59 protein-coding genes (2 of these 59 only partly in view) are annotated in these 54,292 nt (G+C 71.8%); 28 read left to right on the plus strand and 31 right to left on the minus strand.

Features of this window, described 5'->3' with window-relative positions; genetic code table 11:
- Positions 1-410 carry the start of a histidine kinase gene (locus tag ACGFNU_RS28810; RefSeq protein WP_392598528.1) on the minus strand. Its footprint begins 841 nt before the window's first position, so only the first 410 of its 1,251 coding nucleotides appear in the window; its start codon is at positions 408-410; its stop codon lies off the left edge, out of view.
- A 133-nt stretch (positions 411-543) separates the two neighbouring features.
- Here ACGFNU_RS28810 and ACGFNU_RS28815 point away from each other — a divergent pair, with 133 nt between their 5' ends.
- The 6 genes from ACGFNU_RS28815 to ACGFNU_RS28840 all read left to right on the plus strand — a co-directional run bounded on the left by ACGFNU_RS28815 (position 544) and on the right by ACGFNU_RS28840 (position 4,096).
- Entirely contained in the window at positions 544-1,038 is a 495-nt protein-coding gene (locus ACGFNU_RS28815) for a hypothetical protein (RefSeq protein WP_392598530.1), read from the plus strand.
- A 33-nt stretch (positions 1,039-1,071) separates the two neighbouring features.
- Entirely contained in the window at positions 1,072-1,653 is a 582-nt protein-coding gene (locus tag ACGFNU_RS28820; RefSeq protein WP_392598532.1) for a TetR/AcrR family transcriptional regulator, read from the plus strand.
- A 75-nt stretch (positions 1,654-1,728) separates the two neighbouring features.
- Positions 1,729-2,490, plus strand: a complete 762-nt coding sequence (locus tag ACGFNU_RS28825; RefSeq protein WP_392598533.1) for an SDR family NAD(P)-dependent oxidoreductase — start codon at positions 1,729-1,731, stop codon at positions 2,488-2,490.
- A gap of 128 nt (positions 2,491-2,618) precedes the next feature.
- Positions 2,619-3,185 carry a hypothetical protein gene (locus ACGFNU_RS28830; RefSeq protein WP_392598535.1) on the plus strand — a complete coding sequence of 189 codons (567 nt, stop codon included), beginning with the start codon at positions 2,619-2,621 and terminating at the stop codon, positions 3,183-3,185.
- 210 nt (positions 3,186-3,395) lie between these two features.
- Positions 3,396-3,770 carry a hypothetical protein gene (locus tag ACGFNU_RS28835; RefSeq protein ID WP_392598536.1) on the plus strand — a complete coding sequence of 125 codons (375 nt, stop codon included), beginning with the start codon at positions 3,396-3,398 and terminating at the stop codon, positions 3,768-3,770.
- Positions 3,767-4,096: a hypothetical protein gene (locus tag ACGFNU_RS28840; protein WP_392598537.1), complete on the plus strand. Its 330-nt coding sequence runs from the start codon at positions 3,767-3,769 to the stop codon at positions 4,094-4,096. Before ACGFNU_RS28835 ends, ACGFNU_RS28840 begins: the two co-directional genes overlap by 4 nt.
- Positions 4,097-4,109: 13 nt before the next feature.
- On the opposite strand, the gene ACGFNU_RS28845 is transcribed toward ACGFNU_RS28840, so the two are convergent.
- The 4 genes from ACGFNU_RS28845 to ACGFNU_RS28860 form a co-directional block, all read right to left on the minus strand.
- Entirely contained in the window at positions 4,110-4,715 is a 606-nt protein-coding gene (locus tag ACGFNU_RS28845) for a response regulator (RefSeq protein ID WP_392598538.1), read from the minus strand.
- Complete coding sequence (locus ACGFNU_RS28850; protein ID WP_392598540.1) at positions 4,712-5,851, minus strand: sensor histidine kinase; 1,140 nt, start codon at positions 5,849-5,851, stop codon at positions 4,712-4,714. The genes ACGFNU_RS28845 and ACGFNU_RS28850 overlap by 4 nt, the downstream gene beginning before the upstream one ends.
- Before the next feature lie 64 nt (positions 5,852-5,915).
- Complete coding sequence (locus ACGFNU_RS28855; protein ID WP_392598542.1) at positions 5,916-6,632, minus strand: ATP-binding cassette domain-containing protein; 717 nt, start codon at positions 6,630-6,632, stop codon at positions 5,916-5,918.
- 91 nt (positions 6,633-6,723) lie between these two features.
- The gene (locus tag ACGFNU_RS28860; RefSeq protein ID WP_392598544.1) at positions 6,724-7,893 is read right to left on the minus strand and encodes a lactate 2-monooxygenase; all 1,170 of its coding nucleotides are present in this window, start codon (positions 7,891-7,893) and stop codon (positions 6,724-6,726) included.
- A gap of 71 nt (positions 7,894-7,964) precedes the next feature.
- On the opposite strand from ACGFNU_RS28860, the gene ACGFNU_RS28865 reads away from it, so the two are divergent.
- Positions 7,965-10,466: a DNA topoisomerase (ATP-hydrolyzing) subunit A gene (locus ACGFNU_RS28865; RefSeq protein WP_392598547.1), complete on the plus strand. Its 2,502-nt coding sequence runs from the start codon at positions 7,965-7,967 to the stop codon at positions 10,464-10,466.
- A gap of 52 nt (positions 10,467-10,518) precedes the next feature.
- Here the strand turns inward: ACGFNU_RS28865 and ACGFNU_RS28870 are convergent, their stop codons facing one another.
- Genes ACGFNU_RS28870 through ACGFNU_RS28880 form a run of 3 tightly spaced genes read right to left on the minus strand, consistent with a single transcriptional unit; the run spans position 10,519 to position 12,357 of the window.
- Positions 10,519-11,022: a DinB family protein gene (locus ACGFNU_RS28870; protein WP_392598548.1), complete on the minus strand. Its 504-nt coding sequence runs from the start codon at positions 11,020-11,022 to the stop codon at positions 10,519-10,521.
- Positions 11,023-11,029: 7 nt separating this feature from the next.
- Positions 11,030-11,533: an anthrone oxygenase family protein gene (locus tag ACGFNU_RS28875; protein WP_392598550.1), complete on the minus strand. Its 504-nt coding sequence runs from the start codon at positions 11,531-11,533 to the stop codon at positions 11,030-11,032.
- Positions 11,530-12,357: an NAD(P)H-binding protein gene (locus ACGFNU_RS28880; RefSeq protein WP_392598551.1), complete on the minus strand. Its 828-nt coding sequence runs from the start codon at positions 12,355-12,357 to the stop codon at positions 11,530-11,532. Before ACGFNU_RS28880 ends, ACGFNU_RS28875 begins: the two co-directional genes overlap by 4 nt.
- A gap of 63 nt (positions 12,358-12,420) precedes the next feature.
- On the opposite strand from ACGFNU_RS28880, the gene ACGFNU_RS28885 reads away from it, so the two are divergent.
- Genes ACGFNU_RS28885 through ACGFNU_RS28895 form a run of 3 tightly spaced genes read left to right on the plus strand, consistent with a single transcriptional unit; the run spans position 12,421 to position 14,356 of the window.
- Entirely contained in the window at positions 12,421-12,915 is a 495-nt protein-coding gene (locus ACGFNU_RS28885; protein ID WP_392598553.1) for a MarR family winged helix-turn-helix transcriptional regulator, read from the plus strand.
- 39 nt (positions 12,916-12,954) lie between these two features.
- Positions 12,955-13,548 (plus strand): CGNR zinc finger domain-containing protein, encoded by a 594-nt coding sequence (locus tag ACGFNU_RS28890; protein ID WP_392598555.1) that lies wholly within the window; start codon positions 12,955-12,957, stop codon positions 13,546-13,548.
- Positions 13,549-13,561: 13 nt separating this feature from the next.
- Complete coding sequence (locus ACGFNU_RS28895; RefSeq protein WP_392598556.1) at positions 13,562-14,356, plus strand: NAD-dependent epimerase/dehydratase family protein; 795 nt, start codon at positions 13,562-13,564, stop codon at positions 14,354-14,356.
- A gap of 80 nt (positions 14,357-14,436) precedes the next feature.
- On the opposite strand, the gene ACGFNU_RS28900 is transcribed toward ACGFNU_RS28895, so the two are convergent.
- The gene (locus ACGFNU_RS28900) at positions 14,437-14,805 is read right to left on the minus strand and encodes a nuclear transport factor 2 family protein (protein WP_392598558.1); all 369 of its coding nucleotides are present in this window, start codon (positions 14,803-14,805) and stop codon (positions 14,437-14,439) included.
- A gap of 88 nt (positions 14,806-14,893) precedes the next feature.
- On the opposite strand from ACGFNU_RS28900, the gene ACGFNU_RS28905 reads away from it, so the two are divergent.
- Positions 14,894-15,460, plus strand: a complete 567-nt coding sequence (locus ACGFNU_RS28905; RefSeq protein WP_392598560.1) for a thioredoxin family protein — start codon at positions 14,894-14,896, stop codon at positions 15,458-15,460.
- Positions 15,461-15,538: 78 nt separating this feature from the next.
- Here ACGFNU_RS28905 and ACGFNU_RS28910 read toward each other — a convergent pair whose 3' ends face one another.
- The 15 genes from ACGFNU_RS28910 to ACGFNU_RS28980 all read right to left on the minus strand — a co-directional run bounded on the left by ACGFNU_RS28910 (position 15,539) and on the right by ACGFNU_RS28980 (position 30,744).
- Positions 15,539-15,910, minus strand: a complete 372-nt coding sequence (locus ACGFNU_RS28910; RefSeq protein ID WP_392598562.1) for a hypothetical protein — start codon at positions 15,908-15,910, stop codon at positions 15,539-15,541.
- A gap of 153 nt (positions 15,911-16,063) precedes the next feature.
- Positions 16,064-16,666: a PadR family transcriptional regulator gene (locus tag ACGFNU_RS28915; RefSeq protein ID WP_392598563.1), complete on the minus strand. Its 603-nt coding sequence runs from the start codon at positions 16,664-16,666 to the stop codon at positions 16,064-16,066.
- A 131-nt stretch (positions 16,667-16,797) separates the two neighbouring features.
- Positions 16,798-17,490 (minus strand): response regulator, encoded by a 693-nt coding sequence (locus ACGFNU_RS28920; protein WP_392598564.1) that lies wholly within the window; start codon positions 17,488-17,490, stop codon positions 16,798-16,800.
- Complete coding sequence (locus ACGFNU_RS28925; RefSeq protein ID WP_392598566.1) at positions 17,487-18,701, minus strand: sensor histidine kinase; 1,215 nt, start codon at positions 18,699-18,701, stop codon at positions 17,487-17,489. Before ACGFNU_RS28925 ends, ACGFNU_RS28920 begins: the two co-directional genes overlap by 4 nt.
- The gene (locus tag ACGFNU_RS28930) at positions 18,698-19,180 is read right to left on the minus strand and encodes a hypothetical protein (RefSeq protein ID WP_392598568.1); all 483 of its coding nucleotides are present in this window, start codon (positions 19,178-19,180) and stop codon (positions 18,698-18,700) included. Before ACGFNU_RS28930 ends, ACGFNU_RS28925 begins: the two co-directional genes overlap by 4 nt.
- Before the next feature lie 86 nt (positions 19,181-19,266).
- On the minus strand, positions 19,267-20,811 hold the full coding sequence (locus tag ACGFNU_RS28935) for a N,N-dimethylformamidase beta subunit family domain-containing protein (protein ID WP_392598570.1): 1,545 nt from the start codon (positions 20,809-20,811) through the stop codon (positions 19,267-19,269).
- A 430-nt stretch (positions 20,812-21,241) separates the two neighbouring features.
- Positions 21,242-22,597, minus strand: coding sequence for an APC family permease (locus ACGFNU_RS28940; RefSeq protein ID WP_392598571.1), 1,356 nt, complete (start codon positions 22,595-22,597; stop codon positions 21,242-21,244).
- A gap of 73 nt (positions 22,598-22,670) precedes the next feature.
- A complete protein-coding gene (locus ACGFNU_RS28945; protein WP_392598573.1) occupies positions 22,671-24,023 on the minus strand; it encodes a hypothetical protein in 1,353 nt (450 codons plus the stop codon).
- The gene (locus ACGFNU_RS28950; protein ID WP_392598574.1) at positions 24,020-24,409 is read right to left on the minus strand and encodes a hypothetical protein; all 390 of its coding nucleotides are present in this window, start codon (positions 24,407-24,409) and stop codon (positions 24,020-24,022) included. The genes ACGFNU_RS28945 and ACGFNU_RS28950 overlap by 4 nt, the downstream gene beginning before the upstream one ends.
- Positions 24,410-24,423: 14 nt before the next feature.
- Positions 24,424-25,563, minus strand: coding sequence for a molybdopterin-dependent oxidoreductase (locus ACGFNU_RS28955; RefSeq protein WP_392598576.1), 1,140 nt, complete (start codon positions 25,561-25,563; stop codon positions 24,424-24,426).
- On the minus strand, positions 25,539-26,156 hold the full coding sequence (locus ACGFNU_RS28960; protein WP_392598578.1) for an SAM-dependent methyltransferase: 618 nt from the start codon (positions 26,154-26,156) through the stop codon (positions 25,539-25,541). The genes ACGFNU_RS28955 and ACGFNU_RS28960 overlap by 25 nt, the downstream gene beginning before the upstream one ends.
- Positions 26,153-26,857 carry a TIGR04282 family arsenosugar biosynthesis glycosyltransferase gene (locus tag ACGFNU_RS28965; RefSeq protein ID WP_392598580.1) on the minus strand — a complete coding sequence of 235 codons (705 nt, stop codon included), beginning with the start codon at positions 26,855-26,857 and terminating at the stop codon, positions 26,153-26,155. Before ACGFNU_RS28965 ends, ACGFNU_RS28960 begins: the two co-directional genes overlap by 4 nt.
- Positions 26,854-27,549, minus strand: coding sequence for a glycosyltransferase family 2 protein (locus ACGFNU_RS28970; RefSeq protein ID WP_392598582.1), 696 nt, complete (start codon positions 27,547-27,549; stop codon positions 26,854-26,856). Before ACGFNU_RS28970 ends, ACGFNU_RS28965 begins: the two co-directional genes overlap by 4 nt.
- Positions 27,546-28,553: an NAD-dependent epimerase/dehydratase family protein gene (locus tag ACGFNU_RS28975; RefSeq protein ID WP_392598583.1), complete on the minus strand. Its 1,008-nt coding sequence runs from the start codon at positions 28,551-28,553 to the stop codon at positions 27,546-27,548. The genes ACGFNU_RS28970 and ACGFNU_RS28975 overlap by 4 nt, the downstream gene beginning before the upstream one ends.
- A gap of 103 nt (positions 28,554-28,656) precedes the next feature.
- The gene (locus tag ACGFNU_RS28980; RefSeq protein ID WP_392598585.1) at positions 28,657-30,744 is read right to left on the minus strand and encodes a type IIA DNA topoisomerase subunit B; all 2,088 of its coding nucleotides are present in this window, start codon (positions 30,742-30,744) and stop codon (positions 28,657-28,659) included.
- A 310-nt stretch (positions 30,745-31,054) separates the two neighbouring features.
- On the opposite strand from ACGFNU_RS28980, the gene ACGFNU_RS28985 reads away from it, so the two are divergent.
- The 3 genes from ACGFNU_RS28985 to ACGFNU_RS28995 all read left to right on the plus strand — a co-directional run bounded on the left by ACGFNU_RS28985 (position 31,055) and on the right by ACGFNU_RS28995 (position 33,402).
- Positions 31,055-31,957, plus strand: a complete 903-nt coding sequence (locus ACGFNU_RS28985; protein ID WP_392598586.1) for an ABC transporter ATP-binding protein — start codon at positions 31,055-31,057, stop codon at positions 31,955-31,957.
- Positions 31,954-33,027: an ABC transporter permease gene (locus ACGFNU_RS28990; RefSeq protein WP_392598587.1), complete on the plus strand. Its 1,074-nt coding sequence runs from the start codon at positions 31,954-31,956 to the stop codon at positions 33,025-33,027. Before ACGFNU_RS28985 ends, ACGFNU_RS28990 begins: the two co-directional genes overlap by 4 nt.
- 144 nt (positions 33,028-33,171) lie before the next feature.
- Positions 33,172-33,402: a hypothetical protein gene (locus ACGFNU_RS28995; protein ID WP_392598588.1), complete on the plus strand. Its 231-nt coding sequence runs from the start codon at positions 33,172-33,174 to the stop codon at positions 33,400-33,402.
- A 123-nt stretch (positions 33,403-33,525) separates the two neighbouring features.
- Here the strand turns inward: ACGFNU_RS28995 and ACGFNU_RS29000 are convergent, their stop codons facing one another.
- Positions 33,526-34,239: a GNAT family N-acetyltransferase gene (locus ACGFNU_RS29000; RefSeq protein ID WP_392598590.1), complete on the minus strand. Its 714-nt coding sequence runs from the start codon at positions 34,237-34,239 to the stop codon at positions 33,526-33,528.
- Between the two features lie 47 nt (positions 34,240-34,286).
- Here ACGFNU_RS29000 and ACGFNU_RS29005 point away from each other — a divergent pair, with 47 nt between their 5' ends.
- Positions 34,287-35,030 (plus strand): YaaA family protein, encoded by a 744-nt coding sequence (locus tag ACGFNU_RS29005; protein WP_392598591.1) that lies wholly within the window; start codon positions 34,287-34,289, stop codon positions 35,028-35,030.
- Between the two features lie 230 nt (positions 35,031-35,260).
- Here the strand turns inward: ACGFNU_RS29005 and ACGFNU_RS29010 are convergent, their stop codons facing one another.
- The 3 genes from ACGFNU_RS29010 to ACGFNU_RS29020 form a co-directional block, all read right to left on the minus strand.
- Positions 35,261-36,919 carry an RNA polymerase sigma factor gene (locus ACGFNU_RS29010; protein WP_392598593.1) on the minus strand — a complete coding sequence of 553 codons (1,659 nt, stop codon included), beginning with the start codon at positions 36,917-36,919 and terminating at the stop codon, positions 35,261-35,263.
- Between the two features lie 257 nt (positions 36,920-37,176).
- On the minus strand, positions 37,177-39,528 hold the full coding sequence (locus ACGFNU_RS29015; protein ID WP_392598595.1) for a SpoIIE family protein phosphatase: 2,352 nt from the start codon (positions 39,526-39,528) through the stop codon (positions 37,177-37,179).
- A gap of 379 nt (positions 39,529-39,907) precedes the next feature.
- Positions 39,908-40,489 carry an HhH-GPD-type base excision DNA repair protein gene (locus ACGFNU_RS29020; protein ID WP_392598597.1) on the minus strand — a complete coding sequence of 194 codons (582 nt, stop codon included), beginning with the start codon at positions 40,487-40,489 and terminating at the stop codon, positions 39,908-39,910.
- A 98-nt stretch (positions 40,490-40,587) separates the two neighbouring features.
- Between ACGFNU_RS29020 and ACGFNU_RS29025 the strand changes: the two genes are divergently transcribed.
- From ACGFNU_RS29025 to ACGFNU_RS29075, 11 genes are all read left to right on the plus strand, one after another.
- A complete protein-coding gene (locus tag ACGFNU_RS29025; protein ID WP_392598599.1) occupies positions 40,588-41,292 on the plus strand; it encodes a molybdopterin-dependent oxidoreductase in 705 nt (234 codons plus the stop codon).
- Complete coding sequence (locus ACGFNU_RS29030) at positions 41,279-42,064, plus strand: cytochrome b/b6 domain-containing protein (RefSeq protein ID WP_392598601.1); 786 nt, start codon at positions 41,279-41,281, stop codon at positions 42,062-42,064. Before ACGFNU_RS29025 ends, ACGFNU_RS29030 begins: the two co-directional genes overlap by 14 nt.
- Before the next feature lie 117 nt (positions 42,065-42,181).
- Complete coding sequence (locus ACGFNU_RS29035) at positions 42,182-42,436, plus strand: hypothetical protein (protein WP_392598603.1); 255 nt, start codon at positions 42,182-42,184, stop codon at positions 42,434-42,436.
- 256 nt (positions 42,437-42,692) lie between these two features.
- Positions 42,693-44,198, plus strand: coding sequence for a hypothetical protein (locus ACGFNU_RS29040; protein ID WP_392598818.1), 1,506 nt, complete (start codon positions 42,693-42,695; stop codon positions 44,196-44,198).
- Between the two features lie 121 nt (positions 44,199-44,319).
- Complete coding sequence (locus tag ACGFNU_RS29045) at positions 44,320-45,804, plus strand: SseB family protein (protein WP_392598604.1); 1,485 nt, start codon at positions 44,320-44,322, stop codon at positions 45,802-45,804.
- Between the two features lie 21 nt (positions 45,805-45,825).
- Complete coding sequence (locus tag ACGFNU_RS29050; protein WP_392598606.1) at positions 45,826-47,733, plus strand: SseB family protein; 1,908 nt, start codon at positions 45,826-45,828, stop codon at positions 47,731-47,733.
- Entirely contained in the window at positions 47,730-48,098 is a 369-nt protein-coding gene (locus ACGFNU_RS29055) for a hypothetical protein (RefSeq protein ID WP_392598608.1), read from the plus strand. The genes ACGFNU_RS29050 and ACGFNU_RS29055 overlap by 4 nt, the downstream gene beginning before the upstream one ends.
- Positions 48,099-48,126: 28 nt before the next feature.
- On the plus strand, positions 48,127-48,924 hold the full coding sequence (locus tag ACGFNU_RS29060; protein WP_392598610.1) for a putative hydro-lyase: 798 nt from the start codon (positions 48,127-48,129) through the stop codon (positions 48,922-48,924).
- Between the two features lie 20 nt (positions 48,925-48,944).
- A complete protein-coding gene (locus ACGFNU_RS29065) occupies positions 48,945-49,697 on the plus strand; it encodes a LamB/YcsF family protein (RefSeq protein WP_392598611.1) in 753 nt (250 codons plus the stop codon).
- Positions 49,694-50,344, plus strand: a complete 651-nt coding sequence (gene pxpB, locus ACGFNU_RS29070; protein WP_392598613.1) for a 5-oxoprolinase subunit PxpB — start codon at positions 49,694-49,696, stop codon at positions 50,342-50,344. Before ACGFNU_RS29065 ends, pxpB begins: the two co-directional genes overlap by 4 nt.
- Entirely contained in the window at positions 50,341-51,201 is an 861-nt protein-coding gene (locus ACGFNU_RS29075) for a biotin-dependent carboxyltransferase family protein (RefSeq protein ID WP_392598614.1), read from the plus strand. Before pxpB ends, ACGFNU_RS29075 begins: the two co-directional genes overlap by 4 nt.
- A 16-nt stretch (positions 51,202-51,217) precedes the next feature.
- Here ACGFNU_RS29075 and ACGFNU_RS29080 read toward each other — a convergent pair whose 3' ends face one another.
- Complete coding sequence (locus tag ACGFNU_RS29080) at positions 51,218-51,922, minus strand: histidine phosphatase family protein (RefSeq protein ID WP_392598616.1); 705 nt, start codon at positions 51,920-51,922, stop codon at positions 51,218-51,220.
- 34 nt (positions 51,923-51,956) lie between these two features.
- Positions 51,957-52,703 carry an SDR family NAD(P)-dependent oxidoreductase gene (locus ACGFNU_RS29085; protein ID WP_392598618.1) on the minus strand — a complete coding sequence of 249 codons (747 nt, stop codon included), beginning with the start codon at positions 52,701-52,703 and terminating at the stop codon, positions 51,957-51,959.
- 86 nt (positions 52,704-52,789) lie between these two features.
- Between ACGFNU_RS29085 and ACGFNU_RS29090 the strand changes: the two genes are divergently transcribed.
- Entirely contained in the window at positions 52,790-53,377 is a 588-nt protein-coding gene (locus ACGFNU_RS29090; protein WP_392598619.1) for a TetR/AcrR family transcriptional regulator, read from the plus strand.
- Positions 53,378-53,594: 217 nt separating this feature from the next.
- The gene (locus ACGFNU_RS29095; protein ID WP_392598621.1) at positions 53,595-53,843 is read left to right on the plus strand and encodes a DUF4287 domain-containing protein; all 249 of its coding nucleotides are present in this window, start codon (positions 53,595-53,597) and stop codon (positions 53,841-53,843) included.
- 11 nt (positions 53,844-53,854) lie between these two features.
- Here the strand turns inward: ACGFNU_RS29095 and ACGFNU_RS29100 are convergent, their stop codons facing one another.
- A protein-coding gene (locus ACGFNU_RS29100) for a winged helix DNA-binding domain-containing protein (protein ID WP_392598622.1) crosses the window boundary here: on the minus strand, positions 53,855-54,292 show its 3' end. It continues 660 nt past the right edge of the window; only the last 438 of its 1,098 coding nucleotides appear in the window; its start codon lies beyond the right edge, outside the window; it ends in the stop codon at positions 53,855-53,857.

A 54,292-nucleotide genomic window follows, 5' to 3' on the forward strand; every position in this document is an offset into this window, starting at 1 on the left:
AGCGCGGCCATGGCCGCACCCGCCGCCCATGCCCACAGCGTCGCCAGCCCGCCCGCCGCGATGAGCGGGCCCACGAGCAGGTGGTAGAGGAGCACCCGCCAGGTCGTCCACGAGCGCAACCAGCGCACGGTGCCCCGCCGGCCGGGCCCGTACCGGTCCTTGCGCGGGAGCGACGGGATCTCGACGCCGAGCATGGCCCAGAACCGTTCGCGATGCGCGCGGGTGAGCGGATGCGCCAGGAGCAGCGCCATGATCACCGAGACCCACCAGTAGCGGTACGGGGCCCAGAACGGCAACAAGACCGCGAGCTGCAGCGGCACCCCTGAGACGACGAACGTGGTGTTCCGCCACGCCGCCGCCGACCACGGAGCGTGCGTGCGCGCACGCTCCAACGCAGAGATGGATGCCATGGGGCACCACCGTATTGGCCCTGCTGGGGTGCCGCCATGGAGCGCGGGTGAAGACCGGGGGTGAAGCTAGTGCCACCCCAGGACGGATATCGCCATTACTGAAGGTGACGCCGGTTCCGGCCAGGCTTTGAACATGATCTTCGAACCTGCACGGCGGACGCGCACCGGCGTCCTGGGATGGGCGCTGACCGGCGCCGGAGCGGCGATGGTGCCGTGGATGTACGTGCTCGCCACCCGGCTGCCGTCCACCACGGAGGTCTCCAACTGGTCCACGGCGTGGGTCGGGCTGGACGCGATGCTGGCGGCGGGGCTGGCCGGCACGGGCGTCCTGCTGCGGCGCAAGGACCCCCGGCACAGCCTCACGGCGGCCGCGACCGCCGCGCTGCTGGCCATGGACGCCTGGTTCGACGTCACCACGTCCGCCCCGGGTGCCGAGCGGGCGACGGCGGCCGGTCTCGCGGTCGCCGTGGAGCTGCCGCTGGCCGTGGCGTGCGCCGCGCTGGCCGTCCGGGGCCTGCGCGGCGTGCAGCCGTCCGAGGCCCGGATACCTGCCCGGAGTGAACCGGTGCGGCCGGCCGGACGTCGAGTCCGCCGACCGGTCCCGCCGATGGCCGCCGGTCAAAATTGACCGATCGTTCTTGAAAAAGCTAGGGTCGTATTCATGGCACGGACCAAGGAGTTCGACCCCGACGCGGCACTGCAACGCGCCGTGGAGCTGTTCTGGCAGCGCGGCTACGAGCCGACGTCGATGGCCGATCTCGTGGAGCACCTGGGGATCGCCCGCGCGAGCATCTACGGGACGTTCGGCGGCAAGCACGAGCTCTACCTCAAGGCCCTGGACCGCTACCTGCAGCACAAGGACCCGCAGATCGTGATGGCGCTCTCCCAGCCCGGGCCGGTCCTGCCCGCGGTCCGCACGCTCATCGAGCGGTACGCGGCGGAGTCGGCCCTCGACCCGGACCGCCGTGGCTGCATGGTGGTCAACACCGCGGTCGAGCTCGCCGGCCGCGACGCCGAGGCCGCCCGCGCGGTCGAGGCGAGCTGGACCGTCCTGGAGACCTCGCTGACCTCCGCGTTGACGAGGGCCCAGGCCCAGGGCGAGCTCTCCGCAGACAAGGACCCGCGCGGGATCGCCCGGATGCTGCTGGTGCTCTTCCAGGGCATGCGCGTGATGGGCCGGGCGGCCGCGGACCCCGGACGGCTGCGCGACGCCGCCGCCCAAGCCGCCGCCCTGCTCGGCTGACGCCCTCCCCGCCCGACGCGGGCACCCGTCCCCGCTTATTCAAGATCAATCGTTCTCGAAAGAAGGTACTCCCGAATGGCCACCCGGTTCGATGGCAAGGTCGTCCTCATCACCGGCGGCGCCGGAGCCATCGCCCGCACGACCGCGCTCGCGTTCGCCCGGGAGGGGGCCACCGTCGTCCTCGCCGGGCGCGGCGCCGCCGAGCTCGCGGACGCGGTGAGGGAGATCGACGCGGCGGGCGGCCGGGCGGACTCCGTCGTCGCCGACGTGACCGACTCCGCCGACGCCGCCCGCATGGTCGCGACCGTCGCCGCACGCCACGGCCGGCTCGACGTCGCGTTCAACGCCGCCGGCGTCTTCGGCAAGGGAGCACCGACCGCCGACCTGGACGAGGACGTCTGGAAGGCGGTGCTGGACGTCAACCTGACCGGGGTGTTCCTGTCGATGAAGCACGAGATCGCCCACATGAGGGCCAACGGCGGCGGCGCCATCGTCAACATGGCCTCCAACATCGGCGCGCACGGGCGCCGCCCCGGCCTCGCCGCGTACGCCGCGTCCAAGGCGGGTGTGAGTGTGCTCACCCGGACCGCCGCGCGCGAGTACATCGGCGACGGCGTGCGCATCAACGCCGTCAGTCCCGGCGCGAGCGACACCCCCATGTCCTACCGTCCCGGTGAGACGCGAGAGGACCGCGACGCCCGCGTGCGCGCCGCCGTCCCCGCAGGCCGCGTCAGCGACCCCGGAGAAGTCGCGGACGCGGTGCTGTGGCTGGCCTCCGACCAGGCGAGTTTCGTCGTGGGGCACGATCTCGTCGTGGACGGCGGAGCGACGTCCTGACGTCCACCGAACGGGTGAAATCAGCCGACTGCGACCCTTAGAGTGGAGTTTTGACATCGGGCCCTCTTCCGGCTTCGGAGGGGCCCGTTCCGCTGTCCGGCACGAGCACGATCAAGAGGTTTCCGGAGATGACCGACCACGAGCTGTACGACGAGCTCCTCCGGCTGCTGCGCGACGGGATGCCGGAGCCCGCGCCGGCCGAGTTCGACGACGCGACCGGATTCCTGCCGCTCGGCGTCGACGTGGACGGCGACATCGGCGTCGTCACGTTCCTGAGCCGCGAGCCGCTCGGGCTGTTCATCGAGGGCACCATGTTCCACCGCCGCAACGGCGAGTGGATGGAGCTGGGCGGTGGCGGCGGATCGGCGCCCGACCAGCCGCTCGCGCGCCGCACCGCGTCCGAGCTCGGCGGGCAGCACCTCCGGCGGTACGGCACCGGCAAGACCGTCCGCAACGCCGACCGGCTGCTGCCGTGGGGCGCCAAGTGGGTCAGCCAGGCACGGCTGCAGGTCTCGGCCGAAGTGGCACGGTTGCGCGTCGGCAACCGCTTCATGAGCGTGCCGGCGCACGGCCACGCCGTGGTCGTGTGGGGAGCGCGCCGCGCCCCGGTGGTCGAGGCGCTCGCGGACGACGGCTCGGTGCTCGGCTCGCTCGATCTCGGCCAGCCTCTTGGAGCGCTCCGTTCCACCGCCTAGGAGCGGCACCGGACGGCTCCACCGCCCTGCGGCCGCCGGCCCTCGCTGACTGCGTGTATATCGGTCATTGACTGCGCGTACATCGATTCGATTACAGATGGTTAAATTGGATCACTGTTTGTGTTAATTTCCGGACTACCAGGAGGCTACGGAGACGGGAGACGCACAGTGGGGTGGCGAGGATTGTTGTCCTGGAATCCCTTCGGAACGATGATCGCGGTGGCCGCGATCGTCCTCGGCGGGCTCGGCATGCTCATCGGCGACGGCGTGAGCCAGGGCATGACCAACAGCCTGGCCGGGCACGCCAATGTGATCGCCCACCTGTGGGGGGCGATGTTCGCGGTGGGCGGCCTTCTCAAGCTCTACGGGCTGTACGCGCGGCGGCTGGTGATCGAGCTCCCGGGCCTCTACCTGATCACCGGCGGCTACGCGTTCTACTGCCTCACGGTCATCACCGGCCTGCGCACGCACGGGCTGGCCGCCGGCGTCATCTCGGGCGCGCTCACCATCGGCTGCGTGCTCAAGGCGCACGCCACCATGAACCGAGCTCGTGACGTGGCTCAGGAGGGCGGTGAAACCTCATGAACACCGCCGACGTCATCGTCTCCATCGCCCAGGTCGCCGCGGGCGGCACGATCGTCCAGGCCATGGTCGCGGTGTTCCGGCGGCGCAGCGAGCTCCGCCAGCTCGACCGGCAGAGCGAGTCGGTCGCGGTCGACACCGCCGACCAGGTCGTCACGATGTTGCGCCGGGAGCTGGTCGAGAGCAAGCAGGAGGTCACCGACCTCAAACAGGACCGTGCCGACCTGCAGCGCCAGATCGGCACGCTCAGCGAGCACGTCTCCAAGGTGAGCGCCGACCTGGCCATGGCCCGCGCCGATCTCGACCGCTACCGGAGCACCTCCTCGTGACGACGGCGCCCGGTCAGAGCCAGCCGAGGTCGCGGGCCGCCCGCACCGCGGCATGGCGGTTGTCCACGCCCAGCTTGGTGACCGCCGCGGACAGGTAGTTGCGGACCGTTCCCTCGGAGAGCCCCAGCGAACGCGCGATGCGGGAGACCGGGACCCCGTCGGCGGCGGCGCGGAGGGTGTCCAGCTCGCGGGGCGTGAGGGGGCATTCCTCGGCGGCGAGCGCGTCGGCGGCCAGGTGCGGGTCGATGTAGCGGGCGCCGTCGGAGACCTGCCGGATGACCTCGGCGAGGCGGGCGCCAGGGGCGTCCTTGCCGAGAAAACCGCGCACGCCGGCGCCCATGGCGCGGCGGAGATTGCCGGGACGGCCGTGGGCGGTGACGATGACCAGCTTGCAGGCGGGCAGTTCGGCGGCGAGCCGTTCGGCGGCCGCCAGCCCGTCCAGACCGGGCATGTCGATGTCGAGCACGGCCACGTCGGGGGCCAGCTCGCGGGCCAGCTCGACGGCCTCGTCGCCCCGGCCCACGTCGGCGACGACCTCGATGCCGTCCTCGGTGCCGAGGAGGAGGACGAGGGCCTCGCGGATGAGGGCGTGGTCGTCGGCGAGCAGCACCCGGATCATGACTCTCCCGTGGCCAGGGGCACCGAGGCCCGGACGTGGAACGTGCCGTCGCCGCCCGGCCCGGCCGTGAGCTCGCCGCCGGCCGCGGCGATCCGTTCGGCCAGCCCGTGCAGGCCGGTGCCCGCCGCCCGGCCGGCCGGCGCGGGGTGCGACCGGCGGTCGGCGCCGTCGTTGACGATCTCCAGGCGAACGCGGGTGTCGGCGGCCAGCGTGATCCGGCACCAGGACGCGCCGCTGTGCCGCAGGATGTTGGTGGCGGCCTCCCGGGCGACCCAGCCGAGGGATTCGTGCACGTGGGCGGGGAGGTCGGGGAGCTCCGGGCGGTCGCACCGGATGCCGGCGGCCTGGAGGACGGCGGAGATGCCGTCCAGCTCGGTGCGCAGCGACGCCGTCCGGTGACCGCGGACGATCTCGCGCACGTCCTGGACCGCGGCCCGCGCCATCGTCTGGATCTCGGTGAGCTCCTTGCGCACGCGCGGCGGGTCTCGGTCGACGAACCGTTCGGCGACCTCGGCGCGCAGGGCCACCGCCTGGAGGCTGTGGCCGAGGACGTCGTGCAGGTCGCGGGCGAAGCGCAGCCGTTCCTCTCCCACCGCTGAACGGGCCAGCTCGGCGCGGACCTCCCGCAACTCCTGCACGATGTGGAAGAGCCAGACGGTCACATACCCGGAGAAGGCCGTGATGGGAAAGCCGATCGCCTCGTACAGGACGCTCAGCGCGGGCAGGCCCAGCAGCAGCCCGTACACAGGGGTGAGGACGCTGCCCACGGCGGTGACCGCGACGGCCTGGCGGAGCGGCAGCACGACCGCGATCAGCCCGGCCGGCACCATCAGCAGGTTGCCCCAGCCGGCGGCGCCGCCCAGCGCGGCAGGGAGCACCCAGCAGAGCGCGGTGATCGCGGCCAGGCCGAGCGCGTGGACGGGCGCCGTGCGGCGCATCAGGTTGAGCCAGAGCAGCCGCGCGTAGAGGGTGAGGACCGCAGCGACACCCAGACCGCCGGCCACAATGCGCCCCGGCTCCTGCCGCTCGATCGCCTCATACCAGAGCGCGGGCGCGAGGAGACCCGCCAGCGTCACCAGCGTGAGCGCCACGATGGCCGCGGCGACCACCGTGGGGCGGGGGATCCTGGGCTGCACCTGCGTCTCCGGCCGCTCAGAGCGTGATCGGGGTCAGAGAATGCCCAGGGTATGTGACCCTCGCCTAGGCGGCGGCTTGCACGCGGACCGAGTCCTGGCCGACGGGCAGGCGTCCCTCGCCCATGACGCCGATCCGGTCCGCGCGGCAGGCCTCGTCCACGTCACGCGTCGTCAGCAGCACGGTGACCCCGTTCGCCGCCAGGAAGCGCAGCACCGACCAGATCCAGCGAACGTCGTCCTCGCCGAGCCCCACGGTCGGCTCGTCCAGGAACAACACGTCCGACCGGCCGACCAGGGCGAGCGCCAGGTCGAGCAGCCGCCGCTGCCCGGCGCTCAGCCGCTCGAACGGAACGTCCGCCAGCCCGCCCAGCCCTGTCAGCCGCAAGGCCTCGTCCCGGGTCAGCGGGTCGAGCGTCCAGCGCCGCCAGGTGTCGACGACCTCCGCGACGGTGAGGCCGGGGAAGAGGCCGCCGTCCCGCCACACGGCGCCCGTGCGCAGGACGGCCCGTTCGGCGTAGGGGTCGGCTCCGCGCACGCGCACGGTCCCGGAGACCGGGCGCCGGTCACCGGCGACGGCCTCCAGGAGCGTGGTCTTTCCCGCTCCGTGGCCGCCGAGCAGCGCGTAGATCTCCCCCTGGGCGACGCCGAACGAGACGCCGCGTACGACGTCTGTACCACCCGAGGGGGGACGACCCCCCGCACCCCCCGGCGCGGCTTCGCCGCGAAGGGGGTCGGCCAGGCGGATCCGCAGTTCCCGCACTTCGATCACATTCGCCCGCATGCCACCCATGCTGCCGATCATGAGCCTGAACGTGCAGTCACGCCCGTCAGGAACGCCCCATGACATAAGCGGGGGTCGCCCATGACAAATGTCATGGGGCGGGAACCATGAACTCCGGACCGAGTTCCGCCGGACGGGTCACACCCGCCAGGGTCATGGTCAGCTCCAGCTCCGCCTGGAGGCACCGCAGCACGTGCCGCACCCCCGCCTCGCCGCCGAGTGCCAGGCCGTACGCGTACGGCCGCGCGACGAGCACCGCCTTGGCGCCCAGGGCCAGTGCCTTCGCCACGTCGGAGCCCGTGCGGACGCCGCTGTCGAACAGCACGGCCGCCTGGTCGCCCACGGCCGCCACGACGCCCGGCAGCGCGTCCAGCGACCCGATGGCGCCGTCGACCTGGCGGCCGCCGTGGTTGGAGACGATGATCCCGTCCATCCCCGCGTCCACCGCCCGGCGCCCGTCGTCGGGGTGCTGGATGCCCTTGAGCGCGATCGGGCCGTCCCAGTGCTCCCGCAGGAACGCCAGATCGTCCCAGGTCAGCGACGCGTCCCCGAAGTTGGCGACCCAGTGGAGCAGCGCCGTGTCGCGGTTGGCGTCGGTGACGGGGCCGCCGACCGCCTTCTGGAACACCGGGTCGCTGAAGTAGTTGGCCACCCCGATGCCGCGCAGGAACGGCAGATAAGCCTGGTCGAGGTCGCGCGGCCGCCAGGCCAGGGTGAACGTGTCGAGCGTGACGACGAGGGCCGTGTAACCGGCCGCCTTCGCCCGCTCCAGGAAGCTGGCTGCCAGCTCCCGGTCCTTGGGCCAGTAGAGCTGGTACCAGCGGGAGCCGCTCTCGCCGTTCGCCGCCGCGACGTCCTCCATGGAGTACGAGGCGGCCGTGCTCAGCACCATCGTCAGGCCGGTGGACGCCGCGGCGCGGGCCACCGCGAGCTCCCCGTCCGGGTGGAAGATCGACTGCACGCCGACCGGGGCCAGCAGGACGGGAGCGGGCATCGCCGTCCCGAGCACCTCGACCGACAGGTCCCGCTCGGCGACGTCGCGCAACATCCGGGGAACGATCCGCCATCGTTCGAAGGCCTCCCGATTGGCCCGCGCGGTGGCCTCGCTGCCCGCCGCCCCCGCCACGTACCCGAACGCCGCCGCCGAGAGCCGCCGCTCCGCGAGCGCTTCCAGCCTGGTCAGATCGGTGGGGAAGCCGGGCAGCACCTCGCCCAGCCCCGCCAGGTAGATCTCGTTCTGGAAATCGGCCAAAGAGCTCATCGGAAACCTCCAAGCGGCGCGCCGGACCGGCTGAGTGCAAAACTGTCCCTGGAACCGGCAACAATGTCCACATGGCACGACGCGGATCCCAAGCCCCTCCCCCGCCGCCGGACTTCGAAGAGAACATCGTCGACGTCGATGTCTCCGAGGAGATGCGCGGCAGCTTCCTCGAGTACGCCTACTCGGTCATCTACCAGCGGGCGCTGCCGGACGCGCGCGACGGGCTCAAGCCCGTGCAGCGGCGCATCCTCTACTCGATGAACGACATGGGCCTGCGCCCCGACCGGGGGCACGTCAAGTGCGCCCGCGTCGTCGGCGAGGTCATGGGCAAGCTGCACCCGCACGGCGACAGCGCGATCTACGACGCGATGGTGCGGATGGCCCAGCCGTGGGCGATGCGGATGCCGCTCGTCGACGGGCACGGCAACTTCGGCTCGCTCGGCGGCGACGACATGCCGGCCGCCATGCGGTACACCGAGGCCAGGCTGTCGCGCGCGGCCATGCAGATGGTCACCTCGATCGACGAGGACACCGTCGACTTCCGGCCCAACTACGACGGCCAGGAGACCGAGCCGGAGGTCCTGCCCGCCGCGTTCCCCAACCTGCTGGTCAACGGCGCGGCCGGCATCGCGGTCGGCATGGCGACCAACATGGCGCCGCACAACCTCGGCGAGGTCATCGCGGCCGCCCGCCATCTGATCGACAACCCCGAGGCGTCGCTGGACGACCTCATGCGCTTCGTGCCCGGCCCCGACCTGCCCACCGGCGGCAAGATCGTCGGCCTGGAGGGCATCCGCGACGCCTACGAGCGCGGGCGCGGCACGTTCCGGACGCGGGCCACCGCCCACATCGAGAGCGTCACGCCCCGCCGCAAGGGCATCGTGGTCAGCGAGCTGCCCTACGCGGTCGGCCCGGAACGGGTCAAGGCCAAGATCAAGGAGCTCGTCAACGCCAAGAAGATCAACGGCATCGCCGACCTCAAGGACCTGACCGACCGCAACGTCGGGCTCCGCCTGGTCATCGAGATCAAGAACGGCTTCCACCCCGAGGCCGTGCTGGAGGAGCTCTACCGGCTCACGCCGATGGAGGAGACCTTCGGCATCAACAACGTGGCGCTGGTCGACGGCCAGCCCCGCACGCTGGGGCTGCGCGAGCTGCTCCAGGTCTACGTCGACCACCGCATCGACGTGGTGCGCCGCCGGTCGATGTTCCGGCGCACCAAGCGCGAGGACCGCCTCCATCTGGTCGACGGCCTGCTGATCGCCCTCCTCAACATCGACGAGGTCATCCAGGTCATCCGGCAGAGCGACGACTCCGCGCAGGCCAAGCAGCGCCTGATGCAGATCTTCGAGCTCTCCGAGATCCAGGCGCAGTACATCCTCGACACCCCGCTGCGCCGCCTCACCCGCTTCGACCGGCTGGAGCTGGAGAAGGAGAAGGAGCAGCTCACCCGCGAGATCGCCAAGCTGACCGCGATCCTGGAGTCGGAGAAGAAGCTGCGCGCCCTGGTGTCGAAGGAGCTGGCCGACGTGGCCGCCGAGTTCGCGACGCCGCGCCGCACCGTGCTGCTGGAGTCGTCCGGCCAGACCCGGTCCGCCGCCGTGCCGCTGGAGGTCGCCGACGACCCGTGCCTGGTGCTGCTCTCCTCGACCGGCCTGCTGGCCCGCACCAACTCGGCCGACGCGCTGCCGGTCGAGGGCCCGCGGTCGCCGCACGACGTGCTGGTGTCGGTGGTGCCCGCGACGGCCCGCGGCCAGATCGGCGCGGTGACCTCGGCGGGCCGCATGATCCGGGTGGACGTGCTCGACCTGCCCACGCTGCCGCCGACCTCCAGCCCGCCGTCGCTGGCGGGTGGCGCGCCGCTCAGCGAGTTCGTGGTGCTGGAGTCCGGTGAGACCGTGGTCGGCCTCGGCAGCCTCGACGACGTGGGCGCCGGGCTGGCACTGGGCACTGAGCAGGGCGTGGTCAAACGGGTGGTGCCCGACTATCCCGCCAACCGGGACGAGTTCGAGGTGATCGGCCTCAAGGACGGCGACAAGGTCGTCGGCGCGGTCCATCTCGACTCCGAGGAGACCGATCTCGTCTTCATCGCCACCGATGCGCAGCTCCTGCACTTCCAGGCCTCCCTCGTCCGGCCGCAGGGCCGGGCCGCGGGCGGCATGGCGGGCATCAAGCTGTCGGCCGGCGCCCGCGTGGTCTGGTTCGGCGCCGTCGATCCCGGCTGGGACGCCCGGGTCGTGACGATCTCCGGGTCGTCCTCGGCCCTGCCCGGCACGCAGACGGGCGCGATCAAGGTCGCCGACTTCGCCGAGTACCCGGCCAAGGGCCGGGCCACCGGGGGCGTGCGCTCGCACCGCTTCCTGAAGGGCGAAGACACCCTGCTGCTGGCCTGGGCCGGCGTGACCCCGGTCCGTGCCGCCTCGTCCACCGGCAAGCCCATGGAGGTGCCGGAAGAGCTGGGCCGCCGCGACGGTTCCGGCGAGAAGCTGACGAAGGCGATCGCCGCGATCGGCGGCCCGCTGGGCCCGCTCGTCGAAGCCGAGCCGGTCGAGGTCGAGCCCGCCGAAGAATAACCCCGGCCGACATGGCGAGAGGCCCGTCCCACCGAGTGGGACGGGCCTCTCGCTATTCGCCGGTGGCGCCGTCGAGGCGTTCCCGGATGAGGTCGGCGTGGCCGTTGTGGCGCGCGTACTCCTCGATCATGTGGGTGAGGATCCAGCGCAGCGAGTAGACCTCGCCGCGGAACGTCGTGGTCGTGTCGAGCGACCCGGTGGTGTCCACGATCTCGCGGGCGATCTTGCATTCCTCGTTCCAGGCCGCGAACGCCTCGCCGGGGTCGGCGTCGTCGGCTTCGAAGGGCGAGAGGTCCTCGCGGCTCCGCTTCCAGCGGAACGGGATGTCCTCGCCGCGCATCGCCATCCGGAACCAGCCCCGTTCGACCTCGGCCAGATGCCTGACCAGCCCGAGCAGCGAGAGCGTCGACGGCGGAATGTTCCGTTCACGCAACTGCTCGGTGGTCAGGCCCGCGCACTTCCAGGCGAAGGTGTCCCGCTGGAACTCCAGGAACCCGGTCAGCGTCGCCCGCTCGTCACCGGCCTGCGGCGGTTCGGTCCTCTTGTCCTCGTCCATCCGATCATCATGGCAAGGTGCGGGCCGAACGCCCGGACGCGGGTGCGGCCTGCGATCGCCTGCCGAGGATCAGGAAGCCGAACGCCGCCACCGCCGCGACGGTACGGACGGCGTGCGCGATCTGCCAGCGGTCCCGGTCATCCACCCAGCCGGGCGGCGGGGCCTGCACGTTCCAGCCGGCCTGGTCGCTGTTGATCGGGAGGTTGACCACCATCGTGAGCACGAAGACCAGCGCCAGCAGGGCGAGTGCCGACACCACCGGCCACCGGCCGCCTTCCCGGGCCCGGAACGCGGCGACGGCCAGCAACGCCGTCGCGATCAGCGCGGGGATGAGGGTGGCCCCGGCGAGCTTGTCGAGCGAGTCGAGCTCGACCTGCCTGACCTGCGCGTACACCTGCCCGTCATAGCCGCGCAGCGACAGCTCCAGGACGAGGACCGCGACCAGGAACCCGGCGAAGACGCCGCCGAAGAGCACGCTGACGTACCGCGCGCCGCGGATCAAGGCGCTCATGACAGGCCACCGCCGAAGTCGGCCGCGTGGTCGGCGGCCCAATCGGCGTAGGAGAGCGCCGGGCGGCCCAGCACCCGCGCCACCGTGTCGGTGGACGGCCCCGGCTGCTCACTGCACGTGGCCAGGTATCCGAGCATGCGGTCGGGCACGTCCTCGGGCATGCCCTGAGCGAGCATGGCCGCGCGGACCTGTTCGGGAGGCACCTCGGTGAACGTCAGGCCGGTGCCGATGGCCTCGCCGATGAGACGCACCTTGTCGTGCTGGCTGAGAGACTCCGGGCCGGTCAGGGCGTAGGCACGACCGGCGTGCGAGGGGTCCAGCAAGGCACGGACGGCCACTTCGGCGATGTCGCGTTCGTGGATGGACGAGGTCGCCGCGTCGCCGTACGCGCCGCGAACGGCTCCGGTGGCGCGGATCTGGGGCGCCCAAGCCAGGTTGTTGGCCGCGAAGTCGGCACAGCGCAGGAAGGTCCATTCCAGCCCGGAGGCCTCGACGGCCTTCTCCGCGGCCTTGAACGCGGCGGCGAAGCGTTCGTACCCGCCGCCGTACTCCACGGTGACCGCGGACAGCAGGACCACCCGCTTCACCCCCTGTGCGGCCGCCGCAGTGAGCAGTTCCCCGGTGGTCTCGCCAACGGCCCGAGGTGCGATGAGCATCGCGTCCACACCGGCCAGTTCAGTCGTTTGCGAGACCACCGTCGCACCCTCGGGCAAGCCGGCGGTCTCCGGCGAACGGGACACCGCCGTCACGCCCTCACCCGCCTCCAGCAGCAGCTTCACCACGCCGCGCCCGACGATCCCCGTCGCTCCGGTCACCAGAATCATGGGATTACCTCCGTTGCCGTAAGATATGGAAACCATAACATATTGATTTGAGAGGCATACAATATGACTTCCGTAACACCTGGCGGCGACCGGCGCGCGATCGTGTCCATCCGGGAGACGCTGCGCGAGCTGAGCCTGCAGCTCTCGCTCCTCAACCGGCAGGTCGGCGCCCATCTCGAACTCAAGGACGTCGACCTGGACTGCCTGGATCTCGTGAACGCCCACGGACCTTTGACCCCGAGCGCGCTGGCCCGCCGCGCCGGGCTGCACCCCGCCACGCTGACGGGCGTCCTGGACCGGCTCGAACGGGGCGGCTGGGTGGTGCGCGAGCGTGACCCCGAGGACCGCCGCGCCGTCCAGGTCCGGGCCGTGCGCGAGCGCAACGCCGAGCTGCTCGGGCTGTTCGCGGGCATGAACGCGTCGCTCGACCAGATCTGCGGCGGCTACGAGCAGGCCGAGCTGGAACTGATCGCCGGCTTCCTCCGCCGCACCGCCGACGCCGGCGTGGAGGCCGTCCGGGAACTGGCCGGCGAGGAGACCCCCCGCCGGCGCCGGTGACCCTTCAGCCGGGCTTCGAACACCGGATAAAGTGGTTACATGACGGCGACGACACGGCTGCTGACGGGCCGCGACGGGCAGAGCTTCACCTTCGATCCGGGCGCCTTCTGCCTCGAACTCCTGCTGACCGGCGGCCCCGGCGGCTACGCGTACTGGGAGATCCTGCACACGCCGGACGACCTGGGCCGCTGGCTCACCGAGTCCCGCCTCGCCGCCATCGCCCCGCTCGGCGAGCCGCGCGTCAGCCCCGCCGAGCTGCGTGCGGTCAAGGCGTTCCGCGACACGATGCTGACCGTCGCGCTGGCCCTCGCCCACGGCGAGGAGCCCGCCCCGGAGGCCCTCGAGACCATCAACGACGCCGCCGGGCCGGCCCCCCGCCCGCGCATCGACCCCGCCACCGGCCGCCGCGCCTGGGCGGGCCCGGTGACCGGCACCCAGATCCTCGGGGCGGCCGCCAACGAGGCGGTCGACCTGCTCACCGGCCCCCACCGCGACCGCGTCCGGGAGTGCGCGGCGTCCAACTGCCTCCTGCTGTTCGTGGACACCTCACGTCCCGGCAGGCGCCGCTGGTGCTCCATGGAACGCTGCGGCAACCGCAACAAGGTCAACGCCTACCGGACCCGCCAGACCTGACACACTGCCGTTCATGTCTCTGGGAACGATCGTGATGACGGGCGCGGCGGGCCAGGTGGGAACGTCCCTGCGGGAGTCGCTCTACGAGGACGCCGGCCGGCTGGTGCTGATCGACCGCGCGCCGATGCCGGCCGGCCGCCCGGGCGAGGAGCTGCGGCAGCTCGAGGTGACCGGGCCCGAGGACCTCATCCCGGTCGTCGAGGGCGCCGACGCGATCGTCCATCTGGCCGGGGTGCCCGACGAGGCGCCGCTCGCCGACCTGCTGACGGGCAATGTCCTCGGCACACAGCACGTCCTGGAGGCCGCACGCCGGACCGGGGTGCGGCGCGTCGTGCTGGCGAGCAGCAACCGGCTGACCGGGTGCTACCCCACCGCCGAGACGGTCTCGCCCGAGATGCCGCCTCGCCCGGACGGGTTGTACGGGGTGACCAAGGTGGCCGTCGAGGCGCTCGGCCGGTTGTACGTCGACAAGTTCGGCCTTGAGGTCGTCTGCCTGCGGATCGGCAGCTTCGAAGCGGAGCCCACCGAGGCCCGGCACCTCGCGACCTGGCTCAGCCCGCGTGACTGCGCGGGGTTCGTGCGTGCGGCGCTGACCGTCGAGACGGACTTCCTGGTGGCGTACGCCGTTTCCGCCAATACGCAACGGTTCTGGGAGCTGAGCGACGAGCTCGGCTACGTGCCCCAGGACGACGCGGAGACGCGGGCGGCGGAGATCACCGGCACGTTCGCCATCGGGCAGCGGCCCCAGGGCGGTGAGTTCGCCGCCCCGGGATACACGCTGGAGCACGGCCGCCTGCCCGCCGTCTGACGCAGGGCCCGCCGTCTGACGCAGGGCCCGCCGTCTGACGCAGGGCCCGCCGTCTGACGGCAGGGCCCGCCGCGCCGGGCTCACTGCTCGATGTCGTCGGGCCCCCAGAAGGCCTCCATGCTGGTCACCTTGCCGTCGTCGCCGAACGTCATGACGTCGATGGCGCGGATGCGGATGCCCATGGCGGGGACCTCCACGGTGAAGGCCATCGCGGCGCGGGCGCCGTGCGAGCCGCGGATCGGGGCGTCGAGGGAGAGCTTGGTGCCCACCCCGATCGCGTTGACGTAGAACTCGTCGATCGCCGCGCGCCCCTGGATCCGCGGGTGTCCCACCGGATCCTCGATCACCGCGTCGTCGGCGAACAAGCCCGAGACCGCGGCCGGGTCACCGGCGTTGAAGCCGTCGACGTACGCCTGCAAGACGGCCTTCATGTGCTCCTGAGTCGGCATGCCCTCGCCCTTCGTCGTCGCCGGGACGAGATTACCAAGCGAACGCTTGGTTACCACGCGGCGGGTCCGCCCGGGAGAGAATGGGCCCATGGCGATCTCCTCGTTCATGGTCCCGCTCGGGACGCCCGCGCCCCCGTTCGTCCTGCCGTCCGTCGACGGCGGCGACGTCTCGCCGGAGGACTTCGACGGCTCACCGGCGCTGCTGGTGGTGTTCCTGTCGAACCACTGCCCGTACGTACGCCGCATCGAGCAGGCCATCGGCACGGTGACGGCCGAGTACGCCGCGCGCGGCCTCGCCACCGTGGCGATCTGCAGCAACGACGTGGTCAACTACCCCGACGACGACGCCGGGCACCTGCGGGAGCAGGCCAAGCGGGCGGGGTTCGGCTTCCCGTATCTCGTCGACGAGTCACAGGAGGTCGCGCGCGCCTACCGGGCCGCGTGCACACCGGACTTCTTCCTGTACGACGCGGGACGGCGGCTGGCCTACCGCGGCGAATTCGACGGTGCCCGGCCGCGCAACGACGTGCCCGCCGACGGCTCCACGCTCCGGGCGGCCCTCGACCGTGTGCTGGCGGGCGAACCCGTACCCGAACCGCACACGCCCAGCCTCGGCTGCGGCATCAAGTGGAAGCCCGGCAACGAGCCGGCCTAGCCCGGGCCGCCCGGCGACAGCCGTCCGGCCACGGGCCGTCCGGGCACGGGGCGTCCAGCGACGGGCCGGCGGGGCCGGTCATCCGGCCCCGACCCTGGGGCGCGGCAGTTCCGACTGCCGCGCCGCCCCGGACTGGAGGCCCCGTTCGGCCGCGGCGGCCAGCGCGTCCAGGAGTTCGGCGGGCCCGCCCTCGGGGTCGTGGTAGTGCCAGTAGCGGATGATGCGCTCGCCCTCCGCGCCGGGGTTGAACCGGCCGAGGGCGAAGCAGCCCGCGACGGCCATGCGGACGATGACCCGCTCGCTGTCGTCCTTCTGCATGCAGTAGGCGGCGGCGTCGATCAGGCCGATCGCGGCCCGGGCGTTGCACCCGTCGTCCCGTGCCTCGGCGCGGTTGATGCGCCATTGCGCATACGGCCGCAGGTAATCCGCGATCATCCAGGTCTTGGGCACGCCAACGTCCTCTCGGGCTCTTCAGACGGGGGAGTCACTACCCATGGTGAGCATCCGCGCCCGCGCGAGCGGCCGATTTGACTCAGCCCTTGCCGACTGCCACCGCCACGTTGACCCGGCGCCGATCCGGCTCGGCGAAGGCGGCGGAAACAATCAACACAGCTCGTCCAGATCTGTGAGCATCTGCTCGGCGAGGTCGCGCTCCGCGGCGTAATAGCGGGCCGCCCAGCGCGCGACGAGTTCCGGATAGACCCAGCCGGGCAGGTCGGCGGCGCTCTGGCGCGAACATTCGGCCTCGTCGTGCAGGCGCTGGGCATTGTCGCGGTGCTGCGACACGATCTCGCGCAGGCGCTGGGGTGTCGCCAGGTGGCCGAGCCAGACGCGCAGCGCCGCGCCGTGCTTGAGGACGGGCGGTTCGACGGGCGCGTCCTCGACCCAGCGGGAGAGCGCGGCGCGGCCCGCGCCGGTGATGGTGTAGACGCGCTTGGTGCGGGTGTCGTCGCCGGTCACCGTGCGCGAGGTGGCGTACCCGACCTGTTCGAGCCGCTTGAGCTCGGAGTAGATCTGGCTCATCGCCGGGCTCCAGTAGAAGAACCGGAGGCTGTGGTCGGCCCACTGCCGGACCTCGTAGCCGGTGAGCTCCTCGCCGAAGGACAGGATCCCCAGCACCGCCCAGGCCGTGGCAGGGAGCCGCGCGATCATGTCGTCGTCGCCGTCGGTCGGGTCTGCGGGGGGCCGATCTGCGGTTGGCGGCATGCCCGCAAGCGTAGTCACCGATCATGCCCGATGACGCAACAGGGCCTGACAAGATCTTGACAAATATGCCTAACAGGCAAGGGCGAGATTTCCTGCGAGCTGTATTCCAGAGTGGAATAGGGAGCGCGCTCTCAACCGCGCTCTCCACCGGCCAATCCGTGGCGGAAGGCGTAGGTGACGGCCTGAGCGCGATCCCGCAGACCCGCCTTGGCGAAGAGGTTGTTGATGTGCGTCTTGACGGTGGCCTCGGTGATGAAGAGGTCGCCGGCGATCTCGGCGTTGGACCTGCCCTGCGCGATCAGTGCGAGAACCTCGCCCTCACGGCGGGTGAGGCCGTCGGGCAGGTCGCCGTGCCGGCGCTGCTTCTCGCCGGCCCGCTCGCCCGCCGGCTCGCCCGACGCGACGGCCTCGACCAGCCGGCGCTGGACGGCGGGATCGAGCAGGGACGAGCCGTTGCGCACGGTCTCGACGGCGGCGGCGATCTGCTCGCCCCCCGCGTCCTTGGTCAGGTAGCCGCGGGCCCCGGCGCGCAGCGCGGCGAAGATGGACTCGTCGTCGGCGTAGGTGGTGAGCACGACGATCTCCACCTCGGGATGCGCGGCCTTGATCCGCCGGGTCGCCTCAACGCCGTCCACCCGGGGCATCCGCAGATCCATGAGCACGACCTCGGGCGCCAGCTCGGCCACCCTGGCCACCGCCTGCTCGCCGTCGGCCGCGGAGCCGACCACCTCGATCTCCGGCAGCAGGTCCAGCAGCAGGAGCAGCCCCTCACGGACCACCGTCTGGTCGTCGACGACCAGCACGCGGGTCTTGGCGGCGCTCATACGGGCACTCTCAGCGACACTCGGAATCCCTCCCCATCCGGACCGGTGTCCAGGGTCCCACCGATCAGCTCGGCTCGCTCACGCATCCCCACCAGGCCGTAGCCGCCGCCCAGATCGGCGGCGAGGGCCGGCTCGGTGCCGCCCGTGTCGACGACCTCCAACTCCACCTGCCCGTCGAGATAGGCGAGGCGCACCCGGACGCGGGCACCCGGCGCGTGCTTGCGGACGTTCGTCAGCGCCTCCTGCGCCGTGCGGATCACGGCCAGCCCCGCCTGCGGCGACAGTTCGTGCGGCGTCCCCGCCACCTCGGTCTCGCAGGGACGGCCCGTACTGGCCCGGAACTCCTCGGCCAGCTCCGCCAGCGCCTCCTCGGGCTGCGGCGCGTCCCCGCGCAAAGTGGCCAGCGCGCGCCGGGTCTCCTCCAGCCCAGAGCGGGCCAGCCCCTGCGCGCGTTCGACCCGGTCCAGCGCCTGGACGCGGTCGCCGTCGCGCGCCAGCAGCAGCCGCGCCCCCTCCAGGTGGACGATCTGCGCGGACAGCGAGTGCGCCAGGATGTCGTGGATCTCGCGGGCGATGTGCGACCGCTCGGCCAGGAGCAGCGTGTCGGCCTCCGCCCGCTTGGTCGCCTCCTGCGCGAGCACGCGCTGGCGGGTGGCCAGCGCTCCCAGCGCCACTCCGGCGAACGCCGCCATGAGCCCGAAGTCCGACCCGGCGGTGAAGACGTCCCACCCGATCAGGCCCACCGCCGCCACGGTGACCACCGTCAGCGCGGCCCCCCAGCCGATCGGCAGGAGGTTGAGCAGCACCCAGAGGGCGACCAGAGCGAAGACGAAGCCTCCGTTCTCGCGGGAGGACAGCCCGTACAACCACAGCGAGGCGCCTATCGAGACCAGCAGCAGGACGCCCCCCGTCCGCCGCCGGTGCGACCACCGTGCCCACGGCTCCCGCACCGCGCTGGGCTCACGCGGCTCCCACAGCGCCCGCGACTCGCGGCGCTCCCGGTGCGAGCGGGTGAGCCAGATGCCCGCGCTCAGGCAGACCAGGGCGACGACGTTCAGCACGACCAGCAGCAGGCCCTCGCCCGCCAGCGCGGGCTTGGGCTTCGACTGGAGCAGGTCGCGGACGTACGCCACGAGCCCCCAGCTCAGCGCCGCGGCGATGACCAGCCAGCGGAACCAGCCGGGGTGGGGGCGGAACCTGTCGGACCTCACGCGACGACGCTAACCGATGGGGTACCGGTGATCTCGCGGGCTCGCCAGCCGACGACCACGTTCTGGACGAGGAGGGTCAGGCCGAGGAAGAGCAGCAGGCCGCCGGCCTCGCCGTGCACGCCGAGCGCGTATCCGGTGGCGATGAGCCCTGCCCGCACGGCGATCGACGCGAGCCAGATGACCACCGTCCACGCGGTGCCCCGCCGCCACAGCACACCGTGTTCGTCGCGCCAGACGCGCACCGTCGTCGCCCGCACGGCGCCCAGCCCCAGGGCCGAGACCAGCCCGGCGGCCAGCAGCAGCGCGCTCACCAGCGGATGCGCCGTGTCGAGAAGGCCGCCCTGGAGCAGCCCGGCGCCGACGAGGACCGCCGGGAGCAGGTAGGCCTTCTCCGAGCACATCGGACGGGTCCTGAGCTGACGGTAAAGGACGTAGGCGACGAGCACGGCGACCAGGAGGCCGGTCTGAATCTGATCCATGCCCAGAACGGTAGGGAGAACGACCCCTCCGGAGGATCGGCGCGGGGCTGGACTTGGCCTCCTCCACCCGGGGGTGGAGGGCCTCGTCAGCCGGTGAACTCGCGCAGGTTGTCCTTGACGGGATAGGTGGCGCCGAGGGGCCCGGCGGCCATGGCCAGCAGCAGGTTCTCGGTCGCCTTCGTCACGAAGCGCCGGCCCGCCTCGGTGACGCCGTGCCCGCACTTGGGCCCGCGCATCGCGCAGACCCAGCGCATGGTGCCGGTCGCGACGACGCCGGAGCCGCTCTTGGTGGTGTAGTACGTGGCGTCCGCGGTCTTGGGGACGCCCCCGCAGTCGATCGGCGAATGGGCCAGCACCTCGATGGGACGCGGCGTCGGGCCGGCCGGGTTGATCGCGTCGGTCTCCGGGCCGATCAGCCCGGGGAAGGCCGTGCCCTCGCGCACGCCGGTGCCGCGGAAGAGCCAGCCGCCGGGGCGGTGGACGGTGAACGACCCGGCCGCCGGGAAGCAGTTGTACATGATCCCGATGAGGTCGCTCTCGGGCCGCGGCGCGGGCGGCAGCCGCCAGTCCTGCGTCGACTCCTTCGGGTCGGTCTTGGCGACGGGGTCCTCGGAGGAGTCCTTGTAGCAGGTCACCAGGCGGTCCGGGCCGAGCTTGGTCGGGCTGAAACGGATGTGCCGGTTGACCGCGTTGGCGCCGAGGAACGCGATGTTGACCCCGCTGTCGCGGGCCTTGGTGACGTTCGTGCGCATGTTGGTCGACCAGTACTCGTCGTGCCCGAGCGTGACCAGCCCCCGCGCTCCCTTGAGCAGGTCCGGATTCGCGTGCAGATCGTTGTCCGTCGCGTACGCCAGCTGCTTGCCGGTCTTCTCCGCGAGGACGATCGCCGGGTGCTCGTAGCCCATGAACTTGCCGGTGCCGTCCTTGTCGTAGGGCCGGTCGAAGCTGACCGCGCGTGCCCGGTCGCCGTATCCGCTGGGCCCGTTGTAGAGGTTGTGGCCGCCCCACAGGTTGTACGCCTGCCAGGTGGTGGTGGCGTTGAGGATGACGAGCCGTCCGGCGGTCTGCGCGGAACGCAGTGTCATCGGCACGAACCGCTGGGCGCCCGAGTCGGCGCTGAGCCGCAGCAGGTAGACGCCCTCTGGCCAGTCCTTGGTGGTGACCGTGAGGGACGGCTTCCACGGCGCGGTCACCGTGTAGTTCTCGTTGTTCACCTTCGGGTAGGCCTGGCGGACGCCGGGCTGGCGGGGCGACTCCCAGAGCTTGCGCGCCTGGGCCCCGCCGTACCAGCCGACCCGGAACGCCTCGACCTTGAAGCCCCTGGTCGTCGTCGAGACGAACAGCTGGAAGCTCTCACCGGGCAGCACGCTCACCCGATCCGCGTAGCCCTCGATCTCGTCCGCCTGGCCGCGCTTGCGCAGCTTCCAGTCCGGTGTGCCCGGCAGCGCGTTCTCCGCCACGGTGTCGGCGGCCTTGGGCGAGGCCGCGATGGCCGGCCGGCCCGTACCGCCGCCGCCCGCTCCCCCGCCGCCGGGCTGGACGCCGTCGTTCTCGAACGAGCATCCGGCGAGCAGGAGGACGGGCAGCACCGCGAGCAGCATCCAGTTGGTGATCCCCCGAAGTACGCGCACGAGCCAGCATTCTGCCGAATACGAGGGGCCGGTGCGTCGCGGGAGACAGAAGTGAACGGCGCCACCGGGTCATCCTGCCCGGCCGCTCCCGGCGCCGCGACGATCAAGCCGGTGGCCAGCAGCACCCGTTCGCTCGCGGGCCAGACCGCCAGGCACCCCAGCGCCGCCTCTCGCACCACCCGGTCCCACGGGACGAACCACAGCAACGCCACCAGAACAGCCCAGGCATCGTGCCGCTGCACCCCGCCGAGCCCCTCCTCGACCGTCGTCACGTACCCGCACAGCCGCCATCCGGTGAGCGCGACCGCGATGGGCGGCAGCGACAGCCACTCCTGGACCGCCGCCCCCGCGTCCTGCAGATCCATCGCCACCCCTCCCGGAAACCGTGATCACTACGGTCCCGTGAGGGCGGGGGTCGGGTCGGTAACCCCTATGACCGACTTGGGGTGGTACTAGGTTCACCCTTGCGGGTGACGCCAAGGTTGACGAACCACAGCAGCACGCCGATCCCGATCAGGATCGCGGCCCGCAGGTAGACCTCGCCGTCCCGCCCGGTGACGGGCAGCGTGAGGATCAGGCAGCTCACCGCGCCCACCGCGGGCATCCAGGTCGGCGCGCGGAAATGGTCGTGCTCGACGGTGTCCTTGCGCAGCACCAGCACGCACACGTTCACCAGTGCGAAGACGAACAACAGCAACAGCACCGTCGTGTCGGCGAGCCCGCCGATGTCACCGGTGCTCACCAGGATCACCGCCAGCGCCATGGTGAACACGATGGCCGCCCACGGCGTCGCCCGCGTCGGGTGCGTCACCGCGAACACCGGCGGCACGATCCGTTCCCGCGCCATCCCGTACACCAGCCGCGACGCCATGATCATGTTGATCAGCGCGGTGTTCCCGACCGCCAGCAGCGCGATCAGGGCGAACAACTTCGGCGGGAAGCTCAGCCCGGCGACCTTCACGACCTCCAGCAGCGGGCCCGTCGAGGTCTGCAACGTCTTGGTGTCGACCAGCATCGTCGCCGTGAACGCGACCGCGATGTAGATCACCACGGTGATGGCCAGCCCGCCGAACAGCGCCCGGGGGAAGTCCTTCGCCGGCTCCTTGGCCTCCTCGGCCAGGTTGACCGAGTCCTCGAAGCCCAGCAGCGCGTAGAACGCCAGCGCCGTGCCGCCGAGCACGCCCAGGAACGCCCCGTTCGCCGGATGGAAGTCCAGTGCCCGGCTCGGCTCGCCGTCCCCGCTGATCAGCGCGAACACCCCGATCACCATGATCACCAGCAGCCCGGAGACCTCGATCAGCGTCAGCACCACATTGACCTTGATCGACTCGGAGATCCCGGCGAAGTTGACGATCGCCACCAGCCCGAGGAAGAACAGCGCCCCCACCAGCGTCGGCAGCGAGACGAACTCCGCCAGATACTTCCCGCCGAACGCCCGTGCCGCCGCGCTCGCCGAGGTGATCCCGCTCATCATCACCGCGAACGCCACGATGAACGTCACGAACGGGATGCCGAACGCCTTGTTGGTGTAGAGGGCGGCCCCGGCGGCCTGGGGGTACTTGCCGACCAGTTCCGCGTACGCGGTCGCGGTCAGCGCCGCGAGCACGAAGGCCGCCAGGAACGGCAGCCAGACGGCCCCGCCGACCTTGCCCGCGACCTGCCCGACCAGCGCGTAGATGCCCGCGCCGAGGATGTCCCCGACCACGAACAACATGAGCACCCTGCGCCCGATCACGCGCTTGAGCCCGCCCTCGGTCTCCCGCGGATCGATCGCCGTCTCGGTCATGCACGCCTCCTCGTCCCAGGCCCTGGACCACCACCTACCCAGCTATCGATCACTTATCGGCGAAGGAGGGCCGTCACCACTCGGAGAGGACCAGCGACTGCACCAGCAGGGCGGTGACCGCCTGAGCGGCCAGCCAGCCTCGCGACGGAGGGGTGTGACGGGCGGCGGCGACCATGATCCAGGCGGCGTACGGCACCCAGATGCGTTCGACCTCGCCCCTGGTCACCCCCGCGACGGCCAGGGCCACGGTCCCCAGCAGCGCCGCACCCACCAGCAAGGACGGGGCAGGCGGGAGCGCACGGTCGCGTGCGGCGCGGCCGATCGGCGCCAGCGCGGCGGGAAGCGCGTGCGCGACGGCCGGGCCGACGAGCAGCCCTAGGACAGCGAAGTCGGCGACCAGGAAGTACCAGTAGGAGCGCATCGCCGAACCCCGGCTGATCCGGTAGGTCTCGAACGTCGCCGCCACCCCGTCCGGCCACCAGAACCCGCCCAGCGTGAACGCCACCGGCACGATGGCGCAGCCGCACAGCAGCGCCACGACGACGCGCGCGTTCGGGCGGGCGGCGATCAGCGCGGCCGCCGGGATCGCGAACAGCGGGAGGAGCCCATAGCTCAGATACGGCAGCGAGCCGAGCAGCAGTCCCCCGCCGAGCGCGGCCAGGGCACGGTTCCGTCTGGCGGCGAGCGCGACGAGGACGGTCCCCCATGCTCCGACCCCGAGGAAGAACGCGTCCATGGCGGTCGCGATCCAGAGCACCAGCGGGGCCAGGACGAGGAACGGCAGCGCACGCCGGGCGAGTTCCTCTCCGGCGAGCAGGCGCACGGTCAGCGCTATGGCGACGATCGCGGACGTGCCGACCAGGATGATCACGACGGCGGCCCAGGTCGTGCCGCGCAGCCCGGCGGCGTCGAGCGCCCAGAAGACCAGCGTCGGGAGGGGCGGATGGCCGCGGACGTGGGTCGGATAGCCGCCCAGCCGGTCGGTGAACGTGCGAAGCCAGCCGAGCGGGTCGGCCCGTACGGCGTCCAGCCCGGCGGGGTACTCGGTCGGGGCGTCGAGCGGCTTGGCGAGGTGGTCGAGGCCGTCGCTCAGCGCGAGCACGACCGTCCACACCAGGGTCGCCGCCCAGGCCGCCAGGAGCAGCGGCCGCCAGCTCAGGCGCCGGACGAGCACGGGCAGCACCGCCACGTACAGCGCGGCGGTGGCGATCGCCGGGACGAGCTGCCAGGTGTGCGGTTCGCCCCGGGCCTCCGCGTGCAACGGCGGAAGCTCGTCCTCGGTGGCCAGACCGGCACGCCGCAGGAGATGCCCGACAAGGAAGGCCGCCGCGATGAGGAGCACCCAGAGCGCCACGGCCACGCGGCCACCCCGGCCCGTTCGCCGTATGGGCCGGGCCTGGAGGGACGGCGCGGTACGAGTGATCATTTCTGTGTCCGTTTCCGGAGCAGCCAGCCGACCGTGAGGGCCGCGGCGAGGGCCAGCAGGACGGCCAGGGAGCGCCCGTACGAAAGCGGCAGGATCGACGGATTGTCCGGACGACGGCCGGTGCTGAGCATCATCGGCAGTGCCACCAAGGTGAGCGCCCCGGCGACCATGAGTCCCGCCCGCACCGGACGGCGGCAGGCGACGGGCAACCACGCGGTGAGCGCGCCGGCCAGGAGAACGGCGGGCACGAGGACGAAGTCGTGAACCAGCACCGGACCCGCGAACCACACCATCCATTCGCGTGGCTTCGACTCGGTCAGGATCCCGCGCAGACCGAGCAGGATCAGCGCCCCGCCCACGGCGTACAGGGTGATCCGGCCTTTCACGTGACCACCGCCCTTCACGTGACCACCACCGTGTGGAGCCACTTGGTCTGGAGCACGCCGGGCCGGTTGGGCGCGATCAGCCTGCACGGATGGCCGTGGTCCAGGTCGAGCGGCGCGCCGTTCAGATCCAGGGCGAGCAGGGTCAGCGGGTCCCGGCAGTGCGGTGGGTCGAGCCACGAGGTGCGGTACGGGCCGCCGCGTTCCAGGGATTCGACCCGTACCCGCGCGTCGGCGGCGGCGCCCGCCATCCGCAGGAGCTCCCGCAGCCGCACGCCGCTCCAGTCGCCCGACGCGCTCCAGCCTTCGACGCACGCGATCGGCAGGCGTTCGGTGTGCTGCGGCAGGGCGCGCAGCTCCGCCAACGAGAAGGTGAGCTCGCGCTCGACGCGCCCGGTGACGGTCAGCGTCCAGTCCGGCTTGCGGGCCGTCGTGGTGACGCCCGCGGCCAGCGCCGACTTGTTGACCGGCAGCCCCGCGGGCCCGATGCCCGGACGGCGCGGGGCGAGCACCGCGAGCCGGGCCAGCGGCGAGAACGTCTCCCCGACCGTGGTGAGCACCACCGCGCCCGACGCGGCGGCCACCGTGAACAGGAAGGCACGCCGGTCCACCCCGTCCTCGGGCCGCTTCATCACCGTGCGCCGCACCTTGGCCCACTCGTTCACCCCGTGGATGATCAGGGCGCCGATCAGGATGTAGGCCGTCCAGTAGTGGGCGACGGTGAAGAAGAAAGGGAACGCGTACCAGTAGGCGATGTTGAGCACGCCGGTGACCAGCTGGAAGAGGGCGGCGGCGACGAGCAGGAAGACGAGCCCCCGCTCCACCGCGTGCCCGGCCGACCTGAGCGGCGGCCACTGGAGCAGCTCGGGGTAGACGGTCCACAACTTGGCCAGCAGCAACGGGATCGTGGCGAGGCCGCCGATGACGTGGAGGCCCTGCGTCACCCGGTAGAGGTTCACCGGACGGGACGGCCAGCGCAGCCAGTCGGGCGGCTGCTGCATGAAATGGCTGATCAGGCCCGTCACGAAGGCGACGCCGAAGCTCACCCCGAGCCAGATGCCCAGCCACGACGCCGTGCGCTCATCGTGCAGGCGGCTGCTGAAGCCGTTACCCAAGCGGCCGCCGAGCCGGTCTAGAACCGCAGGCTGACGAACCATCGGCCGGCCTCCTCCCACCGCTCGGCCACCGCGGCCCCACAGGTCGCCGCGAACACGCCGACGTCATCGGCCGACACCCGGGCCCAGGCGAACCACTCCCCGACCCTGTGGGCCGCACGGAGCCGGACCTGTTCGGTGTGCGAACGGGTACCGGGGGCGGTCACCTCGGCGAGGATCCGTCCGTCCGGGCCGAGCAGTTCGCCCGCCCGGCGCAGCAGCGCGACCGGGTCGCCGCCGATGCCGATGTTGCCGTCGGCCAGCAGGATCGTCTGCCACAGACCGGCTCCCGGCACCTGGTCGAACACGTTACGGCGGAGTGCGGGCCCGCCCGACGCCACGGTCAGCGCGACCGCGTGCGGCGCGATGTCGATGCCGAGCGCGAGAAGGCCGCGTTCGGTCAGCGCCACGGTCAGCCGCCCGGGGCCGGAGCCGACGTCCAGCGTCGGCCCGGCGCACCGGTCGAGCAGCCCGGCGTCCCCGGACCGCAGCGCCAGCCAGTCGCCGACCGGCAGCGGGCGCCGCCCGCCCGCGGCGTCCTCGATCTCGACCCGGTGCGCGCCCACCAGGGCCCGTTCGTACAGTTCACCGATCATGTCCGGACGACCAGCCCTTCCCGCGCCCACTCGTCCGGCTCCTGCCGCGACGGCTCTTGCCGCGCCCGCCCTGGCCGCATCCGCCGGACGGCGGCCGCGAACCGGCCGTTCGGGGCGGCGGCCGCCACCGCGCCGGCGTCCGTCGCGGTGTCGACGTCGGTCAGCCGTGGCAGGAACGCCACCCGGAGGTGCATCACCCGCAACCGGTGCAGCTGGACCTGCCCGGTGTAGGGCCGTGACATCGGCACGCCGGCGAGCAGCGCGGGATCGGGCCGGGCCAGGCCGAGCAGCCAGAAGCCGCCGTCCTCGGCCGGGCCGAAGACCGCGTCGTGCGTGCCGAGCGCGGCCGCGGCCCGTTCGAGCACGGCCGGGGTGACCTGCGGGGTGTCCATGCCGATCAGGACGAGCGGGCGCCCGGTCCAGGCGTCGTCGAAGGCGGCAGCGAGCCGTTCGTCCAGCCCGTCGCCACGCTGCGGGAGCACGCGGAAGCCAGGCGGCAGCCACGGCCCGGGGTTTCCGTCCAGGGCGAGCACCCGGTCGGCGGCGGGCACCGAGACGACGGTGGTGAGGGTGTCGGTGAGGGAGGCCTCGGCCAGCTCGGCCGCCTGTTCGGGCGTGTACGCGGGTGTGAGGCGCGTCTTCACCCGGCCGGGGACGGGTTCCTTGGCGATCACGACGAAGGTGACATCCGCGACGTTCATGAGGCGACCTCGACGAGCACGCGGCGCATGTCGCGGACGGCCCGGACCGTGCCGCCGACCGTTCCGGTGACCTTCGACCTGCCACGGCGCGGCAGGTAGGGAACGTCCAGCTCGACGACCCGCCAGCCCTCCTCGGCGGCCCGCAGCACCATCTCCAGCGGGTAGCCGAATCGCCGGTCACGAAGATCCAGGGCCAGCAGGTCGGCGCGGCGGGCGGCCCGCATCGGCCCCAGGTCGCGCAGCCGGGTGCCCGCGCGCCGGTTGAGCGAGCGGGCCAGCACGGCGTTGCCGAGTCGCGCGTGCGGCGGCCAGGCCCCGCGCCCGGCGGGGCACCGCCGCCCCAGGACGAGCTTCGGCCCGACGCCCGCGTCCGAACGGGCGCCTGCCTCCGAACGGGAGCCCGCCTCCAGTTCGGTGACGAGCCTCGGAAGCTCACCCGGATCGAGCGAGGCGTCGGCGTCCATGACGCACACCACCTCGGCCGTCGCGGCGAGCAGCCCGGCATGGCACGCCGCGCCGAAGCCGCGCTGCGGGGCGGCCACGACCTCGGCGCCGTGGTCGCGTGCGACCTGCGCGGAGCCGTCGGTGGAGGCGTTGTCGACCACGATCGGCCGGAACCCCGCCGGCATCCGGGACAGCACCCACGGCAGCGCCTCGGCCTCGTTGAGGCAGGGCAGCACCACGTCGATCATGCCGCCGCCCCGCACGCGGCGAACTCCGCCATCCCGTCGTCGAACGACACCTCCGGCGCGAAGCCGAGCTCGCGCCGGGCGCGTTCGGACGAGGCCACGATGTGCCGCACGTCCCCGATCCGGTATCCCCCGGTCACCCGCGGCGCCGGGCCGCCGTAGGCCGCGGCCAGCGCCTCGGCCATGCCGGTGATCGTGCGCGGTTCGCCGCTGGCGATGTTGTACGCGCGGAACTCCCCCGTGGCTCCCGCGACCACCTGTTCGAGGGCCAGCACGTTGGCGCGGGCGACATCGCGCACGTGGACGAAGTCGCGCCGCTGCCCGCCGTCCTCGAAGACCAGCGGCGGCTCGCCGCGCTCCAGCCGGGACCGGAAGAGCGCGGCGACCCCCGCGTACGGGGTGTCGAGCGGCATCCGCGGCCCGTAGACGTTGTGGTAGCGCAGCGCCGCCACCGAGCCTCCGGTCATCCGGGCCCAGGACGTGGCCAGATGTTCCTGCGCGACCTTGGTGTCGGCGTAGACGTTCCGCGGGTCGAGCACCGTGTCCTCGCCGACGGTTCCGGGCGCCAGCGGATCGCCGCAGCGGGGGCAGCCAGGCTCGAACCTGCCCGCGCGAAGGGCCTCTTCGCCGCGCGGTCCGGGACGTACCGCCCCGTGCCGTGCGCAGGAGTAGGCACCCTCGCCGTACACCACCATCGAGGAGGCGACCACGAGCGCGCCCACTCCCGCCCGTGCCATCTCGGCCAGGAGGACGGCGGTGCCGTGCGCGTTGACGGAGACGTAGGCGGGCAGGTCGAAGACATCGACGCCGAGGCCGACCATCGCCGCCTGGTGGCAGACCGCGTCGACGCCCTGGAGCGCGCGGGCCACCGCCGGGGCGTCGCGCACGTCGGCGGGCTCGCCGTCCGTCCGCGGATCAAGGCCGCGGACGGTGTGCCCGGCGGCGGTCAGCGCGTCGGCGATGTGGGAGCCGATGAACCCGGCGGAGCCGGTGAGCAGGACGTTCATGCCCCGACGTTAAGTCGCCGGAGGCGTCCCGAACCGGAAAGGCGGCCTGCCGTACGAACCTCGTAAGATTTGCCGGCAGGCCGGGACGATCAAGCCGAGACGATCAGGTGTCGATGCGTTCGATGTCGAGCTCGGCGGCGCCGGCGGTGATGAACTCGCGGCGCGGGGCCACCTCGCTGCCCATCAGCAGCTCGAAGATCTTTCCGGCCTCTTCGGCGTCCTCGATGCGGATACGGCGCAGGATGCGGTGCTGCGGGTCCATGGTGGTCTCGGCCAGCTGGTCGGCGTCCATCTCACCGAGGCCCTTGTAGCGCTGGACCGGCTCCTTCCACCGCTGGCCCTTGCGCTCGAACTCCACCAGCTTCTTGCGCAGCTCGCCGTCGCTGTAGCAGTAGACGTACTTGTCCTGGCCCTTCTTGGGCTTGAGCAGCTCGATGCGGTGCAGCGGCGGCACGGCGGCGAAGACCCGGCCGGCCTCCAGCATCGGCCGCATGTAGCGGTGGAGCAGCGTCAGCAGCAGGGTCCGGATGTGGCTGCCGTCGACGTCGGCGTCGGCCATGAGGATGATGCGGCCGTAACGCGCGGCGTCGATGTCGAAGGTGCGGCCGGAGCCCGCGCCGATGACCTGGATGATGGCCGCGCACTCGGCGTTCTTGAGCATGTCGGCGACGGACGCCTTCTGCACGTTCAGGATCTTGCCGCGGATGGGCAGCAGGGCCTGGAACTCGGAGTTGCGGGCCAGCTTGGCGGTGCCCAGGGCCGAGTCGCCCTCGACGATGAACAGCTCGCTGCGGTCGTCGGCGGTGCGGCAGTCGACCAGCTTGGCCGGGAGCGCGGAGTTCTCCAGCGCGTTCTTGCGGCGCTGGTTGTCGCGCTGGGTGCGGGCCGCGATGCGGGTCTTGGCGGCGCCGACGACCTTCTCGAGGACGGCGCGGAGCGGCTGCTTGCGGCCGCGCGCCGGGTTGTCGAAGATCGCCTTGAGCTCGCGGGCGACCACCTGCTGCACGATGCGGGTGGCGGCGGAGGTGCCGAGGATCTCCTTGGTCTGACCCTCGAACTGCGGCTCGGGCAGGCGGACGGTGACGACGGCGGTGAGGCCCTCGAGGATGTCCTCCTTGATGACGTTCTCGTCGCCGTTCTTGAGCAGCTTGGTGGCGCGCAGCTGCTCGTTGAGCACCCTGACCAGCGCCCGGTCGAAGCCCTGCACGTGGGTGCCGCCCTTGGGCGTGGCGATCACGTTGACGAACGACTTGGTGACGGTGTCGTAGCCGGTGCCCCAGCGGAGCGCGACGTCGACCTCGAGGTCGCGCTCGACGTCGGTGGGCGTGAGGTGGCCCTGGTCGTCGAGGACGGGCACGGTCTCGGTGAAGTGGCCGCGGCCCTGCAGCCGCAGCACGTCGATGATCTCGGCGTCCTTGGCCAGGTAGGAGCAGAACTCGCCGATGCCGCCGTCGAAGCGGAACGTCTCCTCGACGACCTCCTCGCCGCGCTCGTCGCGGACGTCGATGGTCAGGCCGGGGATGAGGAACGCGGTCTGCCGCATCCGGTCGAGGACGAGGGACTGCTCGACCGTGGCGTCCTTGAGGAAGATCTGCAGGTCGGGCCAGAAGCGCACGCGGGTGCCGGTGGTCTTCTTGGCGACCTTGCGGATCGTGCGCATGCCGGACTTCTTCTTGAACCGGCCCTCGGGTCCGGGCGTGGCGAACTCGCCGGGCAGGCCGCGCTTGAAGCTGATCGCGTGGGTGGCACCGGCACGGTCCACCTCGACGTCGACGCGGGCGGACAGGGCGTTGACGACGGACGCGCCGACGCCGTGCAGGCCGCCGGACGCGGTGTAGGACACGCCGCCGAACTTGCCGCCCGCGTGCAGCCGGGTCATGACGACCTCGACGCCCGCCAGGCCGGTCTTGGGCTCGATGTCGACCGGGATGCCACGGCCGTTGTCGACGACCTCGAACGAGCCGTCGGCGTGCATCGTCACGCCGATATGGGTGCAGAAACCGGCGAGCGCCTCGTCGACGCAGTTGTCGACGATCTCCCAGAGACAGTGCGCGAGTCCCCGGCTGTCGGTCGACCCGATGTACATGCCGGGTCGCTTGCGTACGGCCTCGAGCCCCTCCAGCACCGAGAGGTGCCGGGCGGAGTAGCCGTGCGGATCGTCAGTGGCCTTTTCGGCGGTCGCGGCGGTCAACTGCGTGTGCTCCTAGAGACGGAAGCGAAGCTTGTCCGTGCAAAGGGTGGGCGGATGGGGGTTGCGGACGGCCAGGCGGGGCTTGCCCTTCGAAACGGTCGTCGGGTGGGGGCTGCGGGATGGTGGACGTCGGCAGCAGAGTACCCCCGGGAGCCGGCGCCCTTCCGACAGGCTCGCCGCCCGGCGGGACGGCGAGCAGATGTTCGAACATACCATCGAACACCTCCGGGGGGACGTGGATCGGGTGGAGAAGACGAACTCCACCCGTGGACGGGTGTCCCCTGACCTCGCCCTCCGTAACGTCCTGATCATGACACACACCATCAGCGTTGACTCTCTTCGCAAACGGTACGGGGACGTGCAGGCCGTCGACGGCGTGTCGTTCGATGTGGAGCAGGGCGAGTTCTTCGGGATCCTCGGCCCCAACGGCGCCGGCAAGACGACCACCCTGGAGATCATCGAGGGCCTCCGGGAGGCGGACGAGGGCACGGTGACGGTCCTGGGGCTGCCGCCGTGGCCGCGCAACTCCAAGCTACTGCCCCGCATCGGTGTCCAGCTCCAGGCCTCGTCGTTCTTCGAACGCCTGACGGCCCGCGAGCAGTTGCAGACGTTCGGCTCGCTCTACGGCGTTTCCGCCAAGACGGCCGACGCGATGCTGGAGACGGTCGGGCTGGCCGAGAAGGCCGACGTCCAGGTCGAGAAGCTCTCGGGCGGGCAGGCCCAGCGCCTGTCCATCGCCTGCGCCCTCGTGCACGACCCGGAGCTGGTGTTCCTGGACGAGCCGACCGCCGCCCTCGATCCCCAGGCGCGCCGCAACCTGTGGGACCTGCTCCGGGAGATCAACACCGGCGGCCGCACGATCGTGCTCACCACGCACTACATGGACGAGGCGGAGGTGCTCTGCGACCGCGTCGCGATCATGGACCGGGGGCGGATCCTCCAGCTCGGCCCGCCCGCCACCCTGGTCCGCGGGCTGGACGCGCCGGCCCGGGTCAGCGTCGCCAGCGGGGTCCTGTCCACGGCCGACGCCGGCGCGCTGCCGGGCGCCGACACGGTCAGCGACGACGGCGTCTCGCTGACGATCTCGACCCGCGACCCGTCGGCGGTCGTGGCCGCCATGGCCGCCAAGGACGCCCTGGCCGGCGTGCAGATCCACGGCGGCACCCTCGAAGACGTCTTCCTGGAACTCACCGGCAGGGAGTACCGCGCATGAGCACCTTCGCGAGCTTCAAGAGCCTGGCCCGCGCGATGTTCCTCGGTTTCCGGCGGGACAAGGGCGCGCTGTTCTTCACGATCGTGTTCCCGCTGATGTTCCTGGTGATCTTCGGCGGGGTGTTCGGCAACCAGACCACGTCCAAGGCCAAGGTGATCGAGGTCGGCCCGGTGGCCGTGCTCGACCAGGCGAAGGCGCGCGACGGCGGCGAGCTCGGCAAGATCATGTCGATCAAGACGACCACCGACCGGGCGGACGCGCTGAAGAAGGTCAAGGAGGGCGACGCCGACGCGGCCGTCGAGCAGCGGGGCGACAGCGTCGTCGTGCACTACTCGGCCGCCGACCAGGTCAAGTCCGGCACGGTCCGCGGCTACATGGACTCGATCGTGCAGACGGCCAACATCGCCGTCACGGGCAGGCCGCCGACGTACCGGCTCGTGCCGGAGCAGGTCGAGGACGACTCCACGAAGGCGATCCAGTTCTTCACCCCGAGCCTGCTGGGCTGGGCGCTGGCCTCGGCGGGCGTGTTCGGCGCGTCCCAGACGCTGGTGACCTGGCGCACCAAGGGCATTCTGCGGCGGCTCCGGCTGTCGCCGGCCCCGATCTCGGCCGTCTTCGGCGCCCGGGTGGTCGTCAGCATCGGCATCGCGCTGGCCCAGATGGCGCTGTTCCTGACGATCGCCCAGCTGCCGGTCTTCGGCCTCAAGCTGGAGGACTCGTGGTGGATGTCGATCCCGCTGGTGATCTCGGGGGTGCTGGCCTTCCTGTCGCTCGGCATGGTGATCGGCGCCTGGGCCAAGACCCAGGAGGCGGCGCAGGCCGTCACCCAGCTGATCGTCCTGCCGATGGCGTTCCTCGGCGGCTCGTTCTTCCCGCTGGACGCCGCGCCCGGCTGGATGAAGGTCCTGTCGTACGTCTTCCCCCTGCGCTATCTGAACGAGGGGATGCTGAACGTCATGATGCGGGGGCTCGGACCCGCATCGGCCCTGCCGCAGATCGGAATCCTTCTGGGTGTCGCAGTCGTGGGCGCTCTGGTCGCTACCAGACTGTTCCGCTGGGATGCCGCATGACGTTCATAAAACCCTTGCCAGAACGTGTGACGTCGGTCACTTATTGGCCCATTCTGCTCTCGGCGTACTTGAGACCAGGTTGGGAACGCCAGCGTCGGGTTAGATGTTCTCCTAAGTACCGACCCCGAGCATGAGGAAGGTGCCGTGACTGGAGCCCTTGCCCCGACCAAGCCGCTGTCCGTCGCAGACCGTTGCGACCGCTGTGGCGCCCAGGCCTACGTCCGTGCTGTCCTTGTAGGCGGCGGCGACCTTCTGTTCTGCGCCCACCACGGGCGTAGGTACGCAGAGGCTCTCCGTGCGAACGGGGCCGACATTCAGGACGAGAGCGACAGGCTGAACGAAACCCCGGCTTCTGCCCCTGCGGATGAGCGGTAGGCCCCTACATAAAAGAATCCCGCGACGGCGGTCACCGGTATCGGTGGCCGCCGTTCGCATTCTCTGGCGAGCGCGGGTCCAGTTTCACATAGTTATGATCCGAATACTCTCCGTATTGATAAATCACTTCCGGCGAACGCGATAGTGATAGGCCCCGGCCGTCTCGAAGCCTTCCGACCCGTAGAGCGCCCGGGCAGCCGCGTTCTCCTCGACGACCAGCAAATAGGCGCGCTCGCAGCCCTGCTCGCGACCCCAGTCCAGCAAGGCGCGGAGCACGCGCCTGGCGAGACCGCGCCGCCGCGCCGCGGGCGCCACGGCCATGGAGTAGATGCCGAGCCACTCCCCCTGCGGCACCCCGCGCCCCACCGCCACGCCGTCGAGCATCGCGTACCCGGCCGGAACACCCGTGAGGATCTTCTCGGCCATCGCAAGCCCCTCGGGATACCGGCCGTCCACCGACCACCACAGATCAAGCCACTCTCGTGACGGCGTGTCATCGATCACAACCCCGCCGTCTCCGCCGCCCTCGGTGATCTCCCTGGTCAGCGCGAGGGTGGGATCGACCCGGGCATAGCCGCGCCCGGCGAGCGTCCCATCGAGCCCCGCCGGACGGGCCTTGCCGGTCACCGAGAACACCGTGGGAAGGCCGAGCCCGGCGTAGAAACGCTCGGCCCGTTCGATCGCCGCGTCCACCGGGCCCGGATCGCCGGCCGGGAGCACGGAGTTGGCGCGCTTGGTCACACCCTCGGCGTGTCGCAGCCGCCAGCCCCCCATATCCTGGGAGAACGGGGCGGGCCAAGCCGCGGCCACCAGGCCGTCGATGTCCAGGTCGTCCATCGCAGAACCCTACGGGGTCACCAGATCGTCATGTTTTCGGGGGGATCGTGCTCATCCTGTTGCCGCCATCGGAACGGAAGGCGACCGACGGGGACGGTCCGCCGCTCGATCTGGCCCGGCTCAGCTTCCCCGAGCTCAACCCCACCCGCGAGCGGGTGCTCGGTGCGCTGGTCGAGGTGTGCGTCCGCGCGGACGCGCCTGAGGTCCTGGGCCTGCCCGCCGGGCAGGTCGTCGAGGCCCTCGGCCGCAACCGGGGCCTGTACGAGGCGGCGACGCTGCCCGTCTCAGAGCTCTACACCGGCGTGCTGTACGACAACCTGGCCCTGCCCCGCCTCGACCCGGACCGGGCCGCCGAGCAGATCATCGTCTTCTCGGGGCTGTGGGGCGCGCTGAGGCTCACCGACCGCATCCCGCCGTACCGGCTGGCCATGGGCGTGACGCTGCCGGAGGAGGGGCGCCTCGCGGGCGTCTGGCGCCCCGTTCTCAACGAGGCCCTGCGCCCGGACGGCCGGCTGGTCGTCGACATGCGCTCGGGCCCGTACATGGCGGCCTGGAAGGCCCCGCAGCCCGCGGTGGCCGTCCGCGTGTTCCGCGAGCACCTGCTCGGCGGCGTGCCGAAGCGCACCGTGGTCAGCCACATGGCCAAGGCCACCCGCGGCAAGGTGGCCCACGACCTGATCAAGGCGGGCGCCGCCCCGCGCACGGCCGACGAGCTCCTCAAGGCCGTCGCCGACCTCGGCCACACCGTCGAGCTCAACGGCACCAACCTCGACATCATCCTCCCCGCCTAGGGCCCCGCCCACTCGGAGGTGGAGAAGGCCAGGCCGCATTCGGCGCTTTACCGTGGCTAAGGGATGGCCTGGGCACCGCGTCCGCGGCGCGCGACCTGCTGCCCCCGCGGCGACATTCCTCCCGCCCCGCACGTCAAGAAACCCCGCAAGGGAGTCTCGGTAGCGCACATACGGCTGTGGGGCCGAGCCGTCAGGCTCGGCCCCACAGCCGTATGGATGAACAGCGCCGGCTAGTCGAGGTAGTCGCGCAGGACCTGGCTGCGGCTGGGGTGGCGCAGCTTGGACATGGTCTTGGACTCGATCTGGCGGATGCGCTCGCGGGTCACCCCGTAGACCTTGCCGATCTCGTCCAGCGTCTTGGGCTGGCCGTCGGTGAGGCCGAACCGCATCGACACCACGCCCGCCTCGCGCTCGCTCAGCGTGTCGAGCACCGAGTGGAGCTGCTCCTGCAGCAGGGTGAAGCTGACCGCGTCGGCCGGGACGATCGCCTCGGAGTCTTCGATCAGGTCACCGAACTCGCTGTCGCCGTCCTCGCCCAGCGGGGTGTGCAGGGAGATCGGCTCGCGGCCGTACTTCTGGACCTCGACGACCTTCTCCGGGGTCATGTCGAGTTCCTTGGCCAGCTCCTCCGGGGTGGGCTCGCGGCCCAGGTCCTGGAGCATCTGGCGCTGGACGCGGGCCAGCTTGTTGATGACCTCGACCATGTGCACCGGGATGCGGATGGTGCGGGCCTGGTCGGCCATCGCGCGGGTGATCGCCTGCCGGATCCACCAGGTGGCGTACGTGGAGAACTTGTAGCCCTTGGTGTAGTCGAACTTCTCGACCGCGCGGATCAGGCCGAGGTTGCCCTCCTGGATCAGGTCCAGGAAGAGCATGCCGCGGCCGGTGTAGCGCTTGGCCAGCGAGACCACCAGGCGGAGGTTGGCCTCCAGCAGGTGGTTCTTGGCGCGGCGGCCGTCCTCGGCGATCCACTCGAAGTCCTCGAGGTCCTCCTCGGACATCGACGGACCGTCGGCCGCCAGCCGCTCCTCGGCGAACAGGCCGGCCTCGATGCGCTTGGCGAGCTCGACCTCCTGCTCGGCGTTGAGCAGCGGGACCTTGCCGATCTGCTTGAGGTAGTCCTTGACCGGGTCGGCGGTGGCGCCGGCGGCGGCGATCTGCTGCGCCGGGGCGTCGTCCTCGTCGTCACTGAGCGTGAACGATTCTTCCTCGGACGTGGCGGTGCCGCCCTCGGCCGCCTTGCCGGCGACCGCCTTGGCCGCGGCGGGAGGGGCGGCGCCCTCCTCGGCCTCGGTCTCGGGCTCGTCGGTCTCGGCGACCACTTCCAGGTCGGCCTCGAGGTCACCGAGATCGGCTTCGAGATCGGCGACGTCGACGTCCTCGTCCTCGAGCTCGGGGTCGTCGCCGGCCTTGCCGGCCGCCTTCTTCACCGGGCCCTTGGCGGCATCGGCCGCGGCGACCTTCTTGGCGGCGGCAGCGGGCTTCTTGGGCTTCGCCGGGCCTTTCTTGGGCTCGGCCTTCTTCGCCGCGGGCGCCGGCTTGGGCGCGGCGGCGGTCTCGTCAGCGTCGTCACTCACGACCGCGGTCACCGTGTCGGGCTGCTCTTGTGCAGCAGCGGCTGTCTTGGGCCTGCGCGCCGTCGGCGCCGCGCGTTTGCGCGGACGCTTGGGCGCTGCGGAGTCGGCAGCGCTCACCATGACGGTTACACCCTCCTTGCTGAGGCTCCGCAGAATGCTGGAGGCCTTCGACACGGGGATGTCGGCCTCCTCGAACGTACGTCGTACGTCGTCGGCTTCGAGGTAACCCTGGGACCGTCCACGCTCGATCAGTTGCGCGATGACGTGCTCGTGCAGATCTGACGCTTTCGAGGTCGAGCTAGCAGGCGACACAAATACCTCTCGAACGAACGTGTGGCTTGGTTGACCCAAGTGCCCTGACGGGCCCGGCCTCACACTGGGTGGGACCACACACTGGGCGGGACTCCCCGGTGCGGGACCGCAGCGTACCCGCTCTTACTAGGGTCAAGCATTCTGGCACGGCTGCACATTCCGCATCGACGTCCTACCCGGTAACACACCACCTTAGGGGGCGCGGAGCGGTCCTTCGTACGTGCTACGCCGTCTTGTCGCGGGTCTTTCGGCGGTGATCAGGGGGACTTCGGCGGGACGTGCAGGGCAAGTACGGTCACATCGTCCACTTGCTCATACCCCGCAAGCATGCGATCGACCAGGAAGTCGACAAGTCTCTCTGGGTCTCCTACAACTTCAGGTGGGGCGTCCATGGCCACGGAGACGAGCTCCTCGAGGCCGGCGTCCACTCCACGCCTACGGTTCTCCACCAGTCCATCGGAATAGAACACCACAGTGTTGCCGGTCTCGATGGAAAAATTCGTCTGTTGTCTCTGACTCGGCCAGCCGAGGGGCGTCCCGGGCTCCAGGTCGCTCACCCTGGCGGGCGTGTCGGGCGAGATCAGCAGCGGCGGCGGGTGGCCCGCGTTGCTGAAGGCGCCGAGGCCCGTCTCCGGATCGATCACCGCGTACGCGACCGTGGTGAACTGCTCCTCGTCCTCGGTGGCGCTGAACAGCCGGTCGAGGCCGGCCAGCACCGCGGCGGGCCGCGGATCGTTCAGCGCGAGGGCGCGCAGCGCGTTGCGGACACGGCCCATTCCGGCCGCGGCGAGAACTCCCTTGCCCATGACGTCGCCGACGGCCACGGCGAGCCGGTCGTCCGGCAGCCGGAACACGTCGTACCAGTCGCCGCCGACCTGCACATGGCGTGTCGCGGGGTTGTAGCGGGCCGCCAGCTGCATGCCGGGCAGCTGCGGGAGGTCGCTGGGCAGCAGGCTGCGCTGCAGCTCCTCGGCGGTCTTGTGCTCGCGCTCGAACAGCAGCGCCCGCTCGACGGCCAGGGCGCACTGGCCCGCGAGGGCCTCCAGGAAGACCCGCTCCTCCTCGGTGATCTCCCGGGGCCGGGTGAACGAGAACCGCAGGGCGCCGATCGGGGCGCCCGCCGCGAGCAGCGGCAGGCCGACCCAGGCGCGTTCCTCGGTGTGCTGCAGGAACAGGCCCGCCTCGTCGCGGCCGAGCTGCAGCCGGAGGCTGTCGGGATGCTCGGCCAGGAACGGCCGGCTCTCGCGCACGGCGACCGACATAACGGTTTGGTCACTGACTTTGAAGTCGTCGCGGGACGAGGGCCTGCTCTCGTCGCGTTCGGCGCCCGGCTGGGACGGCGCGACGATGCTCAGCCGCAGCTTGTCGTCGTCCAGCAGCGCCACCGCGGAGTAGTCGGCGCCGATCGCCGACCGGCCCACCTCGGTGATCACCTGGACGACCTGGCTGACGGTGAGGGCCTCGGCGAGCATCGAGGTGGCCTGCTGGAGCCGCGCGGTGCGCAGCGCGGCGGCCGACAGCTGCTCGGTGAGCCGGCCGCGCATCTCCTCGGCCTCGCGCTGGCCGGTGACGTCGGTGTTGGCGCCGACCCACTCGATCACCGACTCGCCCTGCCAGATCGGCACGGCGCGGACGTCGAAGTGGCGGTACGTGCCGCTCTTGGTGCGGATCCGGTAGTTGGCCTCGAAGACGCGGTTGTCCTCGACGCACTCGCGCCAGCTCGCCTCGATGCGGGGCCGGTCCTCGGGGTGCACGACCGCCAGCCAGCCGCCGACGGCGTAGTCGTCCTGGGTCTGGCCGGTGATCGACCGCCACTCGGGCGCGTCGTCGATCACACCGCTGGACGCCCCGGCGCCCGGGCCGTGACCCGCGGCGCCCGAGGGCGCGACGACCCAGACCACCTGGGAACTGGCCTCGACGAGCGAGCGGTAGCGCTGCTCCTTGCGGCGGATGACCTCTTCGGCGCGGCGGCGCTCGGTGACGTCCAGCGCGGTGAGGACCACGCCGAGCTGCTTGCCGTCGCGGCCGTGCGAGGGCAGCCACGAGCAGCTGAGAATGCGTTCGTCGCCGAGCGGACGTCCGGGCGTGTCGCCGCCGTCGGCCCCGGCGCCCTCGGCTCCGGTGCCGGATCCGGCGCCTCCGGCGGCCTCCCCGGCGAGGCGCGCGGTGGCCGGGCCGTTCGATCCGGGCGGGCCATTCGAGCCGGCAGGGCCGTTCGGCGCGGCCGGGCCGTTGGTCTCGTTCGGCTGCTCGCCCGGCCGCGGCGGGCTCGGCACGGCCGGACCCCCGCCCCGGACGACCAGGTCGACGTCGGTCAGCGGCCGGTCTTCGGCCAGGACCTTGCGCAACGCGGCCTCGAAGGCGGTCGCGAGCTCCTCGGGGAGCACCTCGGCGGGCCGGCGGTCCTGCAGGTCGCCGGCGGCCACGCCGAGCAGGCGCGCGAGCGCGTCGCTGACGCGGCGGCAGCCGTGGGACGTGTCGAAGAACGCGAACCCGGCGGGAGCCTCCTTCATCAACGTCACGTACAGCGCGGAGTCGGACGCATCCATGGGCTTGCCCTCCACCCCAGAGATCCGGGGACGCGGAACGGACGTGTCGGCGGTGCTCATGGACAACACCTCCGTCCCAGGGGGTCCCGTACCGCGAGGCAAGTCATCATCACAATGAGTGAATGGGAGCAGGCTAACGCTCCCGCCTCCATCACAACACCCGTCGGAGTCAGGTACTCATCATCCCGATGGTTCGCCGTGGACGGAAGCCCTGTCAGGCATCCATGTCAGGCGAGCCGCCGGTAATTCGGACGCCGCCCGGCCGGTCCGTCCCGGAATCGCACCGGGACGCCCGTTCGGACGGCGAGTAGCAGATGTTATGACGTCCGAGCGGTCCCGCGGGAGTACCTCAGACGATCAATCACGTTACGGACGGACCGAACGGCGGGCGAGCTGGGCCGCATCCGATTGCAAAAAGAAGGTAAAGCCTCACGGAGTGTCAACCCTTCGCCTTGGCGGCGGCCTTCATCTCCTTCTTGAAGGCGCGGACCTTCTCCAGCGACTCGGGCCCGGTGATGTCGGCCACGGAGCGGTACGAGCCCTCCTCGCCGTACGCGCCGGCCGCCTCCCGCCAGCCCTCCGGCGTGACCCCGTACTGCTTGCCGAGCAGCGCCGTGAAGATCTGGGCCTTCTGCTTGCCGTACCCGGGCAGGGCGTTGAGCCGCTTGAACAGTTCGCGGCCGTCCGGCACGTCCCGCCAGATCGCCTCGGCGTCGCCCTCGTAGCGTTCGACGAGGTACTGGCAGAGCTGCTGCACCCGCTTGCCCATCGATTTGGGGTAGCGGTGCACGACCGGCGGCTCGGCCATCAGCGCCTCGAACCGTTCGGGGTCGTAGGCGGCGATCTCGTGCGCGTCGAGATCGTCCCAGCCGGCCCGCCGCATGATCGTGTGCGGCCCGGCGAAGGCCCGTTCCATGGGAAATTGCTGATCGAGCAGCATGCCGACCAGGACGGCGAGCGGGCTGCGTCCGAGCAACTCGTCCGCCTCGGGCTGCTGGGCGAGGTGAACCTTCGTGGCCATGACCTCAGCTTAGATCTGACGGATCTCTTACGTCCGGCGGCCGCCCATGGCGCGCCGGGGCCCGGCGGTGCTCGAATGGGAGGGTGCGGCAAAGAAGGGTGAACGAAGACGACGAGACCACCGGCGCGCCCGTGGGGCGGCGGGTGATCCTCGGGATGCTCGGCCTCGGCGCCGTGGGGATCGTCGTGGGCGCGAACGCGCAGCAGAAGGTCAACCGCGCGCTGGCGCCGCTCGGCCCGGTCGGCCAGGTGCTGCCCGCGGCGGGCGGCTTCCGCTACTACTCGGTGGTGGCGGGCGTGAAGAAGCGCACGCCCGCGACGTACCGGCTGACGGTGAACGGGCTGGTCGACAGGCCGCGGACGTTCTCGTTCGCCGACCTGGGGCGTCTGCCGCAGACCCAGCTGACCAAGGACTTCCAGTGCGTGACGGGCTGGCGGGTGGAGAACGTCGCCTGGGCGGGGGTGGCGCTTCCCGACCTGCTGGACGCGGTGGGCGTGTCGTCGCGGGCCCAGGCGGTGCGGTTCCACTCGTTCGACGGCGCCTACACCGAGTCGCTCACGCTCGAACAGGCGCGGCGGCGCGACGTCGTGGTCGCGACCGGGATGCTCGGCGGGCCGGTGGCGCACGACCACGGCGGGCCCGTCCGGCTGTTCGTGGCCCCGATGTACGGCTACAAGTCCCTCAAGTGGCTCGGCAGGATCGAGCTGACCACCGACGTCGTCCCGGGCTTCTGGGAGGAGCGCGGCTACGACGTCGACGCGTGGGTGGGCCGATCGAACGGACGCGACGATGAGCCGACCTGACGAGGACGAGCGCGATCGCACGGGCGAGCGCGAGCACGCTGGCGAGCGCGACCGCACAGGCGAGCAGCGCACGGGGTGGGCTGGCGAGCGCGCGGGGTGGCTGGCGCGGTTCAGCGTCACCGAGCGGGCGGTGCACCACGCCACCGGGCTGCTGATGCTGGTCTGCATTGTGACGGCGGCGTGCCTGTACGTGCCCGACCTCTCCACGCTGGTGGGGCGGCGGGACGTGATCAAGCCGATCCACGTGTGGGCCGGTTTCCTGCTGCCGGTGCCCGTGCTGCTCGGCGTGCTGTCGCGGGCGTTCCGGCGGGACCTGCGGCGCCTCAACCGGTTCGGCCCGCAGGACGCGGAGTGGCTGCGGCGGCGTGACCGGCGGGCCGTGCTGGACGGGCGCGGCGTGATCGAGGTAGGCAAGTTCAACGCGGGCCAGAAGCTGAACGCGGCGTTCGTCGCCGGCGCGATCCTGGTGATGCTCGGCACCGGCGCGATGCTCACCTTCCCCGACCCGTGGCCGGACTCGTGGCGGGGCGGCGCGACCTTCGTCCACGACTGGCTGACGCTGGCGATCGTGGTCATGACGTTCGGCCACCTCGGGTACGCGCTGAGCGACCGGGGCGCCATGACGGGGATGCTGACCGGCCGGGTGGACCGGGCGTGGGCCGCCCGTCACCACGCGGGATGGCTGGCCGCGATGGATCGTTCCAGCACAGACGGCGCAGGCGACGGTGCGGCGACCCGGACCGTTCCCCCGGCGGATGCCGGAGCGCCTTGAAAACGTGGCCCGGAGAGCCCTTGACACCTCCAGCAAACGCGTTGGAATAGGACATCGAGGAGAGGTTGGTCGGAACCCCGTCCGCTGGGACCTCTCGGGCTCGGAGGGTGTGCGTAGATGCCTGCTCTTGCCGATCACCGGAGCGAGACCCGCGACCGTCTCGCGCGGCGTCTCGCCGCGGAGTTCGCGACCGTCAGCGCCGGCACGGTCGAACGTTGTGTCGCCGATGTCCAGGTCTGCATGACGCATCTGGGGTTCGAGGCCACGCCGGATCGAGTGGAACGGCTGGCACGCGAGCGCCTGGTCGGAGTGATCAAGTCCGAACCGCCGTCCGGACGCGGCACGTTCCCGCCCGGGGACGGCGACCTCTGATCCGTCCGGCGCACGGCGGCGCTTCGCCGACCACCCGGCCGGCGCTCGCCGGCGCCTTCGCCGATGATCCGTACGGCGCGTGGCCGGGCGGACGCGCCGCGTCCCAATCCGGTCGGCGCTCGGTGTCCTGGACTCCGTCCGGCATCGGATCTGAGAAGCTAGAGCCGTGAGTTCCCGCAGCCGCCGCCGTCCCTCCGGGGATTCCGCGCGGGACGGCCGGCCGCCCTCGGACGAGGTCTCCGCGATCTTCGACGACATGCTGCGGCACGCCCGGGAGTTGCTGGCGGTCCGCAGCCCGCTGGACGCCGAGCTGATCGTGAGCGAGATCCTCGGTTCCTGGTGGGGGCACCGCATCGGCGAGGGCGAGGTCGAGGAGGTCATCGGCGAGGCGCTCGTCGACTATGCCGGCCGGGCGGGCACCCCGGCCGCGCTGGCCCTGCTGACGGGCATCTCCTACCTCGGCACCACCCGGCAGCAGGCCAAGGCCGAACGCGCCGCGCTGGAGCTCATGGACCGCGGGGTCGCCCGGCCCGGCTGGGCCGACCGGGTCGGCGCGGTGGCGCACGAGGAGTGCTACGTCTCCCGCGACGTCTACGGCGACCAGGATTCGATCATCTGCACGTACACCTACGGCGGCACCGAACGGCACGCGCTCGTCGTCCTGGTGGACCGTAACAAGGCGGCGCCCGCCGGCGACGGCGACCCGCCCGCCTGCGGGATGGTCCGCGACGCGTGGGTGTCGTCCCAGGTCGGCAAGCTCCTCGACCACTGCCGCCGCGAGGGACGCACCAACCCGCTGATGCGGTTCGAGCAGGTCGACCCGCGCGACACCAGGGCGCTGCTGCAGCGCGCCCTGGAGTTCACGAACGAGACCGTCGGTCCCCCGGTCAACGAGAACTTCGGCTCCTACCACGCGTTCGTGCGGGCCCGCGTGCGGGCGCTGCCGCCGGGCGGCCGCCCGCCGCGGCCCGAGATCTACGGCAAGGACCGGTGCGCGACGATCGCGGCGCGCTTCCTGGCGTCCGACGAGGCCGAGGACCTCTCCGACCGGTCCGCCGCCAGCCACTGCGTCGACCGGATCATCGACTACGGGTGCGCGCACGACTTCGGCCGCCCGCTGCGGGTCAGCCCGATCAAGAGCGAGATGTTCCTGCTCGACTGGCTGCCCCGCAAGGTGCTGCTGTCACCGGCCGAGCAGGAGGCCGTGCCGCACGTCCTGGCCGCCTGGGTGCGCTGGGCCGGGCGGCGGACCGGGCTGCCCGAGGAGGGCGTCCGCGCCACGCTCGACGCCATCTGGGACGCCACCACCAAGTTCGCCGAGGCCTACCGCGACCCGTCGGCCTACGGGCTCGATCGCGAGCTCGTCGACCGGCTGCTGCCCGACGGCGATCTGGAGGCGCTCCCCCGCCGGGCGTTCGCGCTGCCGTTCCTGTCCGGCAAGCACCGGCTCTCCGGGCGGCACGGCTCGATCGACCTGTCGACCCTGGACCCCGCGGATCCGGACGACCGGCGGATCATGATCGAGTTCGAGCATCCCGGCGCCGAGACCGCGCACCTCGACGCGCACGAGCGCCTGACCGAACGGCTGTGGAACGGCGATCCGCCGCAACTGTGGGAGACCGCGCAGGCACTCCTGGACGTCGGCTACGAACGGCACGAGATCCTGCACAAGCTGATCGATGTTCTCGATCGCTGCGGCGGCGACGACGCCGAGCTGGTGAAATCCTTGCGTGTGTTGCGTCACGAACCACCACCTGAGTGAACTCCCGGTTTGCCAGAGGCGTCCGGGGCGACAATCATCGAGATCTCGGGCAGCGGCGCCACGGCGGTCTCACGGCGGTCCCACGGCGCCCGCGGGGACGACCCGGCGGTAGGGAGTGATCTTGTTGGAGTGGTCCGAGTTCGCCCAGCGTCTTGGACGCGAGCTGGCGGGTCTCGAGAGGGACACCATCCTGATCGTGCGCGAGCGCGATGAGAGCCGCCACTACGTCCAGGCGATGCGGGAGCCGGACAGGCTGTACGCCGAGGCCGTCAGCAACAACTTCCTCGACGGGCCGCTGCTGCTCACGCTCGCCGACGAGGAGGTGATGAGCGAGGCCGGCTGGCGCCCGCCCGCCGAGCCGTCGCCGCGCAACTGGTGGACCGAGCTGCCCGAGTCCGGCACCGGCATCCACACGGTGACCACGGGCGACTACGCCCGCCTCGCCGACGTGATGGTGACCGCGCTGCGCGACGTGCAGGGCGTGCGGCGCCCGTCCGACCTGGTGTACGAGTCGTTCCACCGGCACGGCACCGGCCTGATCGAGCTCCTCGACTTCGGCATCGAGGCCGCCGACCCGAGCCGGATCCGCATCCGGCGCCGGTCCGCCGTCGACGAGATGACCCGGCCCGCCATGGACCCCGAAGAGCTGGAGGCCCTGCTCACCGAGGCCAAGCAGCGCGCCGACCACGCCACGTACTTCCAGCTGCTGCTCTCGGCGGACCTCGTGCTGCCCGCCACCGGCACCGCCGTCGAGGACCCCGAGTACGCCGAGTTCCCGACGACCACCATCGGCTCCGGCACCTACCTCATGGTCTTCACGTCCCCGCAGGCCCTCGCCCGTTCGGTCGGCGACCGGTCCGCCGGGCTGTACCGCCGCTCGTCCTTCGGCCAGCTCGCCGCCGCGTGGCCGGACCCGGCCTGGCAGCTGGCGATCAACGCGGGCCTGCCGAGCGAGGTCCACCTCGACGCCGCCGCCGTCACCCGCCTCGCCACCCAGCAGCGCTCCGAGCCCACGCCCGCCGAGCATCCCGCGGCGCCCCCGGCCCTGATGGCCGCCCCCGTTCCGCAGGACTCGGGTCCCAACCCGATCCATCCCCCGAACCAGGCCCGGCACGGCCAGACGCCGCCAGTACCCCCTCAGCCCGGCCAGCCGCAGCCCGGCCAGTCGTCGCAGGGTCCGGTGCCTCCCGGGCCGGTGTCGCCGGGGCCGATGCCTCCAGGGCTTGCACAACCCGGCTCAGTGCCGTCCTCGCCTCCGCCGGCACCCCAGCCCGGCCAGGCACCCCTGGGAGGCGCCCAGCCGGGCCAGACGCCGCCCAGACCGGCGTTCCCGGGCCCAGTGCCTCCGGGCCCCGGCCGGCCCGGCACGGCGCCGTCCGTCCCCGATCCACAGCCCGGCCTCGCCCCGCCCGCCCCGGCAGCGTCCGGAGCGGTGCTGTCGGGCCCGGTGGCCCCTGTCCGCGCCCCTCAAGGCACCCGGTTGTGGCGCTGGAACGGTGAGGGCGACGAGAACGCGAACGCCGTCCCTGTAGCGGTTTACGACGCCATCGGCGGATCGTGGACGCCGGTGCGCACCGACGCCGTTCCTGCCCCTTGGACCGAGTGACGTTCCGGGTACTGTCGACAAGTGGACTGGGACGACTTCGCCAAGCGGCTGGCCATCGAGCTGATGAGGTTGCCGGTCCGGTCGTTCCTGATCCTGCAGAAGCCCGGTGGCCTGCCCTACGCGCAGGTGATGCGGTCACCGGACGCCCTCGACGCCGAGGCCGTCAGCAGCGCCTTCCTGCCGAGACCGCTGAACGGGCACCAGGAGCGGCTGCTGACCAACCTGGGCTGGCGGCCGCCGAACGATCGCGACCGGCACAACTGGTGGCACCGCGCGGCCGTCGCCGACCGCTCCGGGCGTCCCCTCGACGACCTGTCCGCGACCTGCGAGCGGATGGCGGGCCGGATGGCCGCGGCGTTCCGGGACGTGCACGGCGTGGGCTCGCCCTTGGAGCTCGTCTACCAGGCGAGCCGCAGCGGTCCTGACGGAGGGCCCCTGGCGCTTCCAGGCCTGGGCATTCCGCTGGCCATCCCCGACGACGAGGCACCCGAGGAGGACGACGAGGGCGCCTCGGACGCCGACCTGGAGGCCGCGCTCGCCGAGGCCCGGGATCGCGGCGACCAGCGCGGCTACCTGGATCTCCTCGCCGGGACGGCCCTGTACCTGCCGGTCCCGGGCGACCCGTCCCGCACCGAACACCACTACGCGACCGCCCAGTTCGGCGACGGCACGTTCGTCCTGGCGTTCACGTCACCGGACGCGATGGACCGTTCGCTGCGCGGCCAAGCCGTCCATCACCGGCCCGCCACCCTCGCCGAACTCGCGGTCCACTGGCCTCGCCCCGAATGGCAGCTCGCCATCAACCCGGGCCTGCCGAGCGCCGCCTACCTGGACGCCGATCTCCTCCAGTCCGCGCCTCACGAGGCATCTCAGGCAGCGCCGCGGGGCGCGGAGCCCGATCGAGAGACCGCGGCGCGTCCCGTCCGGGAAACCGCGGCGCCGCTCGCCGAGAACACCGCGCCTCCCGTGCCTGTGCGAGAGGTCGCGCCGCCCGCACCTGAACCTGTGGCCAGCGTCGTCTCACCGCCGCCCGTGCGAGAGACCGCGCCGCCACGCGTACCGGAGCCTGTGCCGCCGCCTGTTCGCGAGAGTGCGCCACCACCCCTCAGGGACATCGGGTTGCCGCCCATGCGGGAGAGGGTTCCGACCCCTGCCGGGGAGAGCGCGACGCCGTCCACGCCAGAGGCCACGCGACCACCCGTGCAGGAGACTGCGGCACCACCCGTTCGCGAGAGCACGGCACCAGCCGTTCGCGAGAACGTACCGCCGCCCGTTCGGGAGGACGCGGCGCCGCCCGTTCCGCAGAGCGCACCGCCGGTTCGCGAGAGCGCACCTCCGCCTGTTCGGGAGAGTGCGCCGCCCGTCCGGGAGAGTGCGGCGCCGCCTGTTCGGGAGGCCTCTACGGCGGCGCCGCGGCGGGAGTCCGCGCCGCCGGTGGACGCGAATTTCGTCGTGATGCAGAAGGTGGTGCGGCCGGAGCACGTGTCGCACTATCTGGACGGCGGCTACGAGTGGGTGGCCGGGTATGTGCACCGGCTGCAGGACGTGGCGGAGCTCAACACTCCGCAACTGCTCGTGCGCGCGCTCGGGCTCGTCTACGAGGGGTCGCCGTTCTCGGCGCGCGACGAGGACATCTACGTGATCCGGTGGCCCGCGGTGAAGCCGGCGTTGTTCCGGTTGCCGCTCGGCGGGATCGACGAGTGGAGCATGGGGATCATCCCGGGCGGCTGGGTGATCGAGAAGGCGCCGTTCCCGGGGTCGGGGTACGCGCCGGGCGACGGGCCGGCGATCCCGGAGTTCAAGGTCGACAGCCAGCGGCTGCCGCACGGTTCGGAGATCTACCGGCTCGACCGGTCCGGGGTGGAGGCGCTGGTCGCCGGGTACGACGCGGACCGGCGCCGCTGGGTGCGGGTGGAGGGCGGCCTGTGAGCCTCCGGCATGGTTACTACGCGGGCTGGCGTGGCGCCGAGTACGAGGCGAGCCCGGACGGCCCTCAGGTGCGCCTGTACGCGACGGCCCCGGCGATCGGCTTCGTCGAGGTCGCGCCGGGCCGGTTCGTGCGGGTGGTGCCGGCGGCGGAGGTCGAGCACCTCTCGTACGTCACCACGACCTGTACCTGGCAGGGCCAGCCGTTCGTCGTGCTCGGCGAGCACGAGAGCTGGCTGCGGGTGGAGTACAGCGGGGGCAAGGCGCCGGTGGCCGAACGGCTCGGCCTCGAACCGTTCGACCGCGGTGTCTACCAGGCGTGGGCGCCGCGTGCCGAGGTGGCGGATCTGCACGAGGAGACCGTCTAAACCGGCAGTAATCGGGCATGACGCCTGCATGACCCAGCCCCTCGAACGATCCTCGGTTCTGACGCCGACGCAGGCCCGTTCCCTGTTCCGCACGGGCGCCACGACGCCGACGACGAGCGGCTGGTGCCGCGGGTACGCGCAGGCGAACCTCCTGGTGGTGCCGCGCGAGCTGGCGTTCGACGCGCTGCTGTTCGCGCACCGCAATCCCGGGCCGTGCCCGCTGCTGGACGTGACCGACCCCGGCGATCCGCATCCCCGCCAGGTCGCGCCGACCGCGGACCTGCGGACCGACCTGCCCGCCTACCGGGTCTACGAGAACGGCGTGCTGCTGGCGGAGGTGGCCGACGCCACCGAGTACTGGCGGCCCGACCTGGTGAGCTTCCTGTTCGGGTGCAGCTTCAGCTTCGAGGCGGCGCTGTCGGCGGCGGGCGTGCCGGTGCGGCACATCGGGCAGGACCGGAACGTGTCGATGTACGTGACGAACCGTCCCTGCGTCCCCGCCGGACGGCTCGCCGGGCCCCTCGTGGTGTCGATGCGGCCGATCCCGCCCGCGCTGGTGGCGACCGCGGTCGAGGTGAGCGCGAGCCATCCGGAGATGCACGGCCCGCCGATCCACGTCGGCGACCCCGCCGAACTGGGGATCGCCGACCTGAACCGTCCCGATTTCGGTGACGCGGTCGAGTTCGCGCCGGACGACGTGCCGGTCTTCTGGGCGTGCGGCGTGACGCCGCAGGCCGTCCTGATGGCGAGCAAGCCGGAGTTCGCCATCACCCACTCCCCGGGACGGATGTTCATCACCGACCACTCGGACGCCGCCCCGCTCTGACCGGGTGATAGATCTGGGGCATGCCCGTCATCGACATCAACGCCGACCTGGGTGAGGGGTTCGGCGTCTGGGAGCTCGGCGACGACCTCGCCCTGCTCGACGTGATCACCAGCGCGAACGTGGCGTGCGGCTTCCACGCCGGCGATCCGCTCATCATGCGGCGGGTGTGCGCGGGCGCGGTCGAGCGCGGGGTGACGATCGGCGCGCAGGTCTCCTACCGGGATCTGGCCGGATTCGGCCGCCGCGAGATGGACGTCGCGGCGCCGGAACTGACGGCCGAGATCCTCTACCAGCTCGCGGCGCTCGACGGGATCGCCCGCGCGGAAGACGGCCGCGTCGCCTACGTCAAGCCGCACGGCGCGCTCTACAACCGCATCGTCCGTGACCCGGTCCAGGCCCGCGCGGTGGCCGACGCCGTCCGCGCGTACGATCCGGCGCTGCCGATCCTGACGTTGCCGGGCTCGGCGGTGTACAAGGTCGCCGAGGGGCTCACGGTCGTCGCCGAATGCTTCGCCGACCGCGCCTACACGCCGGAGGGCAGGCTGGTGTCGCGGCGGGAGCCGGGAGCGGTCGTCCATGACCCGGACGCGGTCGCCGAACGGGCCGTCCGGATGGCCGTCGCGGGCACGGTCGTCGCGGTGGACGGTGCCGAGGTCCCGTTGAAAGCGCGTTCGGTCTGCGTGCACGGCGACACCCCCGGCGCCGTCGAGCTCGCCAGGGCCGTCCGGGCCGCGCTGGCCGGGGCGGGCGTCACGCTGGAGTCCTTCGCGTGAGGATCCGGAGGGCGGGCGACGCCGCGCTCCTGGTCGAGACGGGCGACCTGGAGACCGCGCACCGCCTGCACGCCGCCGTGCGGGAGGCGGCCGTGGCGGGTGTCGTGGATGTCGTGCCCGGCGAACGCACGGTGCTGGTGGTCATCGATCCGGCCCGGTGCGACCTCGGCCGCCTCGCCGCCCGGCTGCCCGCGCTGGCCCTGCCCGAGTCGGCGGCCGGTGGGGCGGCTCCCGTGGAGATTCCGGTGCTGTACGACGGCGCGGACGTGGACGAGGTCGCCGCGCTCACCGGGCTCTCCCGGGACGAGGTGATCCGGCGCCACGCGTCCGCCGCGTACACCGTGGCGTACCTCGGGTTCTCGCCGGGCTTCGGGTATCTCACGGGCCTCGACCCCGCCCTGCACGTCCCGCGCCGCGAGTCGCCGCGCACCTCCGTGCCCGCCGGGTCGGTCGCGATCGCCGGGCCGTACGCCGCCGTCTACCCGTCCGCCTCACCGGGCGGCTGGCGCCTCCTCGGCCGCACGGACCTGCGGTTGTGGGACGTGACGCGCGAGCCGCCCTCGCTCCTCCAGCCCGGCACCCGGGTCCGTTTCGTCCGCTCCGCTCGTTCGCCGGAGGGAGCACGTTCCTCGGAGGGGGCGGGGTGATCGAGGTCGTCCGACCCGGGCCGCTGGCGACCGTCCAGGACCTCGGCCGTCCGGGCCACGCGCACCTGGGCGTGCCATGTTCGGGAGCCGCCGACGCCCGCGCGCTGCGGCTGGCCAACCGTCTCGTCGGCAATCCCGAAGGTCAGGCGGGCATCGAGCTCACTCTCGGCGGCGCGGCCTTCCGTTTCCACCGGTCCGCGTGGATCGCCGTCTCCGGCGCCCCGGCCCCGCTCCGCATCAACGGACGCGCGTACGGCGTGAACGCGCCCTGTCCGATTCCGGCGGACGGTGTCGTCGAAGTGGGTCTTCCCGCGCGTGGCCTGCGCACCTACCTGGCCGTACGCGGCGGACTCGACGTCGAGTCCGTGCTCGGCAGCCGATCCACGGACCTCCTGTCGGGCCTCGGGCCCGCCCCGCTCTCCGCCGGAGACCGCTTGCCGATCGGCCCGTCGTCCGGGTTGCGCGACATCGAGGTGGACGTCGCCCCCGTTGCTCAGCCCCCGGACGTCCCCGTCCTGCGGATCCTGCCGGGGCCGCGCGACGACTGGTTCGTGCCCGAGGCGATCTCCGTGCTGTGCGGGCGGCCGTACGAGGTGACGCCGGACAGCAACCGCGTGGGCGTCCGTCTCGACGGCCCGAAGCTCCTCCGCGCCCGGTCCCGTGAGGGCGAACTGGGCAGCGAGGGCATGGTGACCGGCGCGCTCCAGGTCCCGCCCAGCGGCCTGCCGATCCTCTTCCTGGCCGACCACCCGACGACCGGCGGCTACCCGGTGGTGGCGGTCGTCCGGGCGGCCGACATCCCGCTGGCGGCCCAGCTCCGTCCCGGCCAGCGTCTCCGCTTCAGACCGGCGACCTGACCATGGCCGGCGGGGGTCAGCTCAGCGGGGTGAACCCGGCGCCCAGGCCCGAGTCCAGGTGGGCGGTGTCGTTGAAGCCGCGGACGGACCAGAGCCCGCCGATCACCACGAGCTGCGAGATCGATCCGTTGTCGGCGCCGAGGAAGGCGAACGGCCGTGACCTGCTGGCCATGGCCAGCGCCTGCGCGATCACGCCGCCATGGGTGAACACCGCGACCCGCCCGTCCGGATGCGCCGCCGCGATCCGATCGATGGCCCCCCGCACCCGGGCCGCGAACACCTCGGTCGGCTCTCCGCCCGGGATGACGTCCCACCGTTCCTCGGCCCAGAACCGCTGCGCGATCGGCCCGTTCTCGTGGATCATCCTGCGGAAGAGGCCGCCCTCCCACTCCCCCAGGCGCACCTCGCGCAGATCCTTCTCGGCGCGCGGCTCGATCCCGGTCAGCCTCACCAGCGGCGCGACGGTCTGCGCGGTCCGCCTGAGCGACGTCACGTAGACGGCATCGAGCCGGACCTTGCTCAGCCGTTCTCCGACCCGTTCGGCCTGCTCGCGCCCCTCCGGCGCGAGTTCGGGGTCGCCGTGCCCGTCCACCAGCGGGAACGGCCGGCCGGGCCGTGCGGGTTCGGACGCCCCGTGCCGGACGAGCAGGACCTGGGTCGCACCGGGCGGCGGCGCGTAGGGGGTCTGGCGGTACTCGGTCTGATCTTCGTGTGACGCCACACCGCGACCCTAACCGCCGCCGCCCGCGGGCGACTCAGGCCAGGGACCCGCCGTCGATGGTCAGAACGGTGCCCGTCACGAACGACGCGGCCGGACTCGCCAGGAAGACGATCCCGGCAGCGATCTCCTCCGGACGCCCGTACCGCCCCAGGGCGTTGGTGGCCCGCTGGGCGTCGGCGGTGGGCCCGTCCTCGGGATTCATGTCCGTCGCCACCGAACCCGACTGCAGCACGTTGACCGTCACGCCCCGCGGCGCCAGGTCGCGCGCGGCGCCCTGCGCGTACGCGACGATCGCGGCCTTGGTCGCCGCGTAGTCGGCCAGCCCCGGGAAACTCGTCCGGCTCGCGAGGTTGGACCCCACCGTGATGATCCGCCCGCCATCGCCGATGACCTTCGCCGCGGCCCGCGTGCCCGCGACGACGCCCCTCACGTTGACCGCGTACATGTGCTCGAACGCCGCCTCGTCGATCTCGCCGTCCACGCCCCCATACGTGATCACCCCGGCGTTGTTGACGAGCACGTCCAGGGCCCCGAAGTCGGCGGCCACGCCCTCGACCAGCCCGGCGACCTCCTGCGGATCCGCCTGGTCTGCCTTGTAGGCGTTCGCCCGCACCCCCCGCGCCTCCAGATCCCGGACCACATCGGCCGCCTTGCCCGCCGAGGCGGCGTAGCTGATCGCCACGTCCGCACCGGCGTCCGCCAGCGCCCGCGCCGTCGCCGCGCCGATGCCCCGCGACCCACCGGTCACCAGCGCGACCTTGCCCTCCAACGCCTTGCCCATGCCGAACCTCCCCTTATGTACCGAGCGGTACGAAACAGATGCGGAGTACTATACCGATCGGTACGGATAGTGCAACGGAGGGGACGATGACGGGACGCCCACGCGAGTTCGACGTCGACGAGCGCCTGGACCGGGCGCTGGAGGTCTTCTGGCGCCAGGGCTACGAGGGCACCGCGCTCTCCGACCTGACCGAGGCGATGGGCATCAACAAGCCGAGCCTCTACTCCGCGTACGGCAACAAGGAAGCGCTCTTCATCAAGGCCCTCGACCGCTACAGCGAAGGCCCCGCCAGCTACGTCGACAAGGCCCTGGCCGCACCGACCGCCCGCGCCGCCGCCGAGACCATCATGCGCGGCGCCGTAGACCTCACGACGTCCTCCCCCGGCGGCTGCCTCTTCGTCCAGGGCGCCCTGGCCACCGGCGAGCAAGGCGCCTGCGCCCGCGACGAGCTGAACGCCCGCCGCCGAGCGGGCCACGAAGCCCTCCGCGCCCGCTTCGAACGAGCGCAGGCCGAAGGCGACCTCCCGCCCGACGCCGACCCCAACGCCCTGGCCCGCCTGGTCTGGACGACGACCTACGGCCTCTCGGTCCAAGCCACCACCGGCGCCACCGCCAAAGAACTCCACGAGGCCGTAGACCTACTCCTCACCACCTGGCCCCCCACGACCCCCTGAGGGGCCCCTGAGGGGCCCCAACCCCATGACTGGGCGCGGCCAAGCTCAACGGTCTCGACCCAGGCGCGAGAACGACGGTGGCGCTCGTCTACGACCTGCCTGCGGGGGCCAAGGCCGTGACGGTCGGAGATCTCAAGCTCTGAGAGTTTCTGCCCTTGGGCCGCTCGATGGGCAGGTCGAAGCCTTGACTGCGGTGCGGAGGGGGAAGGAACCGATCATGAGCCGGAAGCCGTCCACGCCGAAAGCCCCGGGTGCCGGGGGCCTCACGTCCAGGGTCACCGTCCAGGAGGGCACGGCGCGCAGGTGGGACGACTGGTTCGTGCTCCTGGACGAGTGGGGAGCCGAAAGCCACAAACATGGCGAAATCGTGCGCTGGCTCACCGAGGAGCAGGGGGTCGACCACTGGTGGGCGCAGACACTCACCGTGGGGTACGAGCAGGAACGCGGCATGCGCGCGCCGGACTAGGACACCTGCGGCTACTCGCTGGCGGCTGAGGTGAGGAGTGGGGTGATCCTTTCGATCTCGGCGGCCAGAGGCTTGGCCGGGACGTCTTCGAAGGGCGTGACGGTGATGTCGCCGTTCTTGGCCTCCCAGACTCCGGCCACGCGGCCTTCGTGCAGGACGACCGGTGAGATCCAGCCCGCCGCCCGGCTCACCTCGGTGCGGCGCTCGGCCGGGATGAGGTACGTGGCGCCCGTTCCAGCGCCCAATATGTACTGGTCGAATCCGCCGAGGAGACGTACGGAACGCGTCGGTTCGGTGTCGAGGAGCTCGTCCAGATGTTCGGGTAGAACGAACATCTCCACGTCCTCGACCTCTACTGTGGCCAGCTCGCCCGCCGCGGCGAACCATGCTTTGACATCCTTTTTGCGGGACGCCTTGCGTATCAGCCAGTTGTCGAACATGTCAGGCGT

The organism is Spirillospora sp. NPDC048911 (assembly GCF_043198015.1).
In the GTDB taxonomy this organism is placed as follows: domain Bacteria; phylum Actinomycetota; class Actinomycetes; order Streptosporangiales; family Streptosporangiaceae; genus Spirillospora.

What these genes read in the sequence shown, in the direction of transcription:
- ACGFNU_RS28845 (WP_392598538.1), bottom strand. Translation starts at nt 4,715, where the DNA reads ATGATCCGGGTGCTGCTCGCCGACGACCACGCCCTCATCCGCGAGGCC.
- ACGFNU_RS28965 (WP_392598580.1), bottom strand. Translation starts at nt 26,857, where the DNA reads ATGAACGTCGCGGATGTCACCTTCGTCGTGATCGCCAAGGAACCCGTC.
- ACGFNU_RS28840 (WP_392598537.1), top strand. Translation starts at nt 3,767, where the DNA reads ATGAACACCGCCGACGTCATCGTCTCCATCGCCCAGGTCGCCGCGGGC.
- ACGFNU_RS29085 (WP_392598618.1), bottom strand. Translation starts at nt 52,703, where the DNA reads ATGGGCAAGGCGTTGGAGGGCAAGGTCGCGCTGGTGACCGGTGGGTCG.
- ACGFNU_RS28815 (WP_392598530.1), top strand. Translation starts at nt 544, where the DNA reads ATGATCTTCGAACCTGCACGGCGGACGCGCACCGGCGTCCTGGGATGG.
- ACGFNU_RS28960 (WP_392598578.1), bottom strand. Translation starts at nt 26,156, where the DNA reads ATGATCGGTGAACTGTACGAACGGGCCCTGGTGGGCGCGCACCGGGTC.
- ACGFNU_RS28970 (WP_392598582.1), bottom strand. Translation starts at nt 27,549, where the DNA reads ATGATCGACGTGGTGCTGCCCTGCCTCAACGAGGCCGAGGCGCTGCCG.
- ACGFNU_RS28875 (WP_392598550.1), bottom strand. Translation starts at nt 11,533, where the DNA reads ATGAGCGCCTTGATCCGCGGCGCGCGGTACGTCAGCGTGCTCTTCGGC.
- ACGFNU_RS28865 (WP_392598547.1), top strand. Translation starts at nt 7,965, where the DNA reads ATGGCACGACGCGGATCCCAAGCCCCTCCCCCGCCGCCGGACTTCGAA.
- ACGFNU_RS29040 (WP_392598818.1), top strand. Translation starts at nt 42,693, where the DNA reads ATGCTGCGGCACGCCCGGGAGTTGCTGGCGGTCCGCAGCCCGCTGGAC.
- ACGFNU_RS28900 (WP_392598558.1), bottom strand. Translation starts at nt 14,805, where the DNA reads ATGCCGACTCAGGAGCACATGAAGGCCGTCTTGCAGGCGTACGTCGAC.
- ACGFNU_RS28905 (WP_392598560.1), top strand. Translation starts at nt 14,894, where the DNA reads ATGGCGATCTCCTCGTTCATGGTCCCGCTCGGGACGCCCGCGCCCCCG.
- ACGFNU_RS28930 (WP_392598568.1), bottom strand. Translation starts at nt 19,180, where the DNA reads ATGGATCAGATTCAGACCGGCCTCCTGGTCGCCGTGCTCGTCGCCTAC.
- ACGFNU_RS28820 (WP_392598532.1), top strand. Translation starts at nt 1,072, where the DNA reads ATGGCACGGACCAAGGAGTTCGACCCCGACGCGGCACTGCAACGCGCC.
- ACGFNU_RS28955 (WP_392598576.1), bottom strand. Translation starts at nt 25,563, where the DNA reads ATGGTTCGTCAGCCTGCGGTTCTAGACCGGCTCGGCGGCCGCTTGGGT.
- ACGFNU_RS28990 (WP_392598587.1), top strand. Translation starts at nt 31,954, where the DNA reads ATGAGCACCTTCGCGAGCTTCAAGAGCCTGGCCCGCGCGATGTTCCTC.
- ACGFNU_RS28880 (WP_392598551.1), bottom strand. Translation starts at nt 12,357, where the DNA reads ATGATTCTGGTGACCGGAGCGACGGGGATCGTCGGGCGCGGCGTGGTG.
- ACGFNU_RS28835 (WP_392598536.1), top strand. Translation starts at nt 3,396, where the DNA reads ATGATCGCGGTGGCCGCGATCGTCCTCGGCGGGCTCGGCATGCTCATC.
- ACGFNU_RS28825 (WP_392598533.1), top strand. Translation starts at nt 1,729, where the DNA reads ATGGCCACCCGGTTCGATGGCAAGGTCGTCCTCATCACCGGCGGCGCC.
- ACGFNU_RS29035 (WP_392598603.1), top strand. Translation starts at nt 42,182, where the DNA reads ATGCCTGCTCTTGCCGATCACCGGAGCGAGACCCGCGACCGTCTCGCG.
- ACGFNU_RS28920 (WP_392598564.1), bottom strand. Translation starts at nt 17,490, where the DNA reads ATGAGCGCCGCCAAGACCCGCGTGCTGGTCGTCGACGACCAGACGGTG.
- ACGFNU_RS28985 (WP_392598586.1), top strand. Translation starts at nt 31,055, where the DNA reads ATGACACACACCATCAGCGTTGACTCTCTTCGCAAACGGTACGGGGAC.
- ACGFNU_RS28975 (WP_392598583.1), bottom strand. Translation starts at nt 28,553, where the DNA reads ATGAACGTCCTGCTCACCGGCTCCGCCGGGTTCATCGGCTCCCACATC.
- ACGFNU_RS28940 (WP_392598571.1), bottom strand. Translation starts at nt 22,597, where the DNA reads ATGACCGAGACGGCGATCGATCCGCGGGAGACCGAGGGCGGGCTCAAG.
- ACGFNU_RS28945 (WP_392598573.1), bottom strand. Translation starts at nt 24,023, where the DNA reads ATGATCACTCGTACCGCGCCGTCCCTCCAGGCCCGGCCCATACGGCGA.
- ACGFNU_RS28870 (WP_392598548.1), bottom strand. Translation starts at nt 11,022, where the DNA reads ATGGACGAGGACAAGAGGACCGAACCGCCGCAGGCCGGTGACGAGCGG.
- ACGFNU_RS28860 (WP_392598544.1), bottom strand. Translation starts at nt 7,893, where the DNA reads ATGAGCTCTTTGGCCGATTTCCAGAACGAGATCTACCTGGCGGGGCTG.
- ACGFNU_RS29095 (WP_392598621.1), top strand. Translation starts at nt 53,595, where the DNA reads ATGAGCCGGAAGCCGTCCACGCCGAAAGCCCCGGGTGCCGGGGGCCTC.
- ACGFNU_RS28885 (WP_392598553.1), top strand. Translation starts at nt 12,421, where the DNA reads ATGACTTCCGTAACACCTGGCGGCGACCGGCGCGCGATCGTGTCCATC.
- ACGFNU_RS28830 (WP_392598535.1), top strand. Translation starts at nt 2,619, where the DNA reads ATGACCGACCACGAGCTGTACGACGAGCTCCTCCGGCTGCTGCGCGAC.
- ACGFNU_RS29065 (WP_392598611.1), top strand. Translation starts at nt 48,945, where the DNA reads ATGCCCGTCATCGACATCAACGCCGACCTGGGTGAGGGGTTCGGCGTC.
- ACGFNU_RS29000 (WP_392598590.1), bottom strand. Translation starts at nt 34,239, where the DNA reads ATGGACGACCTGGACATCGACGGCCTGGTGGCCGCGGCTTGGCCCGCC.
- ACGFNU_RS29020 (WP_392598597.1), bottom strand. Translation starts at nt 40,489, where the DNA reads ATGGCCACGAAGGTTCACCTCGCCCAGCAGCCCGAGGCGGACGAGTTG.
- ACGFNU_RS29090 (WP_392598619.1), top strand. Translation starts at nt 52,790, where the DNA reads ATGACGGGACGCCCACGCGAGTTCGACGTCGACGAGCGCCTGGACCGG.
- ACGFNU_RS29060 (WP_392598610.1), top strand. Translation starts at nt 48,127, where the DNA reads ATGACCCAGCCCCTCGAACGATCCTCGGTTCTGACGCCGACGCAGGCC.
- ACGFNU_RS28895 (WP_392598556.1), top strand. Translation starts at nt 13,562, where the DNA reads ATGTCTCTGGGAACGATCGTGATGACGGGCGCGGCGGGCCAGGTGGGA.
- ACGFNU_RS29015 (WP_392598595.1), bottom strand. Translation starts at nt 39,528, where the DNA reads ATGAGCACCGCCGACACGTCCGTTCCGCGTCCCCGGATCTCTGGGGTG.
- ACGFNU_RS28915 (WP_392598563.1), bottom strand. Translation starts at nt 16,666, where the DNA reads ATGCCGCCAACCGCAGATCGGCCCCCCGCAGACCCGACCGACGGCGAC.
- ACGFNU_RS29030 (WP_392598601.1), top strand. Translation starts at nt 41,279, where the DNA reads ATGAGCCGACCTGACGAGGACGAGCGCGATCGCACGGGCGAGCGCGAG.
- ACGFNU_RS28855 (WP_392598542.1), bottom strand. Translation starts at nt 6,632, where the DNA reads ATGCGGGCGAATGTGATCGAAGTGCGGGAACTGCGGATCCGCCTGGCC.
- ACGFNU_RS28890 (WP_392598555.1), top strand. Translation starts at nt 12,955, where the DNA reads ATGACGGCGACGACACGGCTGCTGACGGGCCGCGACGGGCAGAGCTTC.